General features: G+C 50.3%; 57 protein-coding genes. 12 read left to right on the forward strand and 45 right to left on the reverse strand.

What is annotated here, in order from left to right:
- Window positions 1–75: 75 nt before the first annotated feature.
- The 4 genes from ABNS49_RS10900 to ABNS49_RS10915 form a co-directional block, all read right to left on the reverse strand.
- Window positions 76–375 (reverse strand): hypothetical protein, encoded by a 300-nt coding sequence (locus tag ABNS49_RS10900; protein WP_135979087.1) that lies wholly within the window; start codon window positions 373–375, stop codon window positions 76–78.
- Window positions 376–480: 105 nt separating this feature from the next.
- Window positions 481–759 (reverse strand): hypothetical protein, encoded by a 279-nt coding sequence (locus tag ABNS49_RS10905; RefSeq protein ID WP_135979088.1) that lies wholly within the window; start codon window positions 757–759, stop codon window positions 481–483.
- The gene (locus ABNS49_RS10910; protein ID WP_135979089.1) at window positions 756–1,247 is read right to left on the reverse strand and encodes a threonine/serine exporter family protein; all 492 of its coding nucleotides are present in this window, start codon (window positions 1,245–1,247) and stop codon (window positions 756–758) included. The genes ABNS49_RS10905 and ABNS49_RS10910 overlap by 4 nt, the downstream gene beginning before the upstream one ends.
- Window positions 1,248–1,250: 3 nt before the next feature.
- Window positions 1,251–2,000, reverse strand: coding sequence for a threonine/serine exporter family protein (locus ABNS49_RS10915; protein ID WP_135979090.1), 750 nt, complete (start codon window positions 1,998–2,000; stop codon window positions 1,251–1,253).
- A 257-nt stretch (window positions 2,001–2,257) separates the two neighbouring features.
- On the opposite strand from ABNS49_RS10915, the gene ade reads away from it, so the two are divergent.
- Window positions 2,258–3,931 carry an adenine deaminase gene (gene ade, locus ABNS49_RS10920; protein ID WP_348688186.1) on the forward strand — a complete coding sequence of 558 codons (1,674 nt, stop codon included), beginning with the start codon at window positions 2,258–2,260 and terminating at the stop codon, window positions 3,929–3,931.
- A 124-nt stretch (window positions 3,932–4,055) separates the two neighbouring features.
- On the opposite strand, the gene ABNS49_RS10925 is transcribed toward ade, so the two are convergent.
- Window positions 4,056–4,250, reverse strand: a complete 195-nt coding sequence (locus ABNS49_RS10925) for a hypothetical protein (protein WP_348688187.1) — start codon at window positions 4,248–4,250, stop codon at window positions 4,056–4,058.
- A 53-nt stretch (window positions 4,251–4,303) separates the two neighbouring features.
- On the opposite strand from ABNS49_RS10925, the gene ABNS49_RS10930 reads away from it, so the two are divergent.
- Window positions 4,304–4,684, forward strand: coding sequence for an FCD domain-containing protein (locus tag ABNS49_RS10930; protein ID WP_348688188.1), 381 nt, complete (start codon window positions 4,304–4,306; stop codon window positions 4,682–4,684).
- Window positions 4,685–4,739: 55 nt separating this feature from the next.
- On the opposite strand, the gene ABNS49_RS10935 is transcribed toward ABNS49_RS10930, so the two are convergent.
- The 23 genes from ABNS49_RS10935 to ABNS49_RS11045 all read right to left on the reverse strand — a co-directional run bounded on the left by ABNS49_RS10935 (window position 4,740) and on the right by ABNS49_RS11045 (window position 25,207).
- On the reverse strand, window positions 4,740–5,846 hold the full coding sequence (locus ABNS49_RS10935) for a site-specific integrase (protein WP_135979093.1): 1,107 nt from the start codon (window positions 5,844–5,846) through the stop codon (window positions 4,740–4,742).
- A gap of 151 nt (window positions 5,847–5,997) precedes the next feature.
- Window positions 5,998–6,486, reverse strand: a complete 489-nt coding sequence (locus ABNS49_RS10940; RefSeq protein ID WP_135979094.1) for a dUTP pyrophosphatase — start codon at window positions 6,484–6,486, stop codon at window positions 5,998–6,000.
- A gap of 19 nt (window positions 6,487–6,505) precedes the next feature.
- Window positions 6,506–7,009 (reverse strand): DNA-deoxyinosine glycosylase, encoded by a 504-nt coding sequence (locus ABNS49_RS10945; RefSeq protein ID WP_135979095.1) that lies wholly within the window; start codon window positions 7,007–7,009, stop codon window positions 6,506–6,508.
- Window positions 7,010–7,018: 9 nt separating this feature from the next.
- Window positions 7,019–7,258 carry a hypothetical protein gene (locus ABNS49_RS10950; protein WP_135979096.1) on the reverse strand — a complete coding sequence of 80 codons (240 nt, stop codon included), beginning with the start codon at window positions 7,256–7,258 and terminating at the stop codon, window positions 7,019–7,021.
- A 33-nt stretch (window positions 7,259–7,291) separates the two neighbouring features.
- Window positions 7,292–8,584 (reverse strand): 30S ribosomal protein S12 methylthiotransferase RimO, encoded by a 1,293-nt coding sequence (gene rimO, locus ABNS49_RS10955; protein WP_135979097.1) that lies wholly within the window; start codon window positions 8,582–8,584, stop codon window positions 7,292–7,294.
- The gene (locus ABNS49_RS10960; RefSeq protein WP_289647300.1) at window positions 8,581–9,525 is read right to left on the reverse strand and encodes an HD domain-containing protein; all 945 of its coding nucleotides are present in this window, start codon (window positions 9,523–9,525) and stop codon (window positions 8,581–8,583) included. The genes rimO and ABNS49_RS10960 overlap by 4 nt, the downstream gene beginning before the upstream one ends.
- On the reverse strand, window positions 9,506–11,482 hold the full coding sequence (locus ABNS49_RS10965) for a RecX family transcriptional regulator (protein ID WP_288341332.1): 1,977 nt from the start codon (window positions 11,480–11,482) through the stop codon (window positions 9,506–9,508). Before ABNS49_RS10965 ends, ABNS49_RS10960 begins: the two co-directional genes overlap by 20 nt.
- On the reverse strand, window positions 11,473–12,525 hold the full coding sequence (locus ABNS49_RS10970; protein ID WP_135979100.1) for a lysylphosphatidylglycerol synthase transmembrane domain-containing protein: 1,053 nt from the start codon (window positions 12,523–12,525) through the stop codon (window positions 11,473–11,475). Before ABNS49_RS10970 ends, ABNS49_RS10965 begins: the two co-directional genes overlap by 10 nt.
- A gap of 25 nt (window positions 12,526–12,550) precedes the next feature.
- Window positions 12,551–13,606, reverse strand: a complete 1,056-nt coding sequence (locus ABNS49_RS10975) for a glycosyltransferase family 4 protein (protein WP_277820709.1) — start codon at window positions 13,604–13,606, stop codon at window positions 12,551–12,553.
- Between the two features lie 492 nt (window positions 13,607–14,098).
- Window positions 14,099–14,419, reverse strand: coding sequence for a hypothetical protein (locus tag ABNS49_RS10980; RefSeq protein ID WP_135979104.1), 321 nt, complete (start codon window positions 14,417–14,419; stop codon window positions 14,099–14,101).
- 67 nt (window positions 14,420–14,486) lie between these two features.
- Window positions 14,487–15,302 carry a PTS system mannose/fructose/sorbose family transporter subunit IID gene (locus ABNS49_RS10985; RefSeq protein WP_135979105.1) on the reverse strand — a complete coding sequence of 272 codons (816 nt, stop codon included), beginning with the start codon at window positions 15,300–15,302 and terminating at the stop codon, window positions 14,487–14,489.
- A gap of 2 nt (window positions 15,303–15,304) precedes the next feature.
- Window positions 15,305–16,144, reverse strand: a complete 840-nt coding sequence (locus ABNS49_RS10990) for a PTS sugar transporter subunit IIC (RefSeq protein ID WP_288341345.1) — start codon at window positions 16,142–16,144, stop codon at window positions 15,305–15,307.
- 61 nt (window positions 16,145–16,205) lie between these two features.
- Complete coding sequence (locus tag ABNS49_RS10995; protein ID WP_135979107.1) at window positions 16,206–16,697, reverse strand: PTS sugar transporter subunit IIB; 492 nt, start codon at window positions 16,695–16,697, stop codon at window positions 16,206–16,208.
- Window positions 16,698–16,760: 63 nt separating this feature from the next.
- Entirely contained in the window at window positions 16,761–17,192 is a 432-nt protein-coding gene (locus tag ABNS49_RS11000) for a PTS fructose transporter subunit IIA (RefSeq protein ID WP_135979108.1), read from the reverse strand.
- Between the two features lie 395 nt (window positions 17,193–17,587).
- Complete coding sequence (locus ABNS49_RS11005) at window positions 17,588–18,196, reverse strand: metallophosphoesterase (protein ID WP_277820713.1); 609 nt, start codon at window positions 18,194–18,196, stop codon at window positions 17,588–17,590.
- Complete coding sequence (locus tag ABNS49_RS11010) at window positions 18,189–20,096, reverse strand: BMP family ABC transporter substrate-binding protein (protein WP_168353480.1); 1,908 nt, start codon at window positions 20,094–20,096, stop codon at window positions 18,189–18,191. Before ABNS49_RS11010 ends, ABNS49_RS11005 begins: the two co-directional genes overlap by 8 nt.
- Before the next feature lie 101 nt (window positions 20,097–20,197).
- Complete coding sequence (locus ABNS49_RS11015; protein ID WP_135979110.1) at window positions 20,198–20,530, reverse strand: hypothetical protein; 333 nt, start codon at window positions 20,528–20,530, stop codon at window positions 20,198–20,200.
- Window positions 20,523–21,311, reverse strand: coding sequence for an HAD-IIB family hydrolase (locus ABNS49_RS11020; protein ID WP_288341352.1), 789 nt, complete (start codon window positions 21,309–21,311; stop codon window positions 20,523–20,525). Before ABNS49_RS11020 ends, ABNS49_RS11015 begins: the two co-directional genes overlap by 8 nt.
- A complete protein-coding gene (locus ABNS49_RS11025; protein WP_288341354.1) occupies window positions 21,311–21,868 on the reverse strand; it encodes a hypothetical protein in 558 nt (185 codons plus the stop codon). Before ABNS49_RS11025 ends, ABNS49_RS11020 begins: the two co-directional genes overlap by 1 nt.
- Before the next feature lie 165 nt (window positions 21,869–22,033).
- The gene (locus ABNS49_RS11030; protein WP_135979113.1) at window positions 22,034–22,423 is read right to left on the reverse strand and encodes a DUF956 family protein; all 390 of its coding nucleotides are present in this window, start codon (window positions 22,421–22,423) and stop codon (window positions 22,034–22,036) included.
- 39 nt (window positions 22,424–22,462) lie between these two features.
- The gene (locus ABNS49_RS11035; protein WP_135979114.1) at window positions 22,463–23,374 is read right to left on the reverse strand and encodes a PTS system mannose/fructose/sorbose family transporter subunit IID; all 912 of its coding nucleotides are present in this window, start codon (window positions 23,372–23,374) and stop codon (window positions 22,463–22,465) included.
- Window positions 23,375–23,386: 12 nt separating this feature from the next.
- Window positions 23,387–24,193 (reverse strand): PTS mannose/fructose/sorbose transporter subunit IIC, encoded by an 807-nt coding sequence (locus ABNS49_RS11040; RefSeq protein WP_135979115.1) that lies wholly within the window; start codon window positions 24,191–24,193, stop codon window positions 23,387–23,389.
- Window positions 24,194–24,211: 18 nt separating this feature from the next.
- Window positions 24,212–25,207, reverse strand: a complete 996-nt coding sequence (locus ABNS49_RS11045) for a PTS sugar transporter subunit IIB (RefSeq protein ID WP_288341357.1) — start codon at window positions 25,205–25,207, stop codon at window positions 24,212–24,214.
- Between the two features lie 353 nt (window positions 25,208–25,560).
- Here ABNS49_RS11045 and ABNS49_RS11050 point away from each other — a divergent pair, with 353 nt between their 5' ends.
- Window positions 25,561–26,031 (forward strand): PaaI family thioesterase, encoded by a 471-nt coding sequence (locus tag ABNS49_RS11050; RefSeq protein WP_288341359.1) that lies wholly within the window; start codon window positions 25,561–25,563, stop codon window positions 26,029–26,031.
- A 51-nt stretch (window positions 26,032–26,082) separates the two neighbouring features.
- A complete protein-coding gene (locus tag ABNS49_RS11055) occupies window positions 26,083–26,952 on the forward strand; it encodes a YihY/virulence factor BrkB family protein (RefSeq protein WP_290155243.1) in 870 nt (289 codons plus the stop codon).
- Here the strand turns inward: ABNS49_RS11055 and ABNS49_RS11060 are convergent.
- The 10 genes from ABNS49_RS11060 to hrcA all read right to left on the reverse strand — a co-directional run bounded on the left by ABNS49_RS11060 (window position 26,946) and on the right by hrcA (window position 38,444).
- Window positions 26,946–27,869 carry a YegS/Rv2252/BmrU family lipid kinase gene (locus ABNS49_RS11060; RefSeq protein ID WP_135979119.1) on the reverse strand — a complete coding sequence of 308 codons (924 nt, stop codon included), beginning with the start codon at window positions 27,867–27,869 and terminating at the stop codon, window positions 26,946–26,948. The two genes, ABNS49_RS11055 and ABNS49_RS11060, sit on opposite strands and share 7 nt — an antisense overlap.
- A 72-nt stretch (window positions 27,870–27,941) precedes the next feature.
- Window positions 27,942–28,307, reverse strand: coding sequence for a DUF1667 domain-containing protein (locus tag ABNS49_RS11065; protein ID WP_348688189.1), 366 nt, complete (start codon window positions 28,305–28,307; stop codon window positions 27,942–27,944).
- Between the two features lies 1 nt (window position 28,308).
- Complete coding sequence (locus ABNS49_RS11070) at window positions 28,309–29,568, reverse strand: FAD-dependent oxidoreductase (protein WP_135979121.1); 1,260 nt, start codon at window positions 29,566–29,568, stop codon at window positions 28,309–28,311.
- Window positions 29,558–30,994 carry an NAD(P)/FAD-dependent oxidoreductase gene (locus tag ABNS49_RS11075; RefSeq protein WP_135979122.1) on the reverse strand — a complete coding sequence of 479 codons (1,437 nt, stop codon included), beginning with the start codon at window positions 30,992–30,994 and terminating at the stop codon, window positions 29,558–29,560. Before ABNS49_RS11075 ends, ABNS49_RS11070 begins: the two co-directional genes overlap by 11 nt.
- A 39-nt stretch (window positions 30,995–31,033) precedes the next feature.
- Complete coding sequence (gene glpK / locus ABNS49_RS11080) at window positions 31,034–32,536, reverse strand: glycerol kinase GlpK (RefSeq protein WP_135979123.1); 1,503 nt, start codon at window positions 32,534–32,536, stop codon at window positions 31,034–31,036.
- A gap of 102 nt (window positions 32,537–32,638) precedes the next feature.
- Window positions 32,639–33,352: an MIP/aquaporin family protein gene (locus ABNS49_RS11085; RefSeq protein ID WP_135979124.1), complete on the reverse strand. Its 714-nt coding sequence runs from the start codon at window positions 33,350–33,352 to the stop codon at window positions 32,639–32,641.
- A 400-nt stretch (window positions 33,353–33,752) separates the two neighbouring features.
- Window positions 33,753–34,910 carry a molecular chaperone DnaJ gene (gene dnaJ, locus ABNS49_RS11090; protein ID WP_135979125.1) on the reverse strand — a complete coding sequence of 386 codons (1,158 nt, stop codon included), beginning with the start codon at window positions 34,908–34,910 and terminating at the stop codon, window positions 33,753–33,755.
- Window positions 34,911–35,013: 103 nt separating this feature from the next.
- Window positions 35,014–36,819, reverse strand: a complete 1,806-nt coding sequence (gene dnaK / locus ABNS49_RS11095) for a molecular chaperone DnaK (RefSeq protein WP_135979126.1) — start codon at window positions 36,817–36,819, stop codon at window positions 35,014–35,016.
- 16 nt (window positions 36,820–36,835) lie between these two features.
- Complete coding sequence (gene grpE, locus ABNS49_RS11100) at window positions 36,836–37,414, reverse strand: nucleotide exchange factor GrpE (RefSeq protein ID WP_135979127.1); 579 nt, start codon at window positions 37,412–37,414, stop codon at window positions 36,836–36,838.
- Complete coding sequence (hrcA, locus tag ABNS49_RS11105) at window positions 37,389–38,444, reverse strand: heat-inducible transcriptional repressor HrcA (RefSeq protein WP_135979128.1); 1,056 nt, start codon at window positions 38,442–38,444, stop codon at window positions 37,389–37,391. Before hrcA ends, grpE begins: the two co-directional genes overlap by 26 nt.
- Window positions 38,445–38,626: 182 nt before the next feature.
- Between hrcA and ABNS49_RS11110 the strand changes: the two genes are divergently transcribed.
- The 4 genes from ABNS49_RS11110 (at window position 38,627) to ABNS49_RS11125 (ending at window position 42,291) form a co-directional block, all read left to right on the forward strand.
- Window positions 38,627–38,803 carry a hypothetical protein gene (locus tag ABNS49_RS11110; RefSeq protein ID WP_168353481.1) on the forward strand — a complete coding sequence of 59 codons (177 nt, stop codon included), beginning with the start codon at window positions 38,627–38,629 and terminating at the stop codon, window positions 38,801–38,803.
- A 16-nt stretch (window positions 38,804–38,819) separates the two neighbouring features.
- Window positions 38,820–39,596 carry a polyphenol oxidase family protein gene (locus ABNS49_RS11115; protein WP_135979129.1) on the forward strand — a complete coding sequence of 259 codons (777 nt, stop codon included), beginning with the start codon at window positions 38,820–38,822 and terminating at the stop codon, window positions 39,594–39,596.
- Window positions 39,597–40,153: 557 nt separating this feature from the next.
- Complete coding sequence (locus ABNS49_RS11120; RefSeq protein WP_304805508.1) at window positions 40,154–41,323, forward strand: IS110 family transposase; 1,170 nt, start codon at window positions 40,154–40,156, stop codon at window positions 41,321–41,323.
- A gap of 209 nt (window positions 41,324–41,532) precedes the next feature.
- Window positions 41,533–42,291 carry a DeoR/GlpR family DNA-binding transcription regulator gene (locus ABNS49_RS11125; protein ID WP_135979130.1) on the forward strand — a complete coding sequence of 253 codons (759 nt, stop codon included), beginning with the start codon at window positions 41,533–41,535 and terminating at the stop codon, window positions 42,289–42,291.
- Here ABNS49_RS11125 and ABNS49_RS11130 read toward each other — a convergent pair.
- Both ABNS49_RS11130 and ABNS49_RS11135 read right to left on the reverse strand, forming a co-directional pair.
- The gene (locus ABNS49_RS11130) at window positions 42,288–43,457 is read right to left on the reverse strand and encodes a cation diffusion facilitator family transporter (RefSeq protein WP_288341372.1); all 1,170 of its coding nucleotides are present in this window, start codon (window positions 43,455–43,457) and stop codon (window positions 42,288–42,290) included. The genes ABNS49_RS11125 and ABNS49_RS11130 overlap by 4 nt on opposite strands.
- Complete coding sequence (locus ABNS49_RS11135) at window positions 43,454–43,882, reverse strand: Rrf2 family transcriptional regulator (RefSeq protein ID WP_288341374.1); 429 nt, start codon at window positions 43,880–43,882, stop codon at window positions 43,454–43,456. Before ABNS49_RS11135 ends, ABNS49_RS11130 begins: the two co-directional genes overlap by 4 nt.
- Before the next feature lie 178 nt (window positions 43,883–44,060).
- Between ABNS49_RS11135 and ABNS49_RS11140 the strand changes: the two genes are divergently transcribed.
- Together ABNS49_RS11140 and cysK are read left to right on the forward strand one after the other, a co-directional pair.
- Window positions 44,061–45,359 carry an O-acetylhomoserine aminocarboxypropyltransferase/cysteine synthase family protein gene (locus ABNS49_RS11140; RefSeq protein WP_288341376.1) on the forward strand — a complete coding sequence of 433 codons (1,299 nt, stop codon included), beginning with the start codon at window positions 44,061–44,063 and terminating at the stop codon, window positions 45,357–45,359.
- Between the two features lie 3 nt (window positions 45,360–45,362).
- Window positions 45,363–46,295 (forward strand): cysteine synthase A, encoded by a 933-nt coding sequence (cysK, locus tag ABNS49_RS11145; RefSeq protein WP_135979134.1) that lies wholly within the window; start codon window positions 45,363–45,365, stop codon window positions 46,293–46,295.
- A gap of 574 nt (window positions 46,296–46,869) precedes the next feature.
- Here the strand turns inward: cysK and ABNS49_RS11150 are convergent.
- The gene (locus ABNS49_RS11150; protein WP_302607870.1) at window positions 46,870–48,297 is read right to left on the reverse strand and encodes a recombinase family protein; all 1,428 of its coding nucleotides are present in this window, start codon (window positions 48,295–48,297) and stop codon (window positions 46,870–46,872) included.
- Between the two features lie 186 nt (window positions 48,298–48,483).
- Here ABNS49_RS11150 and ABNS49_RS11155 point away from each other — a divergent pair, with 186 nt between their 5' ends.
- Window positions 48,484–48,729: a hypothetical protein gene (locus ABNS49_RS11155; RefSeq protein ID WP_289182916.1), complete on the forward strand. Its 246-nt coding sequence runs from the start codon at window positions 48,484–48,486 to the stop codon at window positions 48,727–48,729.
- Window positions 48,726–49,745, forward strand: coding sequence for a HipA domain-containing protein (locus tag ABNS49_RS11160; protein ID WP_289182915.1), 1,020 nt, complete (start codon window positions 48,726–48,728; stop codon window positions 49,743–49,745). Before ABNS49_RS11155 ends, ABNS49_RS11160 begins: the two co-directional genes overlap by 4 nt.
- A gap of 25 nt (window positions 49,746–49,770) precedes the next feature.
- Here ABNS49_RS11160 and ABNS49_RS11165 read toward each other — a convergent pair whose 3' ends face one another.
- From ABNS49_RS11165 to ABNS49_RS11180, 4 genes are all read right to left on the reverse strand, one after another.
- Window positions 49,771–50,379, reverse strand: coding sequence for a recombinase family protein (locus ABNS49_RS11165; RefSeq protein ID WP_289182914.1), 609 nt, complete (start codon window positions 50,377–50,379; stop codon window positions 49,771–49,773).
- Between the two features lie 485 nt (window positions 50,380–50,864).
- The gene (locus tag ABNS49_RS11170) at window positions 50,865–52,010 is read right to left on the reverse strand and encodes a DUF3991 and TOPRIM domain-containing protein (protein WP_289182913.1); all 1,146 of its coding nucleotides are present in this window, start codon (window positions 52,008–52,010) and stop codon (window positions 50,865–50,867) included.
- The gene (locus ABNS49_RS11175) at window positions 52,010–53,509 is read right to left on the reverse strand and encodes a zincin-like metallopeptidase domain-containing protein (protein ID WP_289182912.1); all 1,500 of its coding nucleotides are present in this window, start codon (window positions 53,507–53,509) and stop codon (window positions 52,010–52,012) included. The genes ABNS49_RS11170 and ABNS49_RS11175 overlap by 1 nt, the downstream gene beginning before the upstream one ends.
- Window positions 53,510–53,854: 345 nt before the next feature.
- A partial coding sequence (locus ABNS49_RS11180) for a hypothetical protein (RefSeq protein WP_348688190.1) occupies window positions 53,855–54,042 on the reverse strand: 188 nt, incomplete at its 5' end.

Raw genomic sequence — 54,042 nt, forward strand, 5'->3', positions numbered from 1 at the left:
TCATTTTGATATCAACTCGGTCCTTTTTTTATTTCGGGAGCCGGATATTTTTTTACTTACCCGTTACAGCCCCTTTTATGCCACTAACGCCATTGCCTGTTTGAGAACCGGATTGGTTTTGTTCCACTCCTCATACAAGGACATGCCTCGCTCCGCTTCCATTCGTCCCATCATGTCGCTGACGTCTTCCTCATAGTCATTCCCCAGCATTTTCACAAACGGAATCAAATGGTTAAAATAAAATTCGACTGCCTGATGTATTTCCTGGTCGCAGCTTTTGGTGATGTACAACTCGAACCCGTACTTGTCGATTTCCATCATCATCTTTGCGAGATAGATCTTACCTTCAGGACCGGAAAAGCTCCTGTTATCCATACTCTTACACCTTCTTTACTTCTTAGGTCATTTTTATCATGAAATACTTTGAAAAAATTTTCAAGAAATGTCCGGAAGATGCCGCTTCGACTACCTTTTATTCCATCAATCCGTTTCAAACAAAAACGCCGCGAACGCTTCGGGAATGCGCTCGCCCATCTCGTAATACGCGCGCTGCAGCTTCGGCTTGTCGAAAAGGACGAGCCGGCAGCCCTCGTATTCCACCTCGTTGAGCCGCATCAGCGTGGCCAGGACCCGGACCTCGTGAATCGAGTCGTACTGTTTAAAAAACGCGTAATAGCGCGAAAGCGCCGGTTCGCCCACCGGATACGGATCCGATTTTTTCGTACGTTCGATCAATTCCTCCTGCGTGATTTGTTTCATCGTCGATCTCTCCCTTCTCTGGATGCCGAAATCGTCCGGCACCGCTTCCATTTTCTCCATCCCGCCGTTCCTAGCGCCGTAATCGTTTCGACAAGCAGGATCCCAAGCGCCAGAACGCCCGCGATCGTGAGGGTTTCCAAAAACAAAACGAGCGCCTCGTACGGATCGTTCGTGATGATTTCAATCATCATATCGTACATCGTGCCGCCCGGCACCAGCGGAATCAGGGCGCAGACGATAAACGACGTAACCGGCGTCTTCATTTTCCGGGCCAGCACTTCCGCGATGACCGTGAACGAAACCGCGGCCCAAAAGTTGGCTTCCAGATCCGTCAGCAGCATCGCCCGGCAGCATTCGTACACGAATCCGCCCATCGCGCCATTCAGCCCAGCTAAAAACAGCTTGCGCTTTTGCTTGATGTTGAACAGCACCCCGAACCCTAGACTCGCCAGAAAAGAGCCAAACGAGCCAATCAAAATTTCATGCATCGCCTACCTCCATATGTACAAAATAAACCCGGCCCCGATCGCGATGGCCGTCGCGCACAAAAACGCCTCGGCGCCTCTGGCAAGCCCGGAAATGTAGTCGGTTGCGATCGTGTCGCGAATGGCGTTCGTAATCGCCAGTCCGGGCACCAGCAGCATGATGCTGGAAATGACCATGACATTGATGTTGGCGGCGGGCACCAGCGCGTGGATCTCGACCGCCATCCACGCGGCCACCATCGCGGAAAACAAATTGACGAGGAAGTCGCTGAGATGGATTTGGGAAAACGCCCAGCCCAGGCAACGAATCACGATCCCGATGCAAAAAGAGGCGATCATTTCCTGCACATTGCCGTCGAAAAAAATGGCGAATCCTAACGCCCCGATCGCGCCAAACAACGTCGTCGTCCAAAACGAGTACCGCTTTGTATGCTCGATTTCCTCAAGGCGCTGGTCGATTTGCGCGACGCTCAAGCGCCTGGTGCAACATGTCCGGGACAGCTGGTTGATTTGGTCGATCATATCCACGTTGACGTTGCGGTACTTGACGCGGGCGATATGGGTTCGCGTGCGCCCGTCCACGGTAATCGACAGCATGATGCCCGTGGCGGTCACGTAGCTTTGGATGCCTTCCACTTCGGAAAAGCTCAGTCCGACGCGGTTCATCGTTTCCTCGACCCGGTACACTTCCGCGCCGCTGGACATGAGCAAAATGCCAAGCTTCATAATCGTGTTGAGAAGTTGTTCTATATTCATGCTTCTTATGATACTCTATTTGCGGCTGAAATGGGAACTGCTTCTTGGCGCCCGTCATTGGAAAACGCGTCATTTTCTTTCTTCGAGGAAGAAGAATTCCCGTTTGTGTTATATAATAAAGAAGCCATCGCACACCGCGCGCGAACCGCGTACCGTTTCGCGTGATTCCGGTGCTTTTTTTAAAGTTTTACAGTTATTTTTGGGCGTGTGGTATGATGGAACACGCAAAGAATTAATAGAAATGAAAGGAACAGTCCATGTTTGAATATTCATTAGGAAAAACCAAATCGCAACTCGTTTTGAAACACGCGAAAGTCATGAACGTTTTCTCAAACGAGTGGATCGAACAAGATATCGCCATTCAATACGGCACCATCGTCGGCGTCGGCGCGTATGAGGGCGAAACGGAAATCGACCTGACCGGAAAATATGTCGTGCCGGGCTTTATCGACGCGCATATGCACATCGAGTCGACGCTGGTCGCTCCCGAGGAGTTGTCGAAAGTGCTGCTCGCGCAAGGGACGACGACCATCCTTTCGGACCCGCACGAGCTCGTCAATGTCAAAGGAGCCGAAGCGCTCGACTACGTGCTTCAGGCCGGCCGCAACACGACGCTGGACATTTACACGATGCTCCCTTCCAGCGTGCCTTGCTTCGACAAGGACACCAACGGCGCCGGCGAGTTTACGGCGGCGCAAATGAGCGCCTATATCGACGATCCAAACGTGATCGGCCTGGGCGAGGTGATGCGCGTCAAGGACGTCGTTTTGGAAGAGGAAAAAATGGTGGAAAAGCTCGACTTGTTCAAAGACAAGCCCATCGACGGCCACGCGCCAAACGTGTCGGGAAAGGAGCTGGAGGCGTACCGGTTCGCGGATATTTTGACCGACCACGAAAGCTCGACGTACGAAGAGGCGCTCGACAAGCTGCGCTGCGGCTTTTACGTGCTCATCCGCGAAGGAAGCCAGGCGAAAAATCTCGAGCCAATCGTCAAAGGGTTTCTGGCGCACGGCATTCCGTTTACCCGCACCGCCTTTTGTACCGACGACCGGCATCTGGACGACATTTTGAACGAGGGACACATTTCGCACTGCATTCAAAAAGCGATCGCGCTGGGCGTCGACGAGTTTACCGCCTACAAAATGGCGACGCTACATCCGGCGACCATTTACGGACTGCGTCGCAAAGGCGCCGTGGCGGCGGGCTACCAGGCGGATCTGGTCGTTTTAAACGATCCCAAAACCGTGGCGATCGACTGCGTGTACAAAAACGGCCACAAAGCGACGCTCAAACATTTAAAGGCGATCGAGCCGAGCGAGGATTTGCTGCATACGGTTGTCATTCCGGAGGTATTGAAGGAAGACATTCAAATCAAGCGCCGGGATAAAAACCACGTGATCGAGGTGGAGAGCGACTCGCTGCTGACAAAGCATGTGGAGGAAGAGGTGCCCGGATACGTGTATTTTGAGCCGGAAGCCCCATACAACAAGGCGGTCGTCGTGGAGCGTCACGGCAAAAACGGCAACATCGCCACGGCAATCCTGAAGGGATTCAACTTGACGCAAGGCGCGATTGGCTCGACGATCGCCCATGATTCCCACAACATGATTCTCGTGGGGGACAACGACGACGACATCCTGCTGGCGACCAAGACGCTCGAGCACTTCCAGGGCGGCTACGTGCTCGTGCAAAACCACGAGGTCAAGCACATCATCCCGTGCCCGATCGCGGGATTGATCAGCACGCAAAAAGCCCAGGTCGTCTCCGGCTTGCTGAAGGAGCTAAAAGAAGACGCGCATAAGATGGGCGTGCCGGCTTCCCTGGATCCGTTTCAGGCGCTTTCGTTTTTGGCGCTGCCCGTCATCCCGGAGATCCGCCTTTTGGATGGCGGCTTGTACGATGTCGTGCAGGAACAATTTATCAAGCCTTAGTATTTCTTAGGAAAAGTCAAAAAAACTTGATCAAAAGATCAAGGTTTTTTTGTGTTTGCGTTATAATAATGACATGAAGGAAAAGAAGGATGACACAAGAGATCCTTTGTATAAAGAGATCTCCTTAAAAATTATTGACTTTATGATTGAGCAGTACTGGCAGGAAGGAGACAAGATCCCAAACGAATACGAACTGGCGCAAGTGTTTCATGTCGGCCGGGGCACCGTCCGAAAGGCGATCGCCGAACTTGTGCGGATCCACATTTTGGAAATCCGGCGCGGCAAAGGCACGTTTGTGTGCGAAAACCTGCATTTTCACGACGAGAAGATCCGGGAGGCGTACCACGCGATGGAATACGACCGGGGCTTTATTTGTTGCAGATTCGCGCGCTTATCGAGCCTTGGGCCGCGAAGGAAAACAAATTGTCCGCCCCGGTGCGAAGCGCGTGGCTCGCCTACGAAAAGGCGGACGGAGAACAACGAATGGAGCAGGACATCGCTTTTCACGAGGCCATTTTGGCTTCGACGGCCAACCCTTTGTTGCCGCAGCTCAACCGGTACGTTTCCGACTCGATCAAAGCCATCGACGACGCGCGGCCGGACGAGGCGTTTTTCCGGCGGGTCCAAAAAGAGCATCGGCAAATTTGTGAAGCGATCGAGGAAGGCGACCACGATTTGGCTTACGCGCTTGTCCTGGCCCATATCGAGCACGACAGCGAGTTTTTAAAGGAAGCCAAACACGCTATTTTATAAATGGAAAACTTTCTCTATATTCCTATTTTACGCGCCTCTTCAGGCGGGGAGGATGTCACAGGTTTAGCTTGTCTTCCAGCCGGTCGAGATTTTGACGCTTGGCGTCCATGGAAAGATGCACGTACGTGTCCCATGTGATTTGGCAGGAGGCGTGGCCTAAAATTTCGGACAACGCTTTGATTTCCACGCCGGCTTCCACGCAGCGGGTCGCGAACGTGTGGCGCAGCGTGTGGAAGTGGATGCCGTCCATGCCGCAGTCGCGCAAATACCGCTTGAAGTAGTTTTGCAGCGTTCTCGGTTCCATGTAGCGTTCGGCGCAGCCGGTCAAAACATACGCTTCGGGATCGTCCGGCCTGCACATCGCGCACAAAGATCGAAGCGGACGATTCAAAGGAATGATCCGGGTGGAGGCAGCGCTTTTGGGCGTGGAAATGACGACTTTTGTTTTTTTGCTTTCCTCGGGATGGCCGCGTAGCCGAATCATCGTGTTGGAAACGACAAGGAGAGAATCCGCCAGGGAGATATCTTTCCATTGGAGCGCGCAAATTTCTCCGATTCGCATCCCGGTCATGAGCGCGAGCAGCGTGCCGAATTTGCACGGATCGAGGTCGGCGCGCAAATACTCGATCAGGCGGGTTTGCTCCTCTTCGCTGAGCACCCGGGCAGGCGCTTTGTCGTCGCGGGGAAAGACGATTTGAATGCGGCGAAGACGGGGAAATCTTTTGGCCGCGTAGGCGAGGATCGAGTTTAAAATGGACAGGATGTCCCGGATGGTTTTGACGCGTAGCCCTTTGTCGAACAGCCCGGCGGTGAAGCGGTCAATGTGCTCGTCATCGAGTGCCTGAATGGAAACCGGTCCTAGATCGGCGCGGATATGGGCGTTGATCGAATACACGTATTTGTCGTAGGAAGCCGGCTTGACATGGAGCGCTTTGTGCCGCAGCCACTGATCGCACAGGTCGGCGACGGTTTTGGCGCGGATGGGTTTTGTTTCGATGCCCATCTCGATGAGTTCTTCCATTTCCCTTCGTTTTTTGAGCGCTTCCGCGTATGTTTTTCCATAGCAATAGCCGTACTGGATCTGGCCGTTGGCCCTGGTGCGGGGATAGCGCGCCTCCCATCGGCCGTCTTTGCGCTTGTAAATGTTGTTTCCTTTTTTCATATCGAAAAACCTCCTTGTGTCTGATTTCTTTGTAAACCAAAAGCTTCCGGAAGTTCATCTTTGTTTTCAGGAATTCGCCGTTTTTGCCGCGTGCGTCCAAACTGGTGTCAAAAAAAGACAAGGCGTTTTTTGCCTTGTCCGCTATGCCCTTTTATTTTCCCGAGCTGCCAAGTTTTCCGTCCTTGCGCTGCGATTCGATTTGATTGAGCGCCTCCATCGAGATTTCCTCGCTCTCGACTTGTGGCATCACAAGCATGACGCCTTGCGCCACCGCTTTCTCGTACGGATACACAACCACTTCCTTTGGCTGCTGCGCGATGGCGTTTTGTTTGACGATGCGCAGTGGTTTTGGATTGAGATTGGTTACCGGCGCCATGTACTCACCGCGATATCCGGAGTCAATCACGCCGCATCGCTGCGCGATGCCCCGCGTTCCTGTCGATCCGCGTTCTTTCAGGATCATCACATAGTTGCTGTCGAACGCCGAAGCGACGCCCAGGGGCACGAGCTTAGTTTCCCAGGGACCGATTTCCAAAAAGTCCTCGTCGAAACAAGGATACAAATCATATCCCGCGTCTTCGATTCGTTTTGTTGGAATGACCGCGTGCGGTCTTACTTTTGCCCAGTATAAGTGCATCATTGAATTCCCTTTCTGTTTTTTATTCGTTTTCAAGCGCTTCCTTGTAACGCGGCGCGAGCCGGTCCACACTTTCGTAGTCCAAATCCGCGCCGGATGGCGATGGCACATACTCGACCGGAATGTTTTCCATGAAGTTGGATTCGTTCAAAAGCCGTTGCGCGCCATGGGAAACGCAAATGATTTTTTGAATGGACGGATGCGCCTGCAAAAAGCCGTTGATATCGTTCAGCACGATATCGCGCATCGTGTCTTCCCGCGACATGTGACGCAGGCAGGACTTCACGACCGACCAGATCGCAATGCCATGCGTCTGGCAAATCGCCAGTTTTTCCTCGTCGGAGGCGTATGGCATGTTGTAAATGGCGCCCAGCACAGGCCAAAAATGGTTGGCCGGATCGCCAAAGTACATTTTGTGTTCCTCGCTCTTCACGCTCGGCATGGAAACGAGGAACAGCACTGTGCTGTTTTCGAACACGATTGGTTCCAAAGCGGTAAATTGTTGTAGTGACGTTGTATCGTACATGGCTTGCTCCTATAAAAGGTCAATGGCTTTTTGAACCACTTCGATCTTTTGGTTTGTCAAATCCAGCATCGTCTCGTCGCCGTCCTTCTGGTATTGCTCGCTTAACGCGTTCAATGCCTTCAGCTTCATTTCCAGGTCTTCTTTCGAAAACGTTTCCCCATCTGCGAACACTTCTTTCAATACCGCGTCGCCGGCTTCGCTGCCGCCGATGGCTGCTGTCAGCCGCGCCATGATTTCATTTTTTTTCATAGAAAGTCCTCCTTTGTTTCGCGTGGAAGACGATTACTCTTCGAACAATTCGCCCACCACATCGTATGCGGTCGCGCCCGTGATTTTCACGCGTGCGAAATCGCCGATTTCAAGCTGTTTCGAAGTTTGAATAATGACTTGTCCGTCGACTTCGTCCGGCGCGTCCGCTGCGCTTCGGCCCCGGTACTGGTTTTTCAAGCCTTCTTTTTCTTCGACCAGCACTTCGATCACTTTCCCTATCTTTTCCTCGTTCTTCTTTTTCGAAATCGCCTTCTGCGCCTCCATCAGCCGCGTCAGGCGCGCTTGCGCCACGTCCTCGTCCACCTCATCGGGCATGTCGTACGCGGGCGTGTCCTCCTCTTTCGAATACGTGAACGCCCCCATGCGGTCCCATTCGATTTCCTGAATGAACGCGAGAAGCTCCTCGAAATCCTCCTCTGTTTCGCCCGGGAAACCGACAATGGCGGTCGTGCGCAACGTCGCGTCCGGGAACATCGAACGGATCTTTCCAACCAGGTCGATCACGTCCTGTTTCGTGCCGCGCCGGTTCATTTTCTTTAACAGCCGGTCGTTGGCGTGCTGCATCGGAATATCAAAATACGGCAGAATCTTTTTCGACGACGCCATGACATCCAGCACCGCGTCCTCGATTTCATCCGGATACATGTACAGCACCCGGATCCAGTGAATGCCTTCGATTTCATCCACTTGTCGAAGCAGCTCGGCGAGCATCAGCCGGCCGTAATTGTCGAGTCCGTACTTCGTCGTGTCCTGTGCGATCAGCGTGACTTCCTTTACGCCGATTTTTGCCAAATGACGGACTTCCGCCAGTACTTCTTCTATTACTTTACTCTTTTGATCTCCTCGAATCAAAGGTATTGCGCAATACGTGCAATGGTTCGAACAACCGTCGCTGATTTTGACATAGGCGCTCCACGGATTGCCCGAAAGCGGGCGCTCGCTTTTCGCGAAGCTTCCCAGCCCGGCGTCGCCTAAAACGTCCTGCAGGATGCTGGCGATATGTCCGTAATCCTTGAGCGGGATGATGGCGTCGATTTCCGGGATTTGCTCGCGCAGCTCGTCTTCATAGCGCTGCGCCAGACAGCCGCACACGATTAGCTTGTCCGTGTATTTCGACATTTCAAAAATCGTCTGGATGGACTCCTCTTTCGCGGATTCGATAAATCCGCACGTGTTGACGACGATGGCGTCCGCTTGTTTGGGATCCGCGACGATTTGATGTCCGTTTTCCTGAAGCACGCCCATAATTTGCTCGGAATCCACAAGGTTTTTGCAGCATCCAAGCGAAACGAAACCTACTTTCATCGTTCTTCCTCCTTCCGATGATAAATCATCCGGTTGTCCAGCGCGAACATCCGCGGACCAAACGTTCCGGGCTGCGTCGCGTCGATGCTTTGCTTCATCATGACCATCCGTGAGTCCAGATTGTCCAGAAGCGTGAGCACTTCCGCTTCCGGAATCATCGGCAGCACCGGCGAGCCATACTCCATTTTTCCATGGTGGCTCAGCACCATGTGCTTCAGCAAAACGACCCGCTCGTCTCGTTCCAGATCCAGCGCCAAAGCGACGCGGTCGATCATGGCCGCCGCGATGCTGATGTGCCCAAGCAGGTTTCCTTCGCTCGTGTATTCCGCCAGCATTGGCGAGGACAGCTCTTCGACTTTTCCCAGGTCGTGCAGCAAAATGCCCGCGCACAGCAAATCCTCGTCCAGCCAGGGATACAGCGCCTTGACCGCTTTCGCCAGCCGCGCCATGCAAATCGTGTGGTAGGCCAGTCCTCCGACAAAATTGTGGTGGTTGCGCGTCGCGGCCGGATACGTGTAAAACTTCTCCTCGCTTGCCTGAATCACTTCTCTTGTCACGTCCCGGATGACGGGATCTTTCATCGCGTCCAGCATGCTGTCGACTTCCGCTTTCATTTCCGCTTTGGTCATTGGCGCCTCGCGCACGTAGTCGAACAAATCCGCGTCCTTGTCTTCTGTCAGTTTCCGCAGCCGAAGCTGGGCCGCGTTTTTATGAAAGATGATCTCGCCTTGCGCTTCGACAACCATGCCGACGTGGTACATCGCCACCATTTCATCGGTCAAATTCCAAAACTTGGCGTCCAGCACGCCGGTTCTGTCTTCGAGCGTCAGCGACAAATACGGGGTGTTTTTGTTCGTGCGTCCCCGGTCGCATTTTGTGATCAGCGCCTTCACGCTGACTTTTCCTTCTTCATGAATTTCTTTAATCTTCAAATTGGTCACTCATTTCCTCCAACTGCTCGTCGATCTGGCCGCTAGAAAATCCTTTGCGTAAACAGTACTGCCGAACCTTGAGCACTCTTTTTTCATCTTCCAACGCCGAATAGAGCCGCATCGCTTTTTTGAGCGCGTTGCGGCACGCCTGCTCGTCGTCTTGCTCCATGTCGATTTCGTCGATCGCGGTGTTCGCGATATCGACGGAATAGCCTTTCATCACTAGTTTATGGATGACGTTTTTGCGCTTCAAACGCGATGACTGCATTTTAAACGTGTGCTTGACGCGTTCGGCCAGCGCTTTCGCGTTCGCCAGCTCAATCGAATCGTCCAGGCCGACGAGCGCCTCGTCAATCAAGTCCGAGGCAATGCCTACTTTTTTCAACTTGGTGGTGATGCTCTTTTTCGAATTTCCCATCTCGTGCCAGTACGCGCTTTTCTCGAGCGCGTACTTTTTGTCGTCCACCCAGTGTTTTTCTTTCATTTCCTGCACAAGCTGCTCGATTTTGCCTTCTTCCAAATCGAAATGATGGCGCAAATACTGCCGCAGCTCGTACGCGGTCATATCTTTGGAAAGCACCTTGCGTTTTATGATCGTGTACGCGTGGTAAAACTCTTGCATTTCCAAATAACCGGTAATCAAATACGCGTCCAGCTTAGTGTGGAGCGCGATTTTCAACTCAAAAAAATCGTCCAGCGGCACCAAAAGCCGAATGGGTTCCGGATCGCTTTCCCGTTCCACGGTCAACTCGACAAAATCGTCTTTCATCCGGATTTTTTCCACATCGAACGTATGGCTGTAGTCGTCGATGGCTTGCTCGTATACCGCCAGGATCTTCCGTCCGAATATCTCTTTTGAGTATGGCTCGCTTTTCTCGATACACGCTGCGCTTTGCGCGTTTCGCTCCGCTTCGCCCATCGCGAAAAACGTGTCCATCTTTTTGACAAGCTCGGCTTCGTCGTCAAAATAATAGCCGGTCTTTCCTTCTTCCACGAGGTCGTACAGCACTTCGTCGCGGCGGCCGAACACGGGCAGACCGCTGGCGAGCGCCTCGATGTACGTGAGGCCTTGCGTTTCCGACAACGAGGCGGACACGAACCCGTCAAACGCGACATAGTAATACGGAATGTGATCCCGCGGAACTTTGCCGACAAAATGCACCCGGTCCTGGGCGTCGCACGATTTGGCGATGGACTGGAAATATTCTTCGTCCGTACCCGATCCGACCACGACAAGATGCAGCTTTTCGTCGCGCGAGGCGGCTACCGCCCGGATTGGCATCTCGAGCGCCTTTTCCTTGGCCAGCCGGCCGACAAAAACAAGAACGTGGTCGTCGGGCTTTAGGCCCAGGGAGGCGCGTAGCTGAAGGGCATCGTCCATTTCGATGTGTTCGGGCTTGAAGGCGTCCAGATCCAGACCGGTTGGTACGACATAAATGGGCGCGCGCACCCCGTAGCTTTCGAGCACGTCTTTGGTTTTCTGACTTGGCGCGATGACGGCCTGCACGTTGTTGCCCATAAGGCGGGTGAATTTTTTTACGACCCATTTTCCCGCTTTATCCACCCGGTCGAAATCAAACGGATTGATGTAGTGGGTGTAGTCGGCGTACATCGTATGATACGTGTACACTTGCGGGATGCCCAAATCGTGGGCGACTTGCCGTCCATAAAGCGAAACGCCAAACTCCTGCTGCGTGTGAATCACATCGAGGCGCATTTCCTCGATGTAGTCGTGGGCGAAGTTGATTGGACTGCTCATGGTGTATCCATAAAGCCGCTTCAGCTCCACGCCGGGCAGCCGCAAAATTTTTTCCTCGGCGTCCATCGTGATTTTCGCGCCCTGATGGTTAGAGATAATAAAGACGGTGTGGCCGAGCTGCTCGAGCGCCTTTCTCAACGTCACGACACTCGTCACCACACCGTTAATATCCGGAAGATATGAATCGGTAAATATTCCTATTCGCATGGTTTTTCACATTCCTTTCCTTCGATGGCGTCCCGCCGGTCGTAGTACGCTTTCGCGACCATGAAAATGACCCCACCGACCACCAATATAATATGATATGTGGACACTCTCCACAAAATCAGCACCGCGCTCGTTAACGATCCCATGATTGGTGAAAAAAGAATCGAAAACATCATTTCCGTTCCGCCGCTCGCGCCCGGAATCGGGATGAAGCTGTTGGCCATGGTCACAAAGGAGCTGAGCGCGATGACGTCGACCAGCTGGTCCATCGCCAGATGGATGCCAAGCAGCCGGGCAATGAGAAACGGCAGCGCGTACAGCATCGTCAGCCGGACTGTGTTGATCAGCATGCATTCGACGATGGCTTTTTTATCGCCCGCGAGCTTTTTGATTTCCGATGTGAAAGACGTCATCTGCAATGTCCACGATTCCAGCGTCTTTTCGGGATTTTTCAGGATTCGCAGCCGGCTGAGCACTTTCACGATCCATTGGGAAAGATGGATATAGATTTTGGGAAACAGCGCCATGGTGTACAATCCGAAGATCACGACAAAATTAACGACATAACCGGCCAGCACCAGCGTAAACCAGGCGGACTGATGGGAATAGTAAAAAAACTTCATACAAAAAAGAATCGTCACGTAGACCATCATCGTGGTTTGGTAAATGATGAAGTCGGCCCACAAAATGGAGGCGCCGTCGCTGTACGCGATTCCCTGTTTTTTTAAAATATAGGCTTGCCCGAATTGTCCGCCCGTGGCCGAAGGCGTGATGCCGGAAAAAAACGTACCGGTAAACGCAACGACGATCCCGTTGAGAACCGAGTAGTTTTTTTTGAATTTCCTTCCCAGCACGACGTACACCAGACCCCAGACGCAGGTATATAAAATCCCCCACACGAGGATGATCGTCAAGGAAAACCCGTTGAGTTTTCCGATCGCGTGGACGACCTCCTGATAGTTGTCTTTCAGGGCGAACCACAGCGCGACGATCGTGATGACGGCGATGAGAACGAAATTCCACAAGTAGCTTGTTTTTTTCATAATTATTCGTTCTTTCTATTTTCTTTTAAGTGCGCAGCTCTTTTTGTTTTTGGGCGTAAGCGTCCAAATAAAATTCCTTCCACATTTTCGCGACGTGCTCTTTGGAATAATAGTTGCTGATGAGGGCGCTCTCCTGCTCGTATTGAGCGTATAGCGCGCGATCCGCTTTGAGCGCTTCCAGCTTTTCTACAAACCCGTCGTTGTCGCTGGCGGCTAAATAATGCCCAAACAAAATATCCCGGTATAAGTCAAGATCCCGCAGCACGAGCGGAATATGCAAGTTGACGGCCTCTAAAATCGTCATCGGGAACAATTCGTTGTAGCTTGGCACGAACAGAACGTCCGCCATATTGTACACGTTGACCATTTCATTTCGTTCCACGATTCCGATAAAATGCACGTTCGCCGGCGGATTTTCCATTACTTTTTTTAATTCCTCATACCCGTCGGTAATGATGCCGAACGAAAAACCACCCGCCCATACAAATTCCATATCGGGACAGCGTTTGGCGACTTCGCAAAAATCCAGAACCCCTTTGCGGGTTTGTACCTGTCCGGCGCCTACGACGACAAACGCGTCTTCGGCGATTCCGTATTTTTTTCGTTCCGCCTTTCTGGCTTCCAGCCCAAGCGGATGAAACGTGTCTTTGGACACATAGTTCGGAATATAGTAAATCTTTTCCTCCGGGATGCCGTAGCGAACCAGATCGGGAATAAAGCTCGGGTTGACGACAACCAGACGATCCGCCAGTTTGTAAAAATTAATAATATAATGGGATGTGATTGGCTGCAAACCAGAAGGGATATTCAAACTGCCGTCGATTACCGTATCCGGCAGAAAATGACAATACGCGACTTTTACCGTTTTTTTATCCAGCATTGGAATCATGAACGCCGGATCAATCGTGTGAAAATGTTTGATGTCGGCTTTTTTGAACCAGTCGTTGATTGAGATCGTAAACAAATCGCTCGCTTCCTGGCGAAGCAGGTCCACCTGCTCCCGATAAGCCGAGCCGACCCCTTGCCCATCCACTTTATCGGCACTTGAATACATTGTGATCCGAAGTTTGTTTTGAATCATACGCCACCTCTGCTTCTTTCTATCTGTCATTATATCAGATTCTATAGTTAAAAAAACCTTACATGATTGAGTCATCCAATCAAACGCAAAAAAAAGAAAAAAGGCTCCCAACGGAGCCTTTTTCCAAGAAAGTTTTAAGAAAGGGAATTTGATTATGAAGTGAGCCTTATCTTTGGCTCGTCTATACTATATCGAAATCATCCCTCTACATTGTGTTTTAATTATGTGAAAATATGTTATTTTGCGTTACTCAAGTAAGATTTTTAATAAATTTTACCCAAGTAAACTCAATAAAAATCAAATAATCTTCATAACCAACTTTGTTTCCACGCTTGAAAAAAAGGCCCTCCAGCGAGAGCCTTTTTTTCAAGAAAGTTTTAAGAAAGGGAATTTGATTATGAAATGAGCCTTTTGCTTCAGCTCACTTGCAGTATACACCCTTCTTGCGATCGCTTTGCGGAACGACCATGTGAAATTATGTAAATACTGATATCACGACCGGCCTTGATAGCGGTCGATCTTTTTGAGCAAATTCTTTTTCCCGTTATGACGCGCCGTTACGCTAAAGACGACCATCACACCCGAAAGTACAGAACCAATCACGCCGATCCATCGAATCACTGTGCGCGTGGCCGGCGAAATATTCGGCAGGAACGCGTCGTTCATTCCCGTAAACCCCCAGACGCACAACAACAGGAACACGGCCAGCGCCACGATGCTGTTGCGCACGACATGGCCAACTCGTTTCAGCATATCGTTTTCCTGCGCAATCGCGTTTGCCAGCGCCTCCCGTTCTCGTTTGGATAGTTTCATACCAAATCCCCTTTCTAGATAAGAAAAGAAGTGAAGACAACTGCCTTCACTTCAAGCAGACAATAAATTATCCTAAAATTCCAGCAACCGATCCTACGAAAGCGATCAAAGCCATCAAAAGGAGCACCTTGATTGGCGACATACCCTTTTTAGCCTGCAACCACCAGCAGAATACGACAAACAGCATTGTAAGGATTTTCGGGAACGCGCCATCGAGGTTCGCTTGCAGCATAACCGGTTCGCCTTCCGAGTTCGTCGCGATCTGGAGCGGCGTTGTGATGTTGACCCAAGAAGCCGCCATCGCACCAACGATAACCTGACCCATAACGATTACGGATTCACGGAACGCAGTCGCTTTTTCACCAACCAGAAGCTCAACGGCCGAACCACCAAGCGAGTATCCTTTGTCGAATACGAATTTCTGGAACAAAGTCGAAGTGACATTCCATACAATGATATAGAAGATAGGACCAAGAACCGATCCGCCTTCAGCCAAACCAACCGCGATACCCAGCAAAATAGGAATGTATGTACCAACGATCAGCGAGTCACCGATACCAGCGAGAGGACCCATCAAACCGGCACGAATACCGTTGATCATTTCATCGTCGATACCTTCGGCGCCATTCGCACGAGCTTCTTCAAGACCAGCCGTAACGCCGACAACGATACAACCGATCTGTGGCTCTGTATTAAAGAACGCGTAGTACGTTTCCAGTTTTTGCGACTGTTCGTCATGCGTGTCGTACAATTCCTTCAAAATAGGAATCATCGCCCACATGTAGCCAAATGTCTGCATGTGCTCGTGAGAGAAGCACGTCAGGTTTCCATACCACCAGCGCCAGAAGGATGAATTTAATGTTTTCTTAGAAATCTTTTTCATAATTAAATATCCTCCTCTTCTTCAATCATGACAGCCGCGCCGCCTTTGCTGGCTTCGATTTTGATCATCGTCATCTGGTAGTTGATCAGGGCGAATACGCCACCGACAACTGTCGCAGCCAACAGTGTCAAATGCATTGCTGCCGCCAAAACGAAACCAAGCAGGAAGAAAATCAAATCGCTTGTTTTGTTGACAACGGATTTCAACAAGATCGCGATACCTACCGCAGGAAGAACGGAACCAACGCAAAGCAGGGCTTTGACGTACCATACCGAAACATCCAGCGATTCAAATACAGACGCAACCGCGCCGGAACCAAAGTAGCAAAGCAATGTAACCGGCAGGAAAGACAAGCAGAAGTGAGAGATTAAAGGGAACAACGTGTCGACTTTACCAACGATTTCGAAGTCGCCTTTATCCAGTCTTGCCCAACCAATGTGCTGCCAGATGAGGTTCATCATGGCCGTACCATAGAACAACGTGATACCAATCGTACCTGTCATCGCAGAAATCGAACTTGCTAGCTGGAATGCCTCGTCGCTTGCAGGGTCGATACCAGCAGCTTTGACACCTACATACGCCAGCGGAATACCGATATAAGAAACGGCACGCAAGTCGGAAGCAACAGTACCGCCTGGTGTAACCAGAGCGATCCACATCACCTGCATCGGAATACCGATCAAGATACATCCGGAAACATCCCCAAGAATGATTCCGACGATCATCGAGGCAACGAGTGGTCGGTTCAACGTATAGTTACCAACCGTCGTACCAAGACAAGCGATTGTGGAGGCAGCAGTACAAGATACCAAACCGATTAAAATAGCTTGAAATAAACTCATAAAACTCTTCTCCTTTTTTCAACTCTTGTTTTTATCTGAACACGGTTCTAAGCTCTCACCCTTAGTAACCGAATTTAGATCTGAATTTAGGCCATTCGCCAATCGAAGTTTCCTTCAACAACGCGAATTCAACCGTGTAGCCCGCGTTCGTGATGGCTTCCAGCGCATCCGCTTCCTCTTGCGTGATACTCTGGTTCTGTCCCAGTTTCGTCGCTCCCGGACGATCGTTGCAAGGACCGATAATCAAACGTTTCACATCGCTAGGCACAAATCCCATATCCACGAGAATCTCTTTCATGTCCACTGGATTTTTCGTAATCAGGAAGTAGCGTTTTGGAGAGTTCAGCACTTTCTCCTGTACTTCCTTGAAGTGGTCTTTCGTCCAGACGAACACTTTTTTATCCGTACTTGCCTTAAACGACTGCGCAAGCACCGGCGTCGTTGCCGCTTTGTCGTTAACGGCAATGATTCCATCGCAAGGATATTCCTTGGACCAACGAGTAATGATCTGACCGTGAATGATTCGGTCGTCAACACGCATAAAACTAATCATTTTTCTGTCCTCCTATAATGTTTTGTCTGTGTGTTTATTCAACGCTATGCGTCAAAATCGTTTTTAGAGGTCGTCCTCGTCGTCGTTTCCCTTTACGACAAACTCGGTCAAACCAGCTTTTCCTTCGCTAAGCAGCGTGTCTTTCAACAAGCTCAAATCGTCGAAGTTGTCCTTCATCAAAACCGCCGTAATCGCCAGCGGCATGTTCATGCCCGCGATAACCAGCGAATCCTCCAGCATTCCTTTTTCATCCAGAACGCTCAACGCGTTAGTGAATGGCGAACCGCTCAAAATGTCGGCAAGCAAAATCACCTGATCCTCGCCGGCTTTCAAATCTTTCACCAGTTCCCGGAAGTTTTCCGCGAACTCATCCGCGCTCATATCCGCTTTTAAACTGGTGGACAATACGTCATCGCGATCGCCGGTCATCATTTTTACAGCCGAATGAAGTCCCGGAGCAAACTCACCATGGCTAACCATCACAACATATTTCATAATCTGTTCCTCCCATAAAGTTTACTAAGGTCAGTATATAGGTATACCATTTAAGATGCAAGCGTTTTCTGGACATTTTATTGGTTTTTCTCCCATATTTCTCCATATTGTGAATCATTTTTCCAAAATAAAATGTTATAATATTGGTTTTTGAACACTTTTTTCTCCCAAAATTCACATCCCCGTTCAATCCGTTGCCATATATTTTGGTATATCATTTACCACTATATAAAAAGATGCCACATTCAATGTGGAATCTTTCAAGGCATTTTGGACGCGGATTCCCCTATACGACACTTCGCTTTCTTTACAAGCCCCAGTATTCCACAAGATCGCGCCAGTCACTAGTGATATTTGTCATCACTTTCTCTTTCGAACAAAAAAAGACGCCACAATCACTGCGGCATCTTGTAGTCGATCACATATCGTTCAAATCCATTCACGCAAAGGGTGTTTCCAATCCGGCATTCCCGCGCGTGGTCGCCATAGTTCAAATGCACATGCCCATACAAAAACAGTTTGGGCTGGTACTTTTCAATCAACTCGTTAAACACGCGAAATCCTTGATGGGCCCAGTCCTTGCCATCCTGGACGCCAAAAGCCGGCGAGTGCGTCACCAAAATGTCAAACCCCTTGTTTCGGAACAGCGGATACCAAAGCCGGCGCACCCGTTTTGTCATTTCCTTTTGCGTAAACTGCCAGCGGGTCCCGTTGTATTTGTGGCTGCCGCCCAGTCCCAAAATTCGCACGCCTTTGTACGTAAATATTTCATCCTCAATGCAAATGCAGCCTTCCGGAGGCTTTTGATCGTATTTTGCGTCGTGGTTGCCGTGGACATACAAGACCGGACCGCGAAACACCGTCGCGATGAACGTCAAGTAGTCTGCGGGAAGATCGCCGCACGAAATAATCAAGTCGATTCCCTTGAAGGTTTCCGGCCGGTAATATTCCCACAACAGTTTGCAAGGCTCATCGGAAAGGACGAGGATCCGCAGGCTAGTCATGGGACTGCTCCCGCAGCGAGTAAATGCCGTAGCGGCTAATCAGCTTGCGGGCGTCTTTGGAAAACGCGTCCAAATCCGGAATCGTTCCCACCACGTTGTCCAAAAGCCAATCCATGTCCGCGATATCATCAAGCGACATGTTGTGCGCGTCCTCGTTGCGAACCACGCCTTGCTGGTCAATCATTTCCGTCGAAAACAAGTTAAACTCGCCTTCCGCCATATGCTCTTTCATCACCTCCACCAGACGTTTCGTCTGTTTTGGCAACGTATCCGCCAAAACGAGGTCGATCATAAAATTGCTCAGCCCCCACCAGTAGCAAATGGACTCGCTGCCGTGGCGTTCCACTTGCTTAAACGACCCATTCAGCACGCTGGTCAGCAGCTGCTTGTAAAACTCCCCCCAGTAATACTGGCGTTTTGCCAGATGCATATACGATTGCGACTTCACATCGTATAAGCCATACGTCTTCGCCGAGTGGATGAGCGGATTGATTTCCTGGCTCGTAATGTACATCAAGTCCGCGTTTCCCATCTCTTCGCCTTCCAGCATCGCGTGATTTGTCGTCGACCAGTCCAAGTACACCTTCGCCTGCGGATCCACCATCCGGGCCCCGAGCGCGAACGCGTTGATGTTGGAAATCATGCCGTAAAACGGATAGTCGGCGATATAGCCAATCGAGTGGGTGTCCGACAAAATTCCCGCGATCATTCCATTTAAAAACTGCAGTTCATACAACCGGGCGTAGTATGTTCGCAAATGCCCGGTCCGCGTATTTAAAGAACAATTCAAAATCTTGAGTTTCGGGTATTTGGCCGCCATCATGATGCTGCTGCGCAGCATCGTCGGACTCGTCGTGAAAATCACTTCCGCGCCCCAGGCGATCGCTTCCTTGATCCGTTCCAGTTCCTGATCGAGATCATCCGCCTCGAAATACCCTTTCGTTTCGATTTCATACGGCATCAAATCCTGCACATACACCTGGCCGTCGTGATGCATCTTCGTCCAAAACGAGTCTTCTGGCGAACGGGAGTAAATGAACGCCGCCTTCAACGGCTGCCGCCGGCCCAAAAGCCGCCGCTTCAGCTGCTGGTCCAGCGACGCGGTTTCCAGCCTTGTTTCCAGCTTGTTTGGATAGGCGCGCAAGTCGTCCTCGATTTGGCGCAGTTCCCCCAGCAGCTCCGATCCGCTTTTTTCCAAAAAGTTTTCCACATCGTAAATTTCCAAATACAGCAAAAACGCGTCCCCGACATCCAAATGCATGTCCTCCGTCTTTACCTCGTGGAAAGCGCGCTCAAACAAGGCGTATTCGCTTTTGAGCTGCTTTTCCTGTTCGGCATCGAGCTTGTAGTCTTTGGGCAGCCCTAAAAGCTGGGCCAGCCGCGCATAGCCGCCCGCCTCGTTCAAGTGGATAAAATCAATGTTGTGCGTATGGGCGAAATCCAAGTACGCGTAATACTGTTTGGATTTTTCCGACTCGTCCCTTGGAGGCAAGATCCGCGTAATCGAAGCGAGAATCGTTTTCCCTCCTAAATATTTCATGACGGAAACCCGCTTGTTTCCTTCCTCCACATAATATTGATGCATATATTCGTACACCTGGATGGGATCGCGCAGCCCTTCCTCGATTTGCGCGTCGTACAAACGCATCCATTTGTTCGCGAATTCGCTGTCGGGTTTGAGTAGCGGCAAAAAATCTTTTCCAAACGCGCTGACCCTTCCTTCATTTTTCATTCCGACAATTTGATCAAGCGGAATTTCTTTTTGTCCGACCCGTTCTTGCGCGTAAGGAACGGATGGATCCAGTATTTCATCCAGGACCGGCGGCGTATCGCCTTCCCTGGTTTCTCTTTTCGCAAGTTTTCGCGCTTTTTCGTACGCGTCCGCAGCTTCCACTGACATAAAACGCCTCCTTTTGTGTTTTATTGATTCCATTGTACCCGTTTTGAGCTCGTTTCGCCTCCTCCACTGCCCGCGCGCAAAAAAAAAGACACCGAAGTGTCTTAGACGTGAAAATAATGCTGAATGAGTAAAACGAGCACCAGCAAGACGATAGGAATGATCACGAACATGGAATACCCTTTGACAAACTTGACCTCCAAAGCCTTGTATCCAAGATCGTCATAGTAGTATCGTTCGTCACTCGTCTGCCCGACGACGCCTTCCTCGACCAGATTGGCAATCGTGTACGCCAACGTTTTCGTATGGAGCGGCAAATCTTTGAACGCCGCCACCGGCACTGCCGTTTTGTCATCCAGCGCGTTGCGCTTTTTTAACGTTTCAAGAACCATCGAGGCGGCAGTCGCCCGCGGTCCCGCTTTTCTTTTTCTAGACATCGTTTCCCCTTCTTTCCTGCTCCAGCGCTTCCCGGACGCTTTGGATTCGATAAGCCGCCTGCGCCTGAACCGACGGGTGCGCGTGCACCATCACGTATGTCCGCTCCAAGACCCGGAAAAGCGGCACGTCGTTTTCCCCGTCGCCCGCGAACGCGATCGTATGCGGTTCGATGGCGAATCGCTCCATGAGCTGATGGAGCGCGGCCGCCTTGTCGCACCCTTGCTGTGTGATTTCGACATAGTCCACCGACGTTTTCATCACGCTGAGCGGCGCGAACCGCTCTTTTAACCGCGCCAGCACACAATCGGTCTGCCGGATATCAGGCACATACACGCTGATTTTTGGCACCTCGTGTCCGGCTGCCAGCAAATCAAAGACGTCCGTTTCGGAAAAATGCGCCAGATGCGCCTGTTTTTGTTTGGCTATCGGCAAGTCAGCCGCCCGAAAGTAATGCTTTCCGTTTTCCAGCGTCACAAACGCGATCAAATCCCGCTCCTTCGCGAGCGACTTCATCACGGAAGCCGCTTCTATGGACGACAAAACGGAAACCGCTACGGTTTGGCCCTGGCAAAACAACGTGGCCCCGTTGCTGGCGATCAAACAGTCCGGCACGATGCCAAACGCGCCCAGCAAATTTTTGCAATATGTTAAATCCCGTCCGGTCACCAAGCCAAACTGGTGTCCATCCGCCTGCCAGCGACGAATCGCCTCGATATCTCTTTCATCCATTCGACGGTCGTATGTGATCAGCGTCCCGTCCACGTCCGATAAAAAAAGCATCAGTGCTTTCTCCTTTTTTCCTTTCTTTCTTTTTTCTTTGCCTTGTACTCGTTGAAACGAACCCGGATTTCCTCCCCGATTCGCTGCGACACTTCGATCACATCACCATTCTGAAACAAGACTTTGATGTTCTTCACGATCCCTTTCCGCTTTTCAAGCGTGACAATCATCCGGTACCGGTAGTATTGGGTGCCGATAAAAAATCCATCTTCGCTGAAAATGATCGTTCGATGCATCCACATTTCCAAAGTCAAGCCGGCGAACACGATCGCGATACACAAATACGCCACCCGATACAACAAGATTTGCGCCATATCGTCCGTAAAATGCTGCGCCAGCAGCGCCATCGCGATACAAGCGACGGTCATGACGACCAGAAGCGCGCACTGCCACTTCCCGTACCGGCATTCCACCGCGTCTTTGTGCGTTTCAAGAAACGCCTTGGAATTTTTTTTATACAGCGAATATTCCTTTCCGCTTTTTACGAGGCTGTACCCTACGTAAAGCACCAGCGCGATCGAGACGATCCACTGCAATGCGTTATTCATTTGAAACATACTGGATTTTCCCTTCTTTTCAAAACATTATACCAAAAACAAGCCGACATGCCACTCCCCATTTGGGAATTTTACAAGGCGCAAAACGCCGATTTCCCTCCTTCCAAAAGCCGAGCGCGCCAAAAGTAAAAAAGGGCGCCGGCCAAAAGCCATTCACCCTTTTCGTTATTGTTTTTGTATTGTGTTTTTGCGTTTCAATCCACGTTTAATGACTTGGAAAAACGTCAACGATTTCAACATTCGATCCGCGGGAACATAATTTTTTATCGCTTTCAAAACTTTCAACGGTTCTTTCGAAGCGAATGTGTACATTCCGTTGTGCTTCGTGGAAATCGCGAACCGCGGGATCCATTTTCCTTTTCTATAGACAGAAGCGGCGACATAATCCACTTCCTCCCACGGAATTTGAATAAAATCCTTTGGATTGCGGTCATTGTAGTATTCGAACGCTTGGTCGCCAACCATGATCTTTCCATAGGAACCCAGTCCTAGAAAAGACGTCGCCTTCTCGACCAAATCGACTTTTGTATTTTTCGATTGAACACCGACACTCATCGTTCCACCTCGCCATGCTGAATTCGTGCGAATCCGTTTTTACAGTAAGCCAATCACGTGTCCCAAAATACCGATAATGAACAATCCGATGATGATCACGATCGGTGAAACGTTCTTCTTCAACAGCCACATGCAGAACAATGTCAGCAGCAGCGGAACCAGTCCCGGAATCAGCGAGTTCAAGTTGTCCTGAAGCGTGGTGACTTTGAACGGATCCAAAGCCAGACCCTGGCCTTGCTGCGTCAAAGCTTCACGAATGCCATCTACGCCCGGATCAAGCGTTGCCCAGTCGATGAACGCGCCATCCGAAAGCTGAACCGTCGAAATAACCGGTTTGAAGTTGATCGTTACCCAGCGCTCAACGAGCGATCCGAGGACGAACATACCCAGGATGGAAGCGCCTTTTGTGACTTTCTGAAGCAAACCGCCCGACAAGTCGTCGGTAATCTTCATACCAGCCTGATAGCCGAATTCCTGCGTGTACCACATGAACGCCCAGCGGATAATGTTCCATGCCACGAAGAAGATGATTGGTCCAAGCACGTTGCCGGACATCGCCAGCGAAGCGCCCAGCGCGCCAAGCATTGGACGAACCGTGAACCAGAATACCGGGTCACCGACACCGGCCAAAGGACCCATCATGCCGACTTTCACACCGTTGATCGTCTGGTTGTCGACATCGCTTCCGTTCGCGCGGTCTTCCTCAAGCGCCAGCGTAACACCGATGATCGGGCTCGCCACGTAAGGGTGCGTGTTGAAGAACTCGAGGTGGCGCTTCAAAGCGGCCGCCTGGTCCTCTTTATTTGAATACAGTTTGCGGATCGCCGGGATCATCGAGAAACAGAACCCGCCGTTCTGCATCCGCTCATAGTTCCAGGAACCTTGAAGGAAAGTGGAACGCCATGCCACGGACAACCGATCTTTTTTGGTCAATACGATTTTATCTGCCATGTTTCGTTCCTCCTATTCGTAATCGTTCAAAATGTCGCCCAGCGGATCGCCAGTCGCGCCGGCACCCGATGCCGCCGCAGCCGAACCACGGTCATACAACGTCAAGTAAATCAGGGCGAATGCCACGCCGATCGCACCAAGAGCCATCAGCGTCAATTCGGAAATCGCCGCCAAGCAGAAACCGATCGCGAAGAAAGGCCAAACCTCGCGCGTCGCCATCATGTTGATAACCATCGCGTAACCAACCGCAACGACCATACCGCCGCCAATCGACATACCGTCTGTCAGCCAGTCCGGCATCGACTGAAGGAAGTTTTGCACGACTTCAGCCGGAATAACCAGAAGGAACGCAGCCGGAATCGCGATACGAAGACCTTGCATACAAATCGCGATAACCTGCCAAACTTCGATTTTTTTGAAGTCCGCCGTTTCCGCCGCGTGATCCATCACGTGAACGATTGGAACGGCCAGCGTACGGGCAAGCATCGTCAGGAACAAGCCGGCAACAGCCAAAGGGATCGCAACCGCGATCGCCGTGTCGACACCGCCGACACCTTGTCCGCCCAACACGAGAATGATCGCACTGGCAACAGAAGCCAGCGCCGCATCCGGCGCGACCGCCGCACCGATATTCGCCCAGCCAAGGGCAATCATTTGAAGCGTTCCGCCCAGGATGACGCCCGCTTCGAGTTGTCCGCTTACCAACCCGATCAATGTGCACGCAACCAGCGGCTGATGGAACTGGAACTCATCCAGGATACCACCCATACCCGCGAGGAACGCGACGATGATGATCAGGATCATTGTCAGGATATTCATTCAATGTTTCCTCCTATGTTATTTCGTTTTCAATTCTTCTTTTGCTTTCTTCAGCAAGTGGTCAATGTTTTCCGGCGAATCGGAAGGCACTTTGCGGACATCGAAGTCCACGCCGAGCTTACGCAGTTTCTCGATCGTTTCCACGTCTTTCTTATCCATGGCGATCGCTTTATTGACAACGACTTTTCCTTCCGAGTGCGCCATCGAGCCAAGGTTCAGCGTTTTGATATCCACGCCACCCTCGATCGCGCGCAGCGCGTCTTCCGGCGTTTCAAACAAAATCATCGCTTTCGTATCCCCGAAGCGAGGATCCTTCACGACTTCGCACATTTTCTTAATTGGCACGACATTGGCGATAACCCCCGGAGGCGCCGCCTGTTCGATCATTTTCTTCCGCAGCTTGTCATGGGCAACAGCGTCCGAAACGACGATGATTCGGTTCGGCTGCGTCGTTTTTGTCCATGTCGTCGCGACTTGTCCGTGAAGCAGACGCGTGTCGATTCGGGCCAAAACGAATTTGATATGTCCGTCTCCCAAAACGGTTCCTTCCGGAATGGCGCCGCCTTTCACGCCCGCTGCCGGCGCGGCTGCCGCCGCTTTTTCCTCTTTCGGTGCCAGGCTTTCCGGCTTGATCATCACGCCGTCTTTTGCCGCCTGCATAACGTGCGTCGCAATTTCCTGCGCGCTTTCCATGCTCATGCGCGCCGCATACGACTCGATGAGCATTGGCAGGCTCAGCCCGGTTACGATCGCCCAAGTCTTTTCGTGTCCTTCGAACAGTCCATTGGCCTGGTTGAACGGTGTTCCTCCCCAAAGATCAATCAGAAACAATACTTGTTCCGGATCTTCGAAGGATGCGATCGCGTCTTCCATCTTTTTACGAATATCGTCCGGTCCTTCGTGCGGCATCAAGGTGCAGGCAACGACGTTCGGCTGTTCGCCGAAGATCATCGAGCCGGATTGTTTGATCCCGTTCGCGAATTCTCCATGGCTCGCAATAATGATTCCGACCATAATTCTTTCTTCCTCCTGTGTTTCGGCCTTTCTGTAACGCGTATTCAGAAAAGCCACTTTTATAAATCAACGTTGTAAAATGAGGAAATCCCTTACATTTCGAGGGGATTATATCATTTACATATTTTTGCGTCAATTCTTTTGACCGGCACACAATTATCAAGAAATGTGTTAGCGCTTTCATTTTTTATGCCATTTTTTAGGCTTTCCAAGCTTTTTTTTCGAAAAACCAAGAAATCAAGCTTGCTTTTTTTCCATGTTCCCCATTTCTTTTTCTGGATTAAAATAAAATATTTTTTTCAAAAATTTTTCGTTTTTCCCCTAATTTCCTTCTTTCGAGTATAATAAAAACTATGAACGACAAAAGAGAAACGATGCGCGAAGACGAAAAAAACGCGCTGATCCAGCGATTGAACTCCTCCAGCCAGTACTTGCAAAGCAACGACATGAAAGTCGTGGACATCGACCGCGGCTTCGCCCGCGTCGAAATGATCATCGACGAGCACATCCTCAACATCCACGGATTCGTCCACGGCGGCGCCCTGTTCTCGCTCGCCGACACCGTCGCCGGCGCGGCGAGTTTTGCCACCGGCCGCGACAGCGTGACCTTGACAGGCTCCATCAACTACATCAAACCCGGCAAAGGCGGCAAGCTCATTGGCGTCGCCACCGAAATCAGCGCCGGACGCACAACCGGCGTCTACGAAGTGTTCATCTACAACGACGAGCAGGTGCTTCTTTGCCGCGCGACATTTACGATGTTCTTTCTGGACGGGGAGCGCTACCGCGCCCAAAACAAAAACGAATCTGGCGAAAGCATTTGATTTCCCTTTTCGTCCCCAATCGGAAATCATAAGACCAAGGAGGAAAAAACGATGCTTAAACGAGTCAAAACGCTTCTTCATCGCTACGATCACACCCTTGTCTTCGCCCTGGCGCGCCGCTACGTCGAAGACGATCTCGGCAGCAAAGCCGCCTCGCTGGCCTACTACTTTTTATTCTCGGTTTTTCCGCTCTTGATTTTGGCCGCCTCGCTGATTGGCGGGCTCCAAATCGAACCCGACGCCCTCGCCAAAGCGTGCGCCGGCTTTTTGCCTGCCAGCATCATTGAAATGATGACGACGTATTTAGCCTACATCAAGCAATCCTACAACACGACGATCCTGATTTTCTCGCTCGTCTTTTCCGTCTACTTTCCTTTCCGCGCCATCAAGGAGCTCATGCAGGACGTGCGCGCCAGCTTCCGCCAGCCGGACCGGACCCGTCCGAAAACCTACATCCTGCGCCAGCTCCTTTGCACCGTGCTCATGCCCGCCACCTTGTTTTTCTCCCTGCTTCTCATCGTGCTGGGACAAAATGTCATCGAGTACTTTTTACACTGGTTCCTGCCCGACACGATCCACTTGTCCCGGTTTCTGCTTTCCTTGTGGCAATACGCGCGCTTTGTTGCCGCCGCGGGGCTCATGGCCCTCTCTCTGGGCGTCCTGTACGCCTTCTCGCTAGATCGCGTCGCGCCCATCCGAACGATCGCGCCCGGCATCGTGTTCGCCATCCTGCTTTGGATCGCGTCGAGCGTCTGCTTCTCGTTTTACGTCGAAAACTACGCCAACTACTCCTTGATTTACGGCACGCTTGGCGCCTTGATCGTCCTGCTGCTCTGGCTGTACCTTACAAGCCTCATCTTGATTTTAGGCAGCGAGCTCAACGCCATCCGGGCGCAAAAAAAAGAGAGCCGAAATCAGTGATCCAAGCTCTCTTCCTCCTCTTGCGCCAGCGCGACCGGGAGCGCTTGCGGCACGACCCGGATCGAAACCGTTTCATGCGTGCCGCCATATTCGCCATCCAGCGTCCACGCGACCGGCTCGCCTTCGAAGCGAAACCACGGCGATTGCACCTGAATGATCAGCGGATTGTCCTCAAACGACTTCTTCGCCATGCTGGCCAAAATCGAATTCAGCTCCGGCAGGCAAGTCGGCCGCCGGATAAACACGCCTTCCAGCCGGCCGTCTTTCCAGTCGAACAACCCCCTCGTAAACGAATCCAGCCCCGCCACGTAGCGGGAATTGGATACCATGCCATAGAGAAAGTCCCCGCTCGCCTCGCCATCCTCCCATTCGATCTTTGTCGTCACGCAGTTGTTTTCCCAGTGCGCGAAATCCACGACATCCATCGCCTGCAGCACATACGCCAGCGTGCCAAGAACACGCTTTTTTTCATGCGGCGTGTCGTAGGCGATCGACGTCGCCAGGCCAAACGCGGCTACATAGGAAAAGTAATCGTCGTTGAATCCGCCAACGTCGATCCATTCGCGGCGTCCGTGGACCGCGATTTGCGCCGCTTGCAGCACGTCTTTTGGCAAACGGTGCGTATTCGCGAAGTCGTTGACCGTGCCCGAGGGGATGTATCCGAGAACGGCGTCCGTTTGCGCCCGGAACCAGCCATTGACACCTTCGTGCAGCATGCCGTCCCCGCCGCAAACGACGATTCGCTCAAACCCGGCGCCCCGCGCGGCGATCCGTTCCATCCCGTCCATGGGAGCCTGGGTCGGGTAAACGATCGTTTCATAGCCTTGCGCGGTAAAATACTCGCACAAATCCGGCAAATGCGCCCGAATGTGTCCGTCGCCGGATTTGGGATTGTACACCAAAAATAACGTCTTCATAGTCTCATTATACTTCTTTTTCTTTCCGTTTAAACCCGCAAGCAAAAAAGGCCCGCCCGGACCTTTTTCCTCTTATTGTGCCGCGACTTCCTTCGTCGCGATGATATCCGCGCCGCTGTTCGCCACGTTGGCTACCAAAACGTCGCCAATATGGATCGGCGCTTTGACACGCACATCGCCCAGGGCGCGCATGACGTCAAAAATCTGTTCTTTGCCAATCGGCTGCGACGTCTTGCAGGACACCATCAGCAAAGCCCCGTCGTCCACCGGCAGCACGCTGGTAACCATGCGGACCGGATGCGTCACTTCGCTGCGCCCATACGCCACGCCGCGCGGACACGTATTGCCCGTGACCGAAACGACTTCTCCGGTTTCCCCCACTTCGACGCGCAGCGCGCATCCAAGCGGACAGTTGATACACGTGAGTTCCTTGATCATACTACGCCTCCTCGCTTTCCACGACGATTTCCTTCGTTTCCGGCGTGAACCACTCTTTTTTCAGCACGACGGACTCCATTTCCCCCGGCGCCATGATCAGCCGTTTTTTATGCACTTTGCGCTCGCCGTCCACCAGCACGTTGATAAAACCGCCTTTCAGCACCGAGCCAACGCGGAAACGAACGGTTTGCTCGTTGTCCATCCGCGCCGGATCAATCGTGCCCGGCACCGTGTAGCGGACGATGCCACGAACCGTGATCGGAATTTCATGCCCGCTCTTTTCCAGTCCGTGCAGCACGTATTCCGCCGCTTTGGCCCCCGCGGTGGCCGCCTCCTGCGAAACGAAATCGACCAGGTCGTGCACATGCAGCACGTTGCCGCACGCGAACACGCCTTCCACGCTCGTTTCCAGCGATTCGTTGACTTTCGGGCCGTTTGTCACCCGGTTCATCTCGATGCCCGCCTGATTCGACAACTCGTTTTCCGGAATCAGCCCGCAGCTCAGCAGCAGCGTGTCGCACGGATACTCGATTTCCGTTCCCGCGATCGGCTTGCGATCCGGTCCCACCTGCGCGATAGTCACCGATTCGACCCGGTCCTTGCCTTTGATGTCGACAACGGTATGCGACAGCTTCAGCGGAATGCCGTAATCGTCCAGACACTGCACGATGTTTCGCTTCAACCCGCCGGAAAACGGCATCAGCTCCGCCACGACATGGACTTTGGCGCCTTCCAGCGTCATCCGCCGCGCCATGATCAAGCCGATATCGCCCGATCCAAGAATCACGACATCCTTGCCCGGCATAAACCCGTCGATGTTTACGAGCTTTTGCGCCGTTCCCGCCGAGTAAATGCCCGCCGGCCGATACCCCGGAATGTTCAGCGCGCCACGTGGCCGCTCGCGGCATCCCATCGCCAAAACGATCGCGTCCGCCTGTACGGTGCGCAAGCCGTCGTTGTGGTTGATGTACGTCACGTTTTTGTTGTCGTCGATTTCAAGCACCATCGTATCCAGCAAGTACGGGATGTCCAGCGCCTTGGCCTGGTCGATGAAGCGCTGCGCGTATTCCGGTCCTGTCAGCTCTTCCTTGAATGTATGCAATCCAAATCCGTTGTGGATGCATTGATTCAAAATGCCACCCAGACGCTCGTCGCGTTCCAAAATCAAAATGTCGTCCAGACCCGCTTTTTTCGCCGCGATGGCCGCCGCCAGACCGGCAGGCCCGCCGCCGATGACCACCAGTTGTTTCTTATCGTTCATATGTCGCACCTTCTTTGTCTTTTCCCGTGATGATCCGGCTGTTTTGGTTGGCCTTCTGGATCGAGTCAAACGGAATGTTTTCTTCTCTGGCGATGATTTCCATGACTTTCGGAGAGCAGAACCCGCCTTGGCACCGGCCCATGCCGGCCCGGACGCGGCGCTTGACGCCATCCAGGCTGCGCGCCGGGATGGAACGCGAGCATGCGTCCACGATTTCGCCTTCCGTCACGGTTTCGCAACGGCAAATGATCGTGCCATAGCGCGGATCTTGCGCGATGAGCGCGCTCCATGCCTCGCGGTCGAGATCTTTCGGACGGACAAATCCTTTTCGCTCTTCAACGTAGCGCTCGTTTTTGCCCGGCTTCAGCTCGTCGACGATCATTTCCGCCACCATTTCGCCAATCGCCGGCGCCGAAGACAGTCCCGGCGACTCGATGCCCGCCACGTCGATAAAGCCGGGCGCGGTTTCCTCGATGACGAAGTCGCCGTGTTCCGGTGTGGCGCGCAAGCCGGCAAACGAGGTAATCACCTGATAATACGGAATTTCTTTCATCGTGATGGCCGCGCTGTTTCGAATGTGGTCGTAGCCGTCGCTTGTCGTGTTCGTTCCGTCTTTTTCCTCGATATCGGTCGCGGTCGGACCGACCAGGATGTTTCCATGCGTGGTTGGCGCGATCAGGACGCCTTTTCCTAAAACGGTTGGCAGTTGGAACAAGGTGTGTGAGCAAATCGACGCGGCGCCATGGTCAAGGAGAAAATACTCGCCTTTGCGGGCGGTGATTTTCATCGTCTCATCGCTTACGAGGTTGTGCATGTCGTCGGCGAAAACCCCGGCCGCATTGACAACCATTTTGGTTTTGTACTCGCCGTTGACAAGCCAGCCGTCCCCATCCCGCTCGATGGACGTCACCGGCGTGTCAAACACGAATTCGACTCCGTTGTCGGCGGCGTTTTCGGCCATGGCGATATTCATGCCAAACGGGCAGACGATGCCGGCCGTCGGCGCGTACAGCGCGCAAACGATCGAATCGTTAATGGAAGGCTCCATAGCCAGGATTTCCTCTTTTTCCAAAATCCGAAGTCCGGGCACGCCGTTTTTTTGTCCGCGCTCGTACAATTCCTCAATCGTGGCCCGGCCCGCTTCCTCGAAGCACAGCACGAGCGATCCGTTGTTTTCGTATTCAAAATGTAGCGTCTTGGCCAGTTCGGGAATCATTTGGCTGCCGCGCACATTCAGCTTCGCTTTCAGCGTTCCCGGCTTGGCGTCGTAGCCGGCATGCACAATGCCGGAGTTCGCTTTCGATGTGCCTTCGCACACATCTTCCTCTTTTTCCAGCACAATCGTTTTCAGATTGGTTTTGGAAAGTTCGCGGGCAATGGCGCTTCCCGACACGCCCGCGCCTATGATCAACACATCATATTCCATGACTGTTCGTTCCTCTTTTCTTTGTTTAATGTATCTTTTTTAAATATCCAGCGGTTTGAACGCCTTGCACGTGTCGACGGCGCGATGCCAGTTTTCGAAACGGGCTTCCATCTCGGCCTCGTCGCACTGGGCCTGGAAAGTCCGCTCCACTTCAATGTTCAAATCGTCTTCGCTCCAGAAACCGATTGCCAGACCGGCCAGGAATGCGGCGCCAAGCGCGGTCAGCTCGTTGACCTGGAACCGCTCTACCGGAATCTGGCACAAATCCGACTGGAACTGGAGAAGGAAATCGTTGGCCGCCGCGCCGCCATCGACTTTCAGACGGGTGATTTTCACGCCCGAATCCCGTTCCATGGCGTCCAGAACGTCTTTTGCCTGGTACGCCATCGACTCCAGCGCCGCCCGAACGAGCTGGTCGTGGTTCGTGCCCAGCGACAGCCCGACAATGGCCGCCTTGGCTCGATCGTCCCAGTATGGCGCGCCAAGACCGACGAAGGCCGGAATGATGTAGACGCCGGCTGTCGTTTGCGCCCGTTCCGCCATCTTGGCCGTTTCACCCACGTTTTCAAACAGCTCCAGCTCGTCGCGCATCCATTTCATCACGGAACCGGACACGAAGATCGAGCCTTCCAGCGCGTAAGTGACTTTGTCGCCGATTTGCCATGCGATGGTCGACAACAAGCCGTTTTGCGAACGGACGATGTCGTTTCCTGTGTTCATCAGCAGGAAGCCGCCGGTTCCGTACGTGTTTTTCGCCATGCCTTTTTCAACGCAAAGCTGTCCAAACAGCGCGGCCTGCTGGTCGCCGACCATAGAGCAAATCGGAACGCGAGTACCGAAGAAATGATAAGGCGCCGTGGTGCCATAGTTGCTTGACGTTGGCACGATGTCCGGAAGAATGCTGCGCGGAATGTTAAACGCCTTCAGCAGCTCATCGTCCCATTTCAAATTTTCGATATCGCAAAGCAGCGTCCGGGAGGCGTTGGTGGCGTCGGTGATGTGGCGTTCCTGTCCGGTCAGCTTCCAAACGATCCAGGAGTCCATCGTACCAAACATCAGCTCGCCGTTTTCCGCTTTCTCGCGGGCGCCAGGCACATGCTCCAGCATCCAGGCGATTTTCGAAGCCGAGAAGTACGGGTCGATGCGCAATCCGGTTTTTTCGCGAACCATGTCTTCCAGCCCTTGTTTTTTCCACTCATCGCAAATGTCCGCGGTTTGCCGGGACTGCCAGACGATGGCTTTGTAAATGGGAAGCCCGGTTTTTTTATCCCAGAGCACACTTGTTTCGCGCTGGTTTGAAATGCCGATGGCGGCTACCTGATCCGGGTCGATGCCGGCTTTGTTCAGCACGCCGGCCATGACTGCCAGCGTGTCCAGCCAGATGGATACGGCGTCCTGCTCCACCCAGCCCGGATGCGGATAGTCCACGCCGCCCTCTTTTTGGGCGATGCCGGCGATGCGGCAGTCGTGGTCAAACAAAATCGCGCGCGTTGAAGTCGTTCCATGGTCGATCGCCATGATGTATTGTTTTTTGTTGTTCATGATAAGAACGGTCCTTTCTTTTGGATTCATCCAATATGTATTATGGTTTTTATTATGATCAATTCGAAATTTACGATTATTTGCGGGTTTCGCTTTTTAAGTTTACCAAGGCAGAACGGCGAACAAAGCCACCGCGCTCAGCGCGCCAAGGATCGGGCCGAAAATCGGAACGAGCAGTCCGTATTTCCAGTTGGAGTCGCGTTTTCCTTTGATTGGCAGCACCGCATGCGCCAGACGTGGGCCCAGGTCGCGGGCCGGGTTGATGGCGTAGCCTGTCAAACCGCCAAGCGACATACCGATAGCCACGATGATGCCAAATACGAACAGCTTGTCCAGTCCGGCTGGAATACCGCTCACGTTGCCGATGCCTTTGATGGCGAACACAAGAATGAACGTTCCGACAAACTCGCTAAAGAAGTTCAGCCAAAGGTTGCTGACGGACGGTCCCGTCGCGAACACGCCAAGCTTCGTGTCCGGATCCGGCGTGGCGTCGAAGTGCTTTTTAAAAAGCAAATACACGATACAGCCGCCTACGAACGCGCCAGCGACTTGCGCCGCGATATAGCCAGCCACCTGGCTCCACGGGAAGCTTCCGTCAAAAGCAAGCGCCAGTGTCAGTGCGGGGTTGAAGGAGGCACCCGAGGCTTCCCCGAAAATGAAGGCCGGAATCAAAACGGCCAGACCCCATGCAATCGTAATTTGGATCGACCCGGCCCCTTTCATGCCTGAGCGTTCCAGATTCACGTTTGCCACGACACCACATCCTAAAATGATCAGCAGCATCGTGCCGATAAATTCTGCAAGGTATGGTAGCATAGTTTTTAATTCTCCTGATTCTTTTTCTAGCCGTCCGTTCGAAATTGCCGGCATGAACGGAGCGGCAGATGCATCAACGGGTTCTTTTTGTGTAAGCGTTTACAACCCGTTTCCGGAACCCCATAATAACAAACACTTTTTGTGTCGTCAACGCATTTGTTCTACCATTTTCATGTTTTTTACAATGATTTTTACAGCATGTAACCAATTTCAGGGTGTAGTGCTTTATATAAAGTGATTTACTCTTATTTTTATCCAAAAATAAACAAAATCAAACATTTTTCTTCCATTATTCTTTCATATAAAAAACACTTACGAAATAAATTCAAACAAATTCAATCATTTTTTTGGCAAAGAAAAAGACGGATGCAGGTTTTTACACCCTTCTCCGTCGATTGGTTTACTTATTGTCTTTTTCGCCGTCAAACGCGTCCTTGAGCTTGTCGAAAACCGACGCGTGCTTCCCGCTTCGGATCTGCTCGTAAAGCTCTCTTTCCTTCTTGGAGACTTTCTTCGGGATCTCGACTTTGACTTCCACAAATTCGTCCCCTTGTCCCTTTTTGGATTTGACGCCTTTTCCTTTGAGCCGGAACCGCTGTCCTGGCTGCGTGCCTTCCGGCACTTTGAGCTCCACTTTGCCGTGGACGGTCGGCACTTCGATCGTCGTTCCAATCGTCGCGTCCACCGCACTGATCGGAACAGTCACATGAATATCATTTCCCTGACGCTGGAAGAGCGGATCCGGTTTGACGATGATTTCAATGTACAAATCGCCATTCGGACCGCCGTGCTCGCCGGCGCCCCCTTTTCCCGGAATACGGATCTGCTGACCGGTGGAGATTCCTTCCGGAATCTTGATATCCAGTTTCACTTTGCGATGCTCGTATCCGCTTCCGTGGCACTCGTGGCACTTGACTTTGATCTTCTCGCCCTCGCCCCGGCACTCATCGCACACCACTTGCTGCTGAATCGTGCCAAACGGCGTTTGCACCTGTTCCATGATCGTTCCCGTTCCGTGGCACTTCGCGCACACTTCCACGTCGTCTGGCGACTCGGCTCCGGTCCCGTGGCAGTGCCGGCATGTTTCATCGACATCCAGCGTGATCGTTTCCGTTTTTCCAAATACCGCGTCCATGAAGTTGATTCGCATCTCCATGTAGTGATCCGCGCCCTGGCGAGGCCGGCGGCTCTGTCTTCTGGACTGCTGGCTGAATCCGCCAAAGCCGGATCCGCCGCCAAAGAACGAGCCGAAAATGTCGCCAAGATCCTCAAAGCCGCCAAAGCCCGACTGGCTGAATCCGCCAAAGCCGGATCCGCCGCCAAAGCTCGGGTCGACGCCCGCGAAGCCGAACCGGTCGTAGTTGGCGCGCTTTTGCTCGTCGCTAAGCACCTCGTACGCCTCGTTGATTTCCTTGAACTTGTCCTCGGCTCCCGGTTCCTTGTTGACGTCAGGATGGTATTTCATGGCCATTTTACGATACGCTTTTTTAATCCGGTCCGCGCTGGCCCCTTTTTCGACGCCTAGCACTTCATAATAATCTCGTTTGTTTTCTGCCATGCTATCCCTCCATATGCGAATAGAAGAAGTCCTTTCGGACTTCTTTCTATTCTTGTTCTTTCATTTTTTTAATTCTATTGAATTTCAATCATTTGTCAATGACTTATTTTTCCGTGAATTCCGCGTCAACGACGTCGTCGTTTTTGTTGTTTTTGCCGTCGTCGATGTCTTCCTCATTCGAAGGCTGCGAATACATCGCCTGGCTTGCCGCCTGGGCCGCTTTTTCCAACGCGTCCATCTTCGCTTTCACTTCGTCCATGTTGTTTTCGTCCAAAGCTTTCTGCAAGTCGTCGCGCAGTTTCTTCACTTCTTCTTTTTCTTTGTCGCCGATCTTGTCGCCGTTGTCCTCGAGCATCGCGTCGATCTGGGCTACGAAGCTTTCCGCCTTGTTGCGCTCTTCGATCGTCGCTTTTCGCTTCTCGTCTTCCGCCTTGTTGGCTTCCGCCTCGGCAACCATCCGGTTGATTTCGTCCTCGCTCAAACCATTCGAGTTCTGGATCGTGATCGACTGTTCTTTTCCGGTCGCTTTGTCTTTGGCCGAAACGTTGACGATACCGTTGGCGTCAATATCGAACGTAACCTCGATTTGAGGCTGTCCACGACGGGCTGGAGCGATTCCAGTCAGCTGGAAGTTTCCAAGTTCCTTGTTGTCGTTGGCCATTGGACGCTCGCCTTGCAAAACGCGGATGTCAACGGCTGGCTGGTTGTCCTGTGCCGTCGAGAACACTTGCGACTTCTTCGTTGGAATCGTCGTGTTCCGCTCGATCAGCGGTGTCATGACGCCGCCCATCGTCTCGATACCCAAAGTCAATGGCGTTACATCCAGCAGGAGGACGTCTTTGACGTCGCCGGCCAAAACGCCACCCTGAATGGCTGCACCAAGCGCAACGGCCTCATCCGGGTTGACGGATTTGTTTGGTTCTTTGCCTGTGGCTTTCTTCACGGCTTCCTGAACGGCAGGAATACGAGTCGATCCACCAACGAGCAATACCTGGTCGATGTCTTTTACAGTCAAGTCCGCATCGCGCAATGCTTTTTCGATTGGGATGATCGTGCGCTCAACGAGGTCTTTTGTCATTTCGTTGAATTTTGCGCGCGTCAAAGTCGTATCAAAGTGCAGAGGTCCGTTGGCGCCAGCCGAAATGAATGGCAGGGAAATTTGCGTCTGCATCGTCGCGGACAAGTCTTTCTTCGCTTTTTCGGCCGCTTCCTTGATTCGCTGCATCGCCATTTTGTCGTTGCGCAAGTCAATGCCGTTTTCTTTCTTGAACTGCTCTACGATCCAGTCGACGATCTTGTTGTCGAAGTCGTCGCCGCCCAGGTGCGTATCACCGTTTGTCGACAACACTTCGAACGTACCATCCGCCAAGTCGAGGATGCTGACATCGAACGTACCGCCGCCCAAGTCGTATACGAGCACTTTTTGCTCTTTATCCGTTTTGTCAATACCATAAGCCAGCGCTGCCGCGGTCGGCTCGTTGATGATCCGGGCCACCTTCATGCCGGCAATCGTTCCGGCGTCTTTTGTCGCCTGACGTTGCGCGTCGTTGAAGTAGGCAGGAACCGTGATAACCGCTTCCGTTACCGGCTCGCCAAGATATTCTTCGGCGTATGTACGCAAGTAGGAAAGAATCATCGCGGAAATTTCCTGTGGCGTGTACTGCTTTCCGTCAATGTCCACTTTTTCGTTGGAACCCATCTTCCGCTTGATCGAAGCGATCGTGTTCGGGTTCGTTACGGCCTGCCGTTTCGCGGCGTCACCAATGATTCGTTCCTCGTCTTTGAAGGCGACAACGCTTGGGGTCGTGCGGTTTCCTTCCGGATTTGGGATAACTTTTGGTTCTCCGCCTTCCATGACGGCCACGCAGCTGTTTGTTGTACCTAAGTCGATACCAATAATTTTACTCATGATTTTTCATCCTCCTCTATTCACTGACCTTAACTAAGGCCGGGCGCAAGATACGATCTTTTAACATGTATCCTTTTTGAAGCACTTCCACGACTATGCCTGAATCGACACCATCCACTTTTTCCTGCATCAATGCCTGCATCGTGTTGTGATCAAAAGGCTTGTCCTGTGCATCTATTTCCTTCACACCCTCGTTGAGCAGTGCGCTCTCGAGCTGTGTCCGGATCATTTCAAACCCTTTGGCGAAGCCTTTCGCCTCTTCGCTTTCCGGGACTTGCGTCAACGCCAGATTCATCGAATCCAGAATTGGCAAAAATTCAAGGGCCGCCGACTGGAAGCGATACTTTTTCGCCATGTCGGTTTCCTTTTGCAGACGCTTGCGCATGTTGTCCGTGTCGGCATACGCGCGCGCCATATCGTTTTTCGCTTTGTTCAACTCTTCTTTCAACGCCGCGATCTCGTTTTCTTTTTGTTCAAGCGGGTCGATCACGACTTCCACTTCCTCCTCCACGGCTGGAAGCTCGTCGTCCTCGACGGTTTCAATCGGTTCGTTTTCCTTGATTTCCTCGTTACGATTCTTTTTCTGTTTGCTCATCGCTCTTCTCTCCTCCTTCGTGCAATCCAAATACACCCTCGATCACGCTGGACATGTAATCCATGAGCGCGATCACTTTGGAATACTGCATCCGGTTCGGTCCAATGACCATCAACTGCCCTTCCTCGCTATCGCTGTAATGAAACTTCGCGCTGATTACCGAGCAGTCCCCGATCTGGATCAGTTCGTTGCGTTCCCCGACCGGGATCGCGATGTTGTTTTCCTGCTCTGTCCATTGCTTGAACAAATCGCTGTCCTCGAGAATCTTCATCAGCCGCTGCAGCTTGTTGACGTCGCTAAACTCAGGCTGGTACAACATATGGCATCGGCCGGCCACGGCGACTTTCTCGCTGGCGAAGCGCATGAATGTCTGCGCGAACGCCTCGAACAGCACTTCGTGGCGCACCAGTTTGGCGGCCATGAGCGGCTCGATTTCCTTGAGCCGGTCGATCACGTGGTCGATCGGCGTGCCGGTGAGCTGGTCGTTCATCAGCTCCGTGCAGCTGCGCAAGTCTTCCATCGACACATCCTCGTCGAAGTGGAACACTTTCGTTTCGGTGTGGCCCGTATCGGTGATGATGAGCGCGACCGCGCTCTTGGCATCAATCGGCACGAGCTGGACGTGCACGAGCACCTGGTGCCGGCTGTCGGGGCCGAGCACGATGCTGGTCAAGTTCGTCATCTCGCTCAAAATGCTGCAGCTCTTCTCCACGACTTCGTCCAGCGAGTAGTGCCGCTGCGAAAACAAAGCCTGTAAAGAATGCTTGATCGGATCCTCCAGGGAAGTTTCCATCAAATTTTCCACATAATACCGATATCCAAACCGGCTTGGCACCCGTCCGCTGGACGTGTGCGTCTTTTCGAGCAGCCCCGCTTTTTCCAGCACGGCCATCTCGTTGCGAATCGTCGCGGACGAAATGGGAAAATCCAGAAGCTGCATCAGCGCTTTCGAGCCGACCGGCTCGGCGCAATATGTAAATTGTTCCACAACTTTCTTGAAAATAATCCGTTGCCGCTGGGTCAATTCCATATTGTCAGCTCCTCTCTAGCACTCATTCGGTCTATCTGCTAACATGATACCACGCTTTTTAGCAGTGTCAACTCTCGTGTGCTATTTCGGACAAATTTATCTTGTCATATTCCACCTCAATTTACGACTTATATGCTTGGATCCCCGCACTTTTTTCCAGATTGGCGTGCTACAATGAAACCATGAAGAAAAAAAGCGAATCGTTCCGCACGATCGGCCACATTAGCTGGCAGGGGATCCCGATCGAAATGCAGATGACAAAAAAAGGCGAGCTGCGCTTTCTGGAGCGCGGCAAGGAAATCAAGGATCCCGCCCGGTTCGAGCAAATCGTCGCCTATCTCAAAGAAGCGAATCAATGAAAGGACATAAAAAACGATGAAACAAATCCAATGGATCGACACGACGGTGTATGGCGCCGTCACGCTCAAAGACCAAAGCGCCCCGGAGCAAAACAACATGGCGCTCCACGTTTGCCAGGACCCAAAGGCGGTGCTGAAAAACCGGATCGCCCTTTGCGAAACGACAGGAATCCCTTTAAAGAACTGGGCCCTGTCGTGGCAAAAGCACACGGCCAACCGCGCCGAAGTCAAACGGGAGCACAAGGGGCGGGGCGCCACGAAAAAAGAAACGAGCCTCATGGATGTGGACGCGCTTTTCACCCACGAGCCCAACGTTTTGATTGGCGTCTTTACCGCGGATTGTGTCGGAATCTTGCTGTGCGACGAGCAAACCCCGTGCGTTTGCGCCATCCATTCGGGCTGGAAGGGGACGGCCCAGGCCATCACGTATCATACCGTCAAGGCGCTGGCCGAAAACGGCGACCTCGTCCCGGCGCGAACGAAAGCGTTTTTCTCCCCGTCGATTTTGTTCGATTCCCTGGAGGTCGGCATGGAGGTGGTCGAGCAAATCGAGGCGATGGGACGCGAGATTGATCTGGATGTCGAGCCCTTCATACGGCGCGTAAACGGCGGCAAGGCGTATATCGACAACCAGGGACTGAACATCGAAATGCTTCGCCGGCTTGGCGTGCGGGATATCGTCCCGACCGGGCTGGACACAAAAAAAGAGCCCGCCGACTGCTTCTCGTATCGCAACGACAAGCAATGCGGCGAACACTTTACGTATGGATTCATCAAAAAGGAAGAGAACTAAGCGCTTTTTCTTCCGGGACAGAAAAAATTCACACAGACAGGCTGGAAGCGAAAGCGCCCGACCGGCTTTTTCATGAATCCTGTATCAACACCAAGAGAAAGGCGTGCGATTCGTACGCTTTTTTCTTGTCTTTAGTATGGCGCACCCGCCAAACCGGTGCCATCGTTTTTCGCTCCTTTTCAAAAACCAAAAAAAATTCTTTTCGTAAACCGGCTAAAAACGCTTCTATTTCTTTTGTTTCAAAAAATGCGCGGATATTGCTTCTTTTTCCTGGTATATATGAATTAGCCCATTTAACTGAGCCATTCTATATACCTTTTCCTTTCTACCTGATTTTGTATTCATCATGGATTTTACTTGTCTGTTAGAATTGAAATTGCGAATGTGTACTCGAAATTTCTCCTTGGGGCTTTGACTTCATAGGAAAGAATCTTGCCACTTCTTCGTATTCAGAATTGCGATCAGTTGGGTGGGCCTTTGAGTTCTTGTACCAGGATCAGTCGAATACTTTGTAAGTGGAGATTCCATTCGCTCATTTTAGAAAGGACGGTGCTCTTATGCGCTATTTGATCGGCATCGATGTCAGTAAATTCAAACATACAGCTTCTGTCATTGATAATGATGGTGTCGTTTACGTTGAACCTTTTGACTTCAATAACGATATCATTGGTTTCCAATTGTTTTTATCTACCGTTTCCTCTTTCACCAATGATGATTACATTATCGGTATGGAAGATACTGGCCATTATGGCGATAATCTTCAACGTTTTCTTTTATCCAAAGAATTGAAAGTGGCCATGCTTAATCCTTTAGCTACCAATCATATTCGCTTGGCTTTTGGTAAAGCCAAGAACGACAAACTAGACTCGGTTACGATTGGTTCTGCCTTGGCAATGCCTAGACTTTATCGAATCATCAAAGATGATCATTTCTCTTATCATGAGATTCGCGAGCTTACTCGCTATCGTCTGCACCTGACCAAATCCAGTAATATCTACAAAAATCGATTGAAGAAGTTGATCGATATCACTTTTCCGGAATTTGATTCTTTGTTCTCTACCGCTTATTCAAATACCTATTTAAAGGTTCTCCATGACTTTCAGAGTGCCGAAAACATTGCTTCTACAGACATACGAACTCTTCGGAAAGCTTTGATCGTAGATAGAGGACGCTGCGTTTCTATCACTGCGGAAGAGCTCAAATCTGCAGCCAAACAATCGATCGGTCATTCTAATTTCGCAATGGAAATAGAAATCCGGCAGACTGTGGAGATGATCGAAAAGATCAATTCAAACCTAGAGGCTGTTGAGAAAAAAATAGAAGAGTTCAGCCGACAACTAAACTCTCCCATTCTTGCCATCCCTGGTATCTCACACATATCAGCGATGTCTATCCTGGCAGAGATCGGCGATTTCTCCAAATATGAAAGTGCCAAACAAATCATCAAACTGTCAGGAACCAATCCATTTGTATATGAATCGGGTACCTATAGTATGGCACGAACAAGGTTAGAAAAGAAAGGGTCAAAGTATCTAAGAGCAACACTTTATAAAACGATTCAGGCAGTAATCCTCTTCAATCCGGTATTCAATCAATACTATGCAAAGAAGCGAGCAGAAGGTAAGTCCCACCTTTGTGCTCAAGGCCACTGCGTGCGTAAACTGCTTCGAATAATCTATCATATTTTGACGACCGGCAAAGAATTTGATCCAGCCCTTTTACGATAATAAATAAGTCAAAGTCATCTTTAAAAAAGCTATTTCCCCATAGTTCTTTTTAGTGTACACATTTTTACAATTTCAAAGATCAAATCGACAACAAATCAAGCAATAATATTTCAAACTATTTCATAATTTTATACTTGACTTCCTATATAGTTGTCTTTCCTCTTTTATAATAATAAAAACCAAGGCACGCTGTCCGGAAAGGAGTCGTCATGTCACAAAAAAGAGAAGAACGCCACCATCATTTGCGGGAGATCCTGCTGCGCCAGGGCCGGACGAAGATCAAAGACCTCGCTCAGCAGCTTTCGGTCACGCCCGAAACGCTGCGCGCTGATTTAAACGTCATGGAAAAAGCCGGTCTGGTCATTAAGGAGCACGGATTCGCGCGTCTGAAAATGGGAATGGTCGAGTCCCCGGTCGCGATGCGCAACCAGGAAAACCAGGACGAGAAGCGGCGGGCGATGTCGTTCGCGCTCACGCTCGTGCACGATGGCGACGTCGTGTTCATCGACTCGGGCAGCACGACGCTGCCCGGCCTGCCAGCGCTGGTTGGCAAAAAGGACTTGATTGTCGTCACCAATTCGCTGCTGATTGCCAACGAGTGTGTCAAGCTGGATTTGAAAATCGTCATGATTGGCGGTTTCGTTTTCAACAACGGCATGCGCACGTACGGCAACTTCGCGACCGAGCTGATCGACCACCTGCAAATCGACATCGCCTTTTTAGGCACGGATGGGTTCAAGGACAGTTTGGGCTTTACGACGTGCAACGAAAACGAAATGGGGCTGAAGCGCCACTTGATCAACCGCAGCAAAAAGCTTGTCGTCGTGTGCGACGAGTCCAAGTTTGAAACGAAGGCGCCTTTCTCGTTTTGCCGTTTTTCGGAAATCGACGTTCTGGTCACGAACAAGCTTTCGCCCGAGCAAAGAAAAACGGTTGGCGCGGTGCCAACCGTGTATGAAATCGACTAAACGCCGATAGGATGGTCGATTTCGATAAAGAGCCTGACTTCGTCTCCCACGCCGGATTTGGCGCGGATCGCCTTCGCCAGCTCTTCTTCGCCGCGCGTTTCCGCGTACGGCACCACCAAGTCGAAAAACACGTCGACGTGGTCTTTGTGGGGGTCGACCCGGAAATCGTGGATATCCCAGTCGCGGCCGCCCAGCGCGAACACGGCTTGATCGAATACCGTGTGGTATTGGCGCGTCATCTTGTCATCCAGCAAAACCGGATCGACATGGATGGAAACGTTCACGCCGGTTTCTTCTTTGATTTGGCGCTCCACCTGGTCGATGGCGCTGTGCACGTCGAGCAGCGACTGCCGGGCGTCCACTTCGGCGTGGGCGGTCGCGTAGTTTTGATTCGGCCCGTATGAGTGGATGAGCACATCGTGGACGGCGATCACGACAGGGCATTCCAAAATCTGGTTGGACAGCGCATAAATCAGATTCGGGTCCGGCGCCTTGCCAAGCAGCGCGCTCATGACGTCTTTGAGCAAATCGTAGGCGCTGTAAAAAATGATGCCCGACACGATCAGGCCCATGTAGCCGTCCAGCTGGAAATGGATCACGGGCGAAAGCAGCGTCGAAATCAAAACGCCCAGCGTTCCGATGGTGTCGCTTTTGGAGTCCATGGCGTTGGCCAGCAGCAAAGACGAGTTGTATCGCTTTCCAAACCGGGTGTTGTACAGATACATCCAGAATTTCACTAAAATCGACAAGACGAGGACGGCGACCGCGCTCCATTGAAAGTCGATGGCTTCAGGATGGAAAATGCGGTGCACGCTGTCTTTGGCCGTTTCAAAGCCAAGGATGGCGATGGCGATGCCGACGAACATCGACGTGATGAGCTCTGTGCGTTCATGTCCATATGGATGGTCCTGGTCGGCGGGCTTTTCCGCGAGCCGGAACGAAATGATCGACACGATGTTGCTGCCGGCGTCGGTCAGGTTGTTGATGGCGTCGGCCTGAATCGAGATCGAGTTGACCAGCACGCCGATCAAGTATTTGGCTACGAACAGCAGCGTGTTCAATACGATGCCCACGTAGCCGAGCACTTTGCCGACTTTGGCGCGCACGGCCAGTGACCGGGTGTCGCCGCTGTTTTTTACTAGTTTTTTTATTAAGAATCCAATCATGATTTTCTTGCTTCCATTTCTACTGGTTTTGCGAGATCGGCCAGCGTGAACCGGGCCAAATAGTCCGAGATGACGGTGTCGAGTCCTTCCCAAAGCGAGAGCGTGCGGCACTGCTGGCGGCGCTCGCAAGGCAGGCTGCCTTTTTCAAGACAGGCGACGGGCGTCAGCGAGCCTTCCATGCATTCGAGAATCGTCTTGACCGGATACGCGTCGGCCGCTTTGGCCAGCCGGTATCCGCCGCCTTTCCCCCGCAAGGCGACGATCATCTTTTGTTTTCCAAGCGCCTTCACGATCGCTTCCAAATACTTTTCGGAAATTTGCTGGCGGGCCGCGATGTCTTTAAGCCGGACATAGCCGTCTTGTTCGTGCTCGGCCAGGTCGATCATAAATCGCAAAGCGTATCTTCCTTTGGTTGAAATGAGCATAGTCCCTCCTATCTCTCCCATCTTATCATGATTTGCGGCGGGCGCAACTGTTCGCCCCGGAAACGAGCAATCGTCTTTTTCATTTCTTTCAAAAAATTTCAATTTCTTTCAATCACCAATTTACATAGTAGGTTAATAGGAGTATAGTGGGACTATCTCACAGGAAGGAGACATCTCTATGACAAACCCTCGTTTTGAAACGTTGCAGCTGCATGTCGGGCAGGAAGCGCCCGATCCGGCGACCGGCGCCAGAGCGGTTCCGATTTACCAAACCACCTCGTACGTCTTTGATGACAGCGCCCACGCAGCCAGCCGCTTCGCCCTGGGCGATCCGGGCAATATTTACGGCCGGCTGACGAACTCCACGCAGGAGGTGCTGGAGAAGCGGGTCGCGGCTCTGGAGGGCGGCACGGCGGCTTTGGCGCTCGCTTCGGGCGCGGCCGCGATCGCCTACACGTTGCAGGCGCTGGCGCAGGATGGCGGCCATATCGTCGCGCAAAAGACGATTTATGGCGGATCCTACAACTTGATGGCGCATGACTTGCCGCATTTTGGCATTTCGACAACGTTCGTGGACGCGCACGATTTGCAGGCGGTAGAAGACGCGATACGGCCCGACACGAAGGCGATCTTTTTGGAGACGCTGGGCAACCCGAACAGCGACATTCCGGATATGGACTCGATTGCCCAAATCGCCAGACGGCACGACATTCCGCTGGTGGTGGACAACACGTTTGGCACCCCGTACTTGATTCGTCCGTTCGAGCATGGCGCCAACATCGTCGTCCATTCGGCGACAAAGTTTCTGGGCGGCCATGGCACGTCGCTGGGCGGTTTGATCGTGGAAAACAATTCCTTTCGATGGAACAACAGCAAGTTTCCGGCGTTGAGCGCGCCCAACCCGAGCTACCACGGCGTCTCGTTTGTAGACGCGGCGCCAAACGCGCCGTTCGTGACGTATGTCCGGGCGATCCTGCTGCGGGATCTGGGCGCGACGATTTCCCCATTCAACGCGTTTTTGATTTTGCAGGGCATCGAGACGTTGTCGCTGCGGGTGGAGCGGCACGTGGAAAACGCGTTGCGGGTCGTGGAGTTTCTGGAAAACCATCCGCTTGTCGAGCGGGTCAACCACCCGGCGCTGCCTTCGCATCCCGACCACGATTTGTACACGCGCCTGTTTCCAAACGGTGCCGGGTCCATTTTCACGTTTGACATTCGTGGCGGTCAGGCAGAGGCGCACGCGTTGATCGACGCGCTGTCGTTGTTTTCGCTGCTGGCCAACGTGGCGGACGCGAAAAGCCTCGTGATCCATCCGGCGACCACAACGCACGCCCAGCTCACAGAAGAGGAGCTGGCGGCCCAGCACATCGGCCCGAACACGATTCGGCTGTCGATCGGGCTCGAGCATATCGACGACATTCTCGCGGACCTCGAACGAGGGTTCGAGGCCGTGTCCCAAAGAAAGAAGGAGGAGTGACTTATGTCCCGTTTTTACACTTCGGCGGATCAGCTGATCGGCCATACCCCGCTGTTGCGCCTGACGCGCATTGAGGAAAGCGAACAACTTCCCGCCAGCGTTTTCGCGAAGGTGGAATACTTCAACCCGACTGGTTCGGTGAAGGACCGCATCGCGAAGGCGATGATCGACGACGCCGAGGCGCAAGGCGTGTTAAAGCCAGGCGCGACGATCATCGAGCCGACTTCGGGCAATACAGGCATCGGTCTGGCGGCGGTGGGCGCCGCGCGTGGATACCGGGTGTTAATCGTGATGCCGGATACGATGAGTGTCGAGCGGCGCAAGCTCATGAAAGCTTATGGCGCCGAACTTGTTTTGACAGAGGGTTCCAAAGGAATGAAGGGCGCGATCGCCAAAGCGGAAGAGCTGGCGAAGTCCATTCCGAACAGCTGGATCCCGAGCCAGTTTTCGAACTCGGCCAACCCGGCGATCCACAAAAAGACGACCGGTCCGGAAATCTGGGACGATTTGGACGGAAAAGTCGATGTCTTTGTGGCGGGTGTCGGCACGGGTGGCACGTTGAGCGGCGTCGGCTCGTATTTGAAAGAAAAGGATCCAACGATTCGCGTCGTGGCGGTGGAGCCGGAAGACTCCCCGATTTTAAGCGAGGGCCATGCCGGTCCGCATAAGATCCAGGGCATTGGCGCCGGATTCGTTCCGGATACGCTGAATACGCGCATCTATGACGAAGTCATCACGGTATCGAACGAAAAAGCCTTTGACCTCGCCCGCCGTGTGGGTAAAAAGGAAGGCATTCTTGTGGGCATTTCGAGCGGCGCCGCGCTCGCGGCCGCTATCGAAGTGGCGAAACGCGAGGAAAACAAAGGAAAGAACATCGTCGTTCTGTTCCCGGACACGGGCGACCGCTATATGTCCACGCCGCTTTTTGAAGAGTAGGCCTCCTTTTCAAGATCATAAAACCTCATTTTTCAAAATCAGCACCAGAAAAAGCGATCGTCCCACGCGATCGCTTTTAATCATGGAGGCACTTATTGTTTTCATTTCTTCTATCGTAGCAGATGTTCTTTGCCACCTCATCTGCAAGTGGCTTGATCAGAAGATGGACGAAAAAAGCACAAAACCAAAAAACATGTCGGCTTATTGCTTTCGTGCCTATTCATACTTTATCATTCTCTATTTCAATATCAAATGGACGAATGCATTTTCCATCTCATCACAAAAGAAAAAACTCCCTTCCGGGAGTTGATTTTCAAAATGGCGCTTCGCTTTTCCTTTTAAAACGAACTTTATATATTTTATCTAGATGATTTTATTATAACATTTGTGCTACAAATAACAATATTTATATTTTGTAAAAATATGGGTTTTAACAAAAAATCGAAAAGAAGATCGAAAAGAGATTGATTCTATTTAGGTTCTATGCTATTATTCTTTTGTAAATATATGGCGAACTTTATTGCTATATTTTAACTAGGTCTTAAAAAGGAGTCGGTCGCGACTCCTTTTTAAGTTATTTTTTCTTTGACCTTTTTGGAACTTTAATTCGTGTATCTCTAAATATCACCTTAATGACTTCCCCACCCTTATAAATCGACCCAGGAATCACCTGGACTTCTTCGACAACCTCTTCAAAGATTTTCTTCTTCAATTTCGCCGGAAGCTTTTTAAAATCCAAAGATTTCTTTTTCTGAACATCCTCAATTTCCTTTTTCAATTTTGAAATTTCTTTTTTTAAACTTCTTGCCTCCTCGATGTACTCTTTTTCGTCAATAACACCGTCGTCATAAAACTGATCGAGCAATTCATTCCTTCTTTTTTTCGCCTTCATTTTAAGTTTCATCTTGCTGATTTCCTGAGGATTCAACATTTTTCTTTCAAAAGTAGGATATCGCCAAATGATTTCCTCCATAATATAGGTTTGATTCAACCGCTGCTTACAGTGTTTGCATTGATAGTATTGATACAAAATAGATTTCCCTCTTCTAGTCTTCTTATAACAGGATGCTAGGCTCATCCACTCACCGCAAAGAATGCATTTCACTTTTCCTTTCAGTGGATAAGTATGATATTCTTTTTTCTTTTTATAATGAATCGCGTCCTGCGTCTTTTGAAAAAGCTCTTTTGAAATGAGCGGGACAGTATGCACATCTTCGCTATACCACCCAGATCGGTCACACTGCAAATTCGGATCTTCGGAGTCAAACCACCTTGTTTTTAGTCGGCCATAATAGATCGGATTATCTATAATCTTATGCAGCATTTTTACATTCCATACTCTTCCCACCGCTTTATTGAATCGCAAATACTCCACTACTTGTACAATCGTATACCGGTTTAACGCTAAAACCTCAAAAAGTTGGATTACAAAATCTTTTGTCTGCTCGTCGATCACAAGTTTTCTACTACGGCCTACCTTCTCTCTTTTGTATCCTAGTGGCGGATAGCCTCCAATCGGATAGCAGCCATTTTTGGCAATTTTGATATAGGAGGAAATAACACGAGGGCTAACCCGCGCTCGTTCATTCTCATCAAATATCATTTCAATGTCAGTTTCCAATCCGCCATCAATCGGCGTACCCTGCCATCGGCCATTCATACAAACAACTTCAACGTTGTACTTTTTAAATAGACATTGTAAGGCTCTCTTTTTCGAGATGTCGCGGATGAGTCGATTTTGATACCGGATCAGAAGTACGAAACGATAATCGTAACCGCCATTCACCAGGGTATTTTCAGAAACCCTTTTTAACAACCTTTGGAAGCCTGGCCTTTTAAATCCACCAGCGGAATACCCATCATCAGTATAAAATTCGTCAATCGAAATACCATGATTCCTGGCATACTCCATATGCTCGTCCTTCTGGGCTTCAATGCTCATCCCATACTGGGCCTGCTCTCGAGATGAAACTCGCGAGTAACTCAAATAAATTGTTTTCATTCTTATGTACCTCCACTTTCTGGCCGGTCAAAAAAAACCGATCTGTCAAGTGAGCAACGCACTTGATTGACCGGCTTTTTTTGGCACCATAAGCACAATACATTTTGAATATCTATAAAAACCACTTTTAAGCATATTTTTTTTATTTATGATAGACTAGTATAAACAAATGAAAGGAGACGAATTATGGATAAGAAATATGACCCAAAAAACTATTCAAAGGTTTTACGATGCTCAATGGAAACCGTATACGAAGCAGCAAGAATCTGGGAAAAAGAGAGAACGCTGATTTCATTGGGAAATTTAAAAAATGAGCTTGGCCCCTTATTAACTGATTTAAAAATCGCAGCCTTTTCCCACCAAATCACGGAAACCCAAAGAGACGAAATGAAAGATTACTTTTTATCCTTGACCGCAGGAGAATGGAAATGAATACAATCGACCTTAATCAGGGAAAAGAAGTCATGAATATATACGGCGGATCCGAAAGGAAAAAGCGGTTTCTAATCGACGGAAAATACTATCTGGTAAAATTTCCGGATCCAGTACGCGAAGTTAGACGTGAGCTGTCTTATATGAATAATCAATTTTCGGAGTATATTGGTTGTCATGTTTTTGAATCAATAGGCATCCCTGTTCAAAAAACGTACCTTGGCGAATATGAATGGAAAGGAAAAAAACTTGTCGTCGTTGCTTGTGAAGACTTTCAAAATCTTGGCCTTTCACTCAACCCGATTGCGCGGATTGAATTGAGCGACTTAGATTCAAATCTTTCTGGTAAATCGAGAACGATTTCCTCCTTATATGAAACGATCAAATCTCTACCAAGCCCAGAACTGCGATTCGATGTCCGAAAAAGATTTTGGGAAATATTTGTTGTAGATTCGCTGATTGGCAATTACGATCGGCATATGGAAAACTGGGGACTGGCTGAAACGCAAGACGGAACGATTATACCCGCGCCCGTTTACGATTGTGGCTCTTGCCTTCATCCGCTTTATACCGTTCAGGAAATGAGCGATTATTTATTGCATACGGGTCAACTAAGAAATATTGCCTACAATATGCGCTCTCAATTTTCGGAAGAGAAAACCGGAAGAACACTACGCTTTATCGACGTATATGAAAACGCCGATCGGTTTCTTAAACAGGCAATTCTTGATGTTTTTCCAAGAATCGACCTTACAAAAATCTATAAGATTATTCAAGCCACCCCTTTTCTCGATGAACCGAAATCTAAACAGTTTATGTTTGAAACATTGAAAATCCGGTACAACCAAATCCTTTTAAAAGAGTATGTAAAGTTAAAATATCGAGATCTCACTCCGGACCAGCAGAAAGCCATGGAAAAGAGAATAAAGAGCAACAACAACATCTCGCTAAAGCGTGCCGGATACATTCCACTAGCCCAAAGCGTGAAAGAACCAGAACAAGATTTAGAGCATTAAAAAAGCGTCCACTACGGGCGCTTTATTATTTATTGCGATATTTACGGAGCAAATTATAAAAGGTGGCTTCTTTTAACCCAAGAAGCTCCCGGGCCTGGCCGCCTGTGATTTCATGGCTTTCATATCGCAATATTAATTCTGACCAATTTTCAGGGTAGGTAATCCCTGGACGTCCCAGATGCTTCCCCGCCTTTTTGGCAGCTGCGATTCCCTCCTGCTGCCGCTTATGAATGTTCTCTCTTTCGATTTGAGCGATATACGAAAGCAAATCAAAAACGATTTTTACAACCAACGCATTGATTGTATCCTGGCCGGGCTTGGTGTCCAGAATCGGCATATCCAATACTTGCATATAAACACCTCGATCCGTCAGCTCTTTCCACTCCTTTTCCATTTCCGACGCGTTTCTTCCGAGACGATCCAGGCTGCAAATAATGAGCGTGTCCCCTGGTCTTAAAAAATCTTTCATCTTTCGATACTCTGCTCGATCAAAAGTTTTTCCGGATTTCTTGTCGACATACAAGTACCGCCTATCTGTAATCAATGGCTCTAATTGCTGAATTTGACGATCAACGTTTTGATCCTTTGATGATACCCTTGCGTATCCCACTTTTATTCCTTTTTCCGTCTGCATATTCCCATTATACTATAAAAAGGTATAGAAAGATTATATAGTCTATAAAAATGTCAAAAAGAACCTTTTTATAGTTGATATATCTCTCCTTTTAAACCTATAAAAAGGTGTACCTTCTTGTAGGCCTAAAATATAAAATATTATCCCACTTTCCTACTCGGATATGATATTATAGTGACGGGAAGAAAATTACTCCCAGGAGGGATCTTAATCCTTTCTTTTATCTCCTCTATTATCAAGGATGTCATTCGCTACTTTATTTGCGAGTGGATTAAATCCGAGATAAAAAAATGGAGCAATAAAAAAAAGCGATAGGGTGATATTCCTATCGCTTTTAATCATGTCGGCCTATAACTCTTGTGCCTAATCACATTTTATCATTAACGATTTTATCGTCAAGAAGGTCGATTTCTTAATTGTGTGATTTAATCACATAATTAGTAGCAATGTTGCTACCGAATTTCCGCTTCCCTTTTTGGCCAGAATCACCGTGATCTATCCGGCTCTCTCATTCTGCTTTTTTCGTTTTTTTTTGATAGCTCGATTTCTCCCGCTTTCATCGCTTTTAGAGTATCGTTCCAATCATTGGCTTTTTGCGGAAGCAGAACTTTGGCCGGCGTACCTTGCTCGAGCAGCTTTTCCGCTACCAATTCCGCCGCCTGCTTTCCAGGATTTCTTCCGCTCTTCTTTTCTTCTTCTAGGTCGTTGTTATACATCATCACAACTTCTTTAGGCTTATATAGACGCACTGTTTCAAAAACGGCCTTCGTCTTTGTCACGGATCCAGTGGCCAAATAAGCGAATCCTTTCCATTTATACCCTCCAGCTTTTAAAATCGACATATAAGACATCACTTCAATGACCGATTCGAAACAAAGTAAAATTTTCTTCTTCGGCGCACGTGGCTTTTCGTCATACGCGCGCTGCTGCAAATCATACGTGGGATCAAAATACCAGCCCCTGTTGTAATCGCAGCCTTCAAAATCTCCCATGAAACGTACACTTGAACTTGTGCCGCGAAATGAAATAGCGCTAATCAATCCTTTTTCATTGCGGCCGACGAAAGCACATTGGGCATGTCCTTTTTGACCAGAAATTTGAAAGAGGGCTTTTTGATTCACAAAAGCCTGTACGATTTCCGGATCAATCTTTCGGGTCTTCGTCAAATACGCGAATACCTGGCGCATCGACGCATTATCCGCGTTTCGATTTAACGCCGCAGACAATTCGCCCGCCAGCTGCCGATGCCTTTTTTCCGGCGTCAGCGTCTCTTCTTCCAGCCGCGGCGCGGACTCGACAACAGCCACACCTTTTTCAATTTGCGATTCCAAGTCATGCAAAGCTTCAAAGTACTTTTTTCCAGCAAAGTGCATGTAAAAATCCAGCGGGCCGCCGCCGACTACTTTTCCATTTTCATTAAGCTGGGAGTACCTGGCAAAATCATTTTTTCCTACATTGATAATACAGGAGTCATGATCGACCAGTCGAACTTTTCCGCGGCCGTGTTTCTCATATTTCAAGCCCAGCTGGTCCGCTATCGTTAATATATCCAGCTGGGTATTGATTGCTTCTTTGAGCCGTGCTGCCGCTACTGGCGGGCGCCAGTAATTCGTATTTTTCCGGCCAGTCATCAGAGAGAAATTCCCTTATCTTTTTCTTTCATCGGCAACTTCTTTTCCTGTGTGATTTCCTGCTTCTTCGCTTGTTCTAGGGCCTTATCAATTCCGCCGACTTTTCGCACGTATTCCTCGATTTTCTCGGCCCCTTTGATTGCTTTATCCAGCTCTTCCGGATCTTTCTTTAAAACAGCCACCCAATCTTGTACGTACGCTTTGTGCCGATCCATGTGCTGTTGACTCGGCTCGATCTGCAAAGCAGCCATCAAAAAAGAGCTGCCAATTTCCGCACGCAGCTCTTCTTTCGCATATTCTTCTGATCCAAATGTTCCAGTCATGTCCCGATTAAGTCGTGATTTATGACCAGTCGCATGACAAAGCTCATGCAACAACGTCGATGCGTAAACATATTCATCTTTAAATTGTCCTTTTTCCGGCAATCGTACGGAATCACGGATTGGATTATAATAAGCCTTATCCCCTCCGTAAGTTAAGGTGACACCCATTTTTTCAGGAATCTGCTCGATGACTTCATTTCCTTTAATCGGAATCAACTTCTTATCTAGAGGAGGAACCCCATTTATTTGTTCCGCGTTGAACACATAAAAGGGGCGTGACCGCCATTGATATTGAGCAGAATCAAAATCTGGACTATTTTTTCGTATGTTATATTCGTCCAATGAAATCGGTTCTTTGGCTTTTTTATCGAATAAATACTTGCGCTCTAGTCGCACTCCCTTGTTTCCTTTATCCATACTAAAACCCATCTGCTTCATTTGGTTAAACGTTAGCCACCGCGGATCTTTATATCCGGCTTCCGCGGATTCCAGCTGCAAGATCAGCCGGTTGTATCCAGTATACGCTCGACCACTCGACATATTGTGAATCGGAGCCGTCACACTCCATCCGCGATACCAAGGAATCGTCCCTTTCTCCAAACACTTTATATACGCTTCCACCAATCTTTCTTTGACACTCTTTGGCGCTTTTTTCTTTTCCATTTCATTTTTTCCTTTCTCTTTTTGAATTTCATTAAATAAAAATAAACGCTCTTTCAAACGCTTATAATTGACACAAATCTTCCTCATAAAAGGATAACGTGAAGAATTTTCCAAAACAAAACTAGCCTTATCAAGAACTTCTTGTTTATTGCGTGTTAAAAATCGGATTTCGTTACGTAAATAGTCCTGCTCCATTCTATTTTTCGGTTTCCATTTTCTTACCCTATCTAACGAAACAGGAATCATGTTGTTATATAAAACTGCTGCTATTTGATGTCCAGACTTGTCTTCAATAATAGTTGTAATCAACTCATTTCTTAGTCGTCCTGATTTTGGAACTACCTGGGAAGTTAATGGAATACAATAATGAACGCCCTCCATATTTACAAGAACGCCGACAAAAGGCCTATGCTTTTTTATACTTACTCTTTTATCAGCCTTTTGTAAAAAAGAAATGTATTCATAGTCTATTTCATAAATCTTCAATTCATCATTTAATATTTTCATTTTCATTCACTCATCTATAAAATAAAAAAAAGCGATTCGCTTAATAGCAAATCGCTCCCCTTCTTTCTCGTATAACGACGAATGGAGAGGGAAATCCTCATTTGTCACCTACCCTACTTTTCTGAAACCAGATGGCGGGGAATCACCTTACTTGCATAAATATTATACCATAGGTTTCTTTCCTTTTCACTATTTCTTACACTAAAAAAGCGATTTGCATATTTGCAAATCGCTCCCCTTCTTTCTCGTATAAAGACGAATGGAGAGAGATCCCTAATTTGTAAACTATCCCCTTCCTACCAATAGGTCGCAGATAATTTACCGCCTTAGCTTTTCTAGAATTTCATGTTTTTATTCATTTTCATCTAAATTCTCCACGATATAATCCATGATTTCGGAGTAGTCGCCGTCATAGAAAAACTTTGGAAAAAGAACTTTTCGTTCGATGATTTCAACGACATTTCCATCTTCATCCAATTTGTAATCCTCATGCTCTTCCCCAGGATCTTCTTCGTTTGGATTAAAATCCGGGTCTATAT

The organism is uncultured Dubosiella sp. (genome assembly GCF_964018005.1).
GTDB lineage: Bacteria > Bacillota_I > Bacilli_A > Erysipelotrichales > Erysipelotrichaceae > Dubosiella > Dubosiella muris.

What these genes read in the sequence shown, in the direction of transcription:
- ABNS49_RS10900 (WP_135979087.1), bottom strand. Translation starts at nt 375, where the DNA reads ATGGATAACAGGAGCTTTTCCGGTCCTGAAGGTAAGATCTATCTCGCA.
- ABNS49_RS10905 (WP_135979088.1), bottom strand. Translation starts at nt 759, where the DNA reads ATGAAACAAATCACGCAGGAGGAATTGATCGAACGTACGAAAAAATCG.
- ABNS49_RS10910 (WP_135979089.1), bottom strand. Translation starts at nt 1,247, where the DNA reads ATGCATGAAATTTTGATTGGCTCGTTTGGCTCTTTTCTGGCGAGTCTA.
- ABNS49_RS10915 (WP_135979090.1), bottom strand. Translation starts at nt 2,000, where the DNA reads ATGAATATAGAACAACTTCTCAACACGATTATGAAGCTTGGCATTTTG.
- ade (WP_348688186.1), top strand. Translation starts at nt 2,258, where the DNA reads ATGTTTGAATATTCATTAGGAAAAACCAAATCGCAACTCGTTTTGAAA.
- ABNS49_RS10935 (WP_135979093.1), bottom strand. Translation starts at nt 5,846, where the DNA reads ATGAAAAAAGGAAACAACATTTACAAGCGCAAAGACGGCCGATGGGAG.
- ABNS49_RS10940 (WP_135979094.1), bottom strand. Translation starts at nt 6,486, where the DNA reads ATGATGCACTTATACTGGGCAAAAGTAAGACCGCACGCGGTCATTCCA.
- ABNS49_RS10945 (WP_135979095.1), bottom strand. Translation starts at nt 7,009, where the DNA reads ATGTACGATACAACGTCACTACAACAATTTACCGCTTTGGAACCAATC.
- ABNS49_RS10950 (WP_135979096.1), bottom strand. Translation starts at nt 7,258, where the DNA reads ATGAAAAAAAATGAAATCATGGCGCGGCTGACAGCAGCCATCGGCGGC.
- rimO (WP_135979097.1), bottom strand. Translation starts at nt 8,584, where the DNA reads ATGAAAGTAGGTTTCGTTTCGCTTGGATGCTGCAAAAACCTTGTGGAT.
- ABNS49_RS10965 (WP_288341332.1), bottom strand. Translation starts at nt 11,482, where the DNA reads ATGCGAATAGGAATATTTACCGATTCATATCTTCCGGATATTAACGGT.
- ABNS49_RS10970 (WP_135979100.1), bottom strand. Translation starts at nt 12,525, where the DNA reads ATGAAAAAAACAAGCTACTTGTGGAATTTCGTTCTCATCGCCGTCATC.
- ABNS49_RS10975 (WP_277820709.1), bottom strand. Translation starts at nt 13,606, where the DNA reads ATGATTCAAAACAAACTTCGGATCACAATGTATTCAAGTGCCGATAAA.
- ABNS49_RS10980 (WP_135979104.1), bottom strand. Translation starts at nt 14,419, where the DNA reads ATGAAACTATCCAAACGAGAACGGGAGGCGCTGGCAAACGCGATTGCG.
- ABNS49_RS10985 (WP_135979105.1), bottom strand. Translation starts at nt 15,302, where the DNA reads ATGAAAAAGATTTCTAAGAAAACATTAAATTCATCCTTCTGGCGCTGG.
- ABNS49_RS10990 (WP_288341345.1), bottom strand. Translation starts at nt 16,144, where the DNA reads ATGAGTTTATTTCAAGCTATTTTAATCGGTTTGGTATCTTGTACTGCT.
- ABNS49_RS10995 (WP_135979107.1), bottom strand. Translation starts at nt 16,697, where the DNA reads ATGATTAGTTTTATGCGTGTTGACGACCGAATCATTCACGGTCAGATC.
- ABNS49_RS11000 (WP_135979108.1), bottom strand. Translation starts at nt 17,192, where the DNA reads ATGAAATATGTTGTGATGGTTAGCCATGGTGAGTTTGCTCCGGGACTT.
- ABNS49_RS11005 (WP_277820713.1), bottom strand. Translation starts at nt 18,196, where the DNA reads ATGACTAGCCTGCGGATCCTCGTCCTTTCCGATGAGCCTTGCAAACTG.
- ABNS49_RS11010 (WP_168353480.1), bottom strand. Translation starts at nt 20,096, where the DNA reads ATGTCAGTGGAAGCTGCGGACGCGTACGAAAAAGCGCGAAAACTTGCG.
- ABNS49_RS11015 (WP_135979110.1), bottom strand. Translation starts at nt 20,530, where the DNA reads ATGTCTAGAAAAAGAAAAGCGGGACCGCGGGCGACTGCCGCCTCGATG.
- ABNS49_RS11020 (WP_288341352.1), bottom strand. Translation starts at nt 21,311, where the DNA reads ATGCTTTTTTTATCGGACGTGGACGGGACGCTGATCACATACGACCGT.
- ABNS49_RS11025 (WP_288341354.1), bottom strand. Translation starts at nt 21,868, where the DNA reads ATGTTTCAAATGAATAACGCATTGCAGTGGATCGTCTCGATCGCGCTG.
- ABNS49_RS11030 (WP_135979113.1), bottom strand. Translation starts at nt 22,423, where the DNA reads ATGAGTGTCGGTGTTCAATCGAAAAATACAAAAGTCGATTTGGTCGAG.
- ABNS49_RS11035 (WP_135979114.1), bottom strand. Translation starts at nt 23,374, where the DNA reads ATGGCAGATAAAATCGTATTGACCAAAAAAGATCGGTTGTCCGTGGCA.
- ABNS49_RS11040 (WP_135979115.1), bottom strand. Translation starts at nt 24,193, where the DNA reads ATGAATATCCTGACAATGATCCTGATCATCATCGTCGCGTTCCTCGCG.
- ABNS49_RS11045 (WP_288341357.1), bottom strand. Translation starts at nt 25,207, where the DNA reads ATGGTCGGAATCATTATTGCGAGCCATGGAGAATTCGCGAACGGGATC.
- ABNS49_RS11050 (WP_288341359.1), top strand. Translation starts at nt 25,561, where the DNA reads ATGAACGACAAAAGAGAAACGATGCGCGAAGACGAAAAAAACGCGCTG.
- ABNS49_RS11055 (WP_290155243.1), top strand. Translation starts at nt 26,083, where the DNA reads ATGCTTAAACGAGTCAAAACGCTTCTTCATCGCTACGATCACACCCTT.
- ABNS49_RS11060 (WP_135979119.1), bottom strand. Translation starts at nt 27,869, where the DNA reads ATGAAGACGTTATTTTTGGTGTACAATCCCAAATCCGGCGACGGACAC.
- ABNS49_RS11065 (WP_348688189.1), bottom strand. Translation starts at nt 28,307, where the DNA reads ATGATCAAGGAACTCACGTGTATCAACTGTCCGCTTGGATGCGCGCTG.
- ABNS49_RS11070 (WP_135979121.1), bottom strand. Translation starts at nt 29,568, where the DNA reads ATGAACGATAAGAAACAACTGGTGGTCATCGGCGGCGGGCCTGCCGGT.
- ABNS49_RS11075 (WP_135979122.1), bottom strand. Translation starts at nt 30,994, where the DNA reads ATGGAATATGATGTGTTGATCATAGGCGCGGGCGTGTCGGGAAGCGCC.
- glpK (WP_135979123.1), bottom strand. Translation starts at nt 32,536, where the DNA reads ATGAACAACAAAAAACAATACATCATGGCGATCGACCATGGAACGACT.
- ABNS49_RS11085 (WP_135979124.1), bottom strand. Translation starts at nt 33,352, where the DNA reads ATGCTACCATACCTTGCAGAATTTATCGGCACGATGCTGCTGATCATT.
- dnaJ (WP_135979125.1), bottom strand. Translation starts at nt 34,910, where the DNA reads ATGGCAGAAAACAAACGAGATTATTATGAAGTGCTAGGCGTCGAAAAA.
- dnaK (WP_135979126.1), bottom strand. Translation starts at nt 36,819, where the DNA reads ATGAGTAAAATTATTGGTATCGACTTAGGTACAACAAACAGCTGCGTG.
- grpE (WP_135979127.1), bottom strand. Translation starts at nt 37,414, where the DNA reads ATGAGCAAACAGAAAAAGAATCGTAACGAGGAAATCAAGGAAAACGAA.
- hrcA (WP_135979128.1), bottom strand. Translation starts at nt 38,444, where the DNA reads ATGGAATTGACCCAGCGGCAACGGATTATTTTCAAGAAAGTTGTGGAA.
- ABNS49_RS11110 (WP_168353481.1), top strand. Translation starts at nt 38,627, where the DNA reads ATGAAGAAAAAAAGCGAATCGTTCCGCACGATCGGCCACATTAGCTGG.
- ABNS49_RS11115 (WP_135979129.1), top strand. Translation starts at nt 38,820, where the DNA reads ATGAAACAAATCCAATGGATCGACACGACGGTGTATGGCGCCGTCACG.
- ABNS49_RS11120 (WP_304805508.1), top strand. Translation starts at nt 40,154, where the DNA reads ATGCGCTATTTGATCGGCATCGATGTCAGTAAATTCAAACATACAGCT.
- ABNS49_RS11125 (WP_135979130.1), top strand. Translation starts at nt 41,533, where the DNA reads ATGTCACAAAAAAGAGAAGAACGCCACCATCATTTGCGGGAGATCCTG.
- ABNS49_RS11130 (WP_288341372.1), bottom strand. Translation starts at nt 43,457, where the DNA reads ATGATTGGATTCTTAATAAAAAAACTAGTAAAAAACAGCGGCGACACC.
- ABNS49_RS11135 (WP_288341374.1), bottom strand. Translation starts at nt 43,882, where the DNA reads ATGCTCATTTCAACCAAAGGAAGATACGCTTTGCGATTTATGATCGAC.
- ABNS49_RS11140 (WP_288341376.1), top strand. Translation starts at nt 44,061, where the DNA reads ATGACAAACCCTCGTTTTGAAACGTTGCAGCTGCATGTCGGGCAGGAA.
- cysK (WP_135979134.1), top strand. Translation starts at nt 45,363, where the DNA reads ATGTCCCGTTTTTACACTTCGGCGGATCAGCTGATCGGCCATACCCCG.
- ABNS49_RS11150 (WP_302607870.1), bottom strand. Translation starts at nt 48,297, where the DNA reads ATGAAAACAATTTATTTGAGTTACTCGCGAGTTTCATCTCGAGAGCAG.
- ABNS49_RS11155 (WP_289182916.1), top strand. Translation starts at nt 48,484, where the DNA reads ATGGATAAGAAATATGACCCAAAAAACTATTCAAAGGTTTTACGATGC.
- ABNS49_RS11160 (WP_289182915.1), top strand. Translation starts at nt 48,726, where the DNA reads ATGAATACAATCGACCTTAATCAGGGAAAAGAAGTCATGAATATATAC.
- ABNS49_RS11165 (WP_289182914.1), bottom strand. Translation starts at nt 50,379, where the DNA reads ATGCAGACGGAAAAAGGAATAAAAGTGGGATACGCAAGGGTATCATCA.
- ABNS49_RS11170 (WP_289182913.1), bottom strand. Translation starts at nt 52,010, where the DNA reads ATGACTGGCCGGAAAAATACGAATTACTGGCGCCCGCCAGTAGCGGCA.
- ABNS49_RS11175 (WP_289182912.1), bottom strand. Translation starts at nt 53,509, where the DNA reads ATGAAAATGAAAATATTAAATGATGAATTGAAGATTTATGAAATAGAC.